Raw genomic sequence first — 57,671 nt, forward strand, 5'->3', positions numbered from 1 at the left:
GTCCAGTCAAAGGTTGTTTCTTTCATCTCCATGATACCGCAGCCAAGTCTTGGACTTTCCTTTAGCGAAAAAAGATCTTTACAATAGACGATATCATTAGGGTTGCCTGTATCGAGACGATCCTCTTCTGTTACTTTCATATTTGGCACTTTAACAGAAGTAATCCCTCCAGGACCTCTATGAACGTTCTGTTCAAGAGCATCAGCCCCTACTTTTTCCATGATGATTTTACGAACCATCTCTTCAATCATCTTTTCATCGATACTCATGGGTATCCTCCTCTACTTCTTAGGTGCAGTTTTTTGGAACCATTTTACTTGCAATGAGCATAGCAACCATTACAGCTGTGATACACTTTTGAACATCGATTCTGTTCTCGGCTAAAAGGAGGTGTGAAACAAATTTCACTACGGTATATGACTTCTTTCTCCGTAATCAAAATACGCGGAACGGAAAACGATGACGCCATACTCTGGATTCTTCTGCCATTTCCTCATCTCCCATACCAGAGAATAAACACAAAGAGGCCTAAAGTTATACCGCTTCCTATCAAGTAGGAATTCTATAACCTTAAGCCACTTTGCTTTAGTAAGACTACGCCTTTGTAGTCCTCTATTCATTTTAAACGTGAATGAAACTGTTGTTCCACACGCTGTAGATTCAAATTGCATGCTCCCTTTTAGTTTATCCTCTACATAGCTATTTACAATAGATAAATCTAATCTTTTTTGTGAATATTCTTCAAAGTTGAATCCTTTGCCATCATCTATTACTCCAATCGTGCAAAAGCCGTTGTTGGAACTCATAGAAATAACGATGTGTCCATGCTCACAATCTTGAAAAGCATGTTCAAAACAATTTTGCAACAATTCATTAACCTGAATTTCGAAAGTAATTTTTATATGTGAATCTTTATGCATATTTACAAGGTTTTTGCTAACTGAGAACGACCTCATTTGAGATCGTTCTCAGTTAGCAAAAACGGCTTGAAGGGTTCATCTAAAACCTCAAACTGTTTTTTGTATTCTTCACACTCTTTTTTAAGCTCAGGCGGAGCATCTTTGGAAAGCCTTCCGCCTACGTAATATTTACTTTTCATAAACTCCGGCTTTTTGATATTCAATTTTATTTCCCCTTCCTGTATTTTTCGAGAGCCTGCTCGATTGCTTCTCCTATTCTCCGAGCAACTTCACGCGGCTGCGGATTATGGTTATATTCAGCGAATGCCTCCGCGACAACTTCACGAGAATTAATTGAATGATTATCGTTAGATACTGCATACTCGCTTAGGTTATCGATTACCCATTTTTTAGGCTGCAACAGGACCACTTCCGAGCCGGCCAACCCACATCATATCGACAAGTCCATAAGTCGTGGAGATGAAGTTGGTTGCTATGATCGGAAGGGATAGTTTCATCAAAGCCGGCATAATCTTACCTTTGGTTAAATCAGTTGCGCCTTTCATGCTGTACTCCTTCATGCCCTAAGTAAAAACCGACCACAAGGGTCGGTTCAAAGCGCTGATTATTTTCCTTCTGCTAGGAAATATTCGATTCTGGCTTTGATTGTATCGCGCACCTCACGGAACTGAGCCATGATTTCCTCTTCGGTTCCAACGGCTTTCGCGGTGTCATCAAATCCCCAATGCCATTTCACCACTCGAGGATTCGAGATCACAGGACAGTGCTCATCCGCATGCCCGCAGAGGGTTACGACATAATCTGCACGATTGAGAATCTCAGGATCGATCACATCAGAGGTGTGGTTCGATATATCAATTCCAGCTTCCCTCATCACTTGAACCGCTCTTGGATTCAAACCATGCGCCTCTAACCCTGCACTCTTGACTTCGTATTGATCGTTACCTAACTCTTTCAACCATCCATCTGCTATCTGGCTCCGACAAGAGTTTCCTGGTGCATAGGAAATACATCAATGGTTAACTCATCCTTAATCTCTCCTAGTTCTTACTTATTTAGTGCATCCACACTCCTTATTCACACATCATCGCGTTGATTTTTTCTTGCTCTTCTTCCCCTACCTTCGGCAAATATTCAATTGCTTCTTTTAAATGAGGTTTACCCTCAATCGAAAAAGAATAAAAAATCCACTGTCCTCTTCGCTCCTCTACCACTAAACCTGCGTCCTTTAATTTACGAAGATGCTGGCTAATATTCGGTTGAGTCGATTGCAATAGCTCAACTAAATGACAAACGTACATTTGTTGTTGGGATAAAAGTGAGACAATTTTAAGTCGAGTTTTATCACCTAACAACTTAAATTGCTCCGCCATTTCCTCTATTGAGATCAATATTGTCAATCAACCCTAAAACTAAAGAGAGGGAATAACCCCTCTCTTTTTGACGTACTTTAATCTACAATACTATTTAATAAGACGAGCATTTACCCAATCGGCATGATCGCTATTTATACCATCTCCACCATCTGTTACAATCAGCTTTAGCTCATTCTTTCCAGAAAGATTAACGTTTACCTCTTTTGGCTCTACATCATTATGCATAACACCACTAGAGAATACAACTTGATTGTCTACAACAACTTGGAACTCCACAGAACCTACAGTACCTACCTCATTATCTACCCCAACTAGCGCGGCAAAGGATGTGTACTGCCCATCCAGTTTGTAGACAATTTCACTGTTAGCATGTGTGCCCAAACCTTTTGTATAGGTATTGTTATTTAACTTAAGTGTATTTCCTTCAACACTAAGATCTTTATGGATTGTTCCCCAACCTGTTGTGGCAGAAAACCAATCAATATCGCTGAGATACGTTGTAACAGGTTGTGGTGTTACTGGATCGGTTTCAAAGATTTTAATCTCACTTGCAGATGCATAACCATTTGTTCCACCACCTTGAGGTACTTCAAGTCGAACATATTTAGCAAGAGTAGGTGTGAAAGTTACTGTCTTTTCTGTGTTGTCCTTTACCCAAGTGCCTGTTGCAATCTCAGTGAATGTTACCCCATCAAGACTAGTTAGGATTTTATAATTTGTAATAATACCATTTTCTTCGCTTTGACGTGGTAAATATGTCAGCTTGTTGAAAGTTAGCGGATTTACATACTTTGCTGTAATATGGTAAGGAAACTGATTTGGTTTATTCCATTCACTGTGCCACATACTATTTGTATTTCCGTCAAATGCATATGCTGCGGCATTATTACTACTTGAAGTCTCTTGGCTATTTGTTGTTGCTGCAATGATACCCCCAATACCTTTTACCTTATCCATTCCATCAGTCGGTTTAATGATGTTGTACTCTGACCCAAACCAAATTGGTGCAGTTAGAAGAGGTAAATTCAATGAATTAATCTTGTTTCGTGTTTCATTTGTTGCAGACAAACCCCATTTATCAAAGAATGGCGTCAAGTCATAGTGAGCTACTTTTGAAGTGTTTAGAATAAATGCCTGTTTTTTCTGATCATCTGTAGTTGGCAGATCAGCATTTGCCATCTCACGATATAATCGATGTAACTCTGGGTAGAAGTTATCCCCAAAAGCAAGATTAAGTTGCCACAACATTTCTAATTTTGAATTAGAGTCTGAAAAATTCTTGGTTGGCTGATCAACAAACGTGAAAGCAGCTAAGTACTCGCCTTGTGATCTTGCAGGCTCAGTAGGTTTAAGAACCTTCTTAGCAGCTAGAGAATATAGATTTACATTCACCTCAGTCATCCCATCCCAATTCCAAGGCCCTTGTTGTCTCAAATGACCTGCCTCATGATACTGCCCCCAACCCGTTCTTGTAAGGTTTAAAGCATCGGCACTTGCTCCAGTTTCTTTAGGCATAATTGCCCCATCATACCAAGCATATGCATATGCTCCTGGCATGGTTTTTTCTGATTCAACAAAGCCAATCAAATGCCTATCTAACCGATGCCTAGGATCAGAATCAGAATTAGATAGTCCAGATATTTGATCCTGTGCTGTAATAAACTTATCATAAGTCTGTAAAACAGCAATTGGGTCTTGATTCAAGATATGATCTTTAGCTGTAGCATAATAGAAGACAAAGAGAGCTCTTTCTGATTGAAGAACAACAGAAGGTGCATTAGGATAAGCATTCATCATTGCCTGCCAATCCGCATTTGTATTCTTGCCTAATACAAAGAATGGAACAGGACTCCCCCCACTCACTACATTTACATTAATACTACCTTCATTGTTGCTGTTATCAAATGACAACAAACCGCCATTTGGTGAGGAAATTGTGTTTATGCCTGGTTGTAATGGATAAAAAAGCGCCCATTCTTTATCATGACGATGTACCCCAATAACCGCTGTAATTGGTTTGTCACCTGAAACTTCAATCTTAATTTGTTCATTGGGTTGTGCATATAAACCTGTCGGCTGATATATTTTTCGAGCATTTATGAGTCTACGCTCTCGCTCGCCTTCCGCCCATATATCTCCAAGGGCTTTTACTTCAAAATTTCGCTGAACAACAAGATTACTTTGCTGTGTGATGGCTGCCTCTGAGGTTTGGGCTAGTGCCCCAATTGGCGAGACAGGGACTACAACGGCTGTTACCACCAATAGGGATAAAATCTGAAGTGACTTCTTAAGTTTTCTCATCAAATCCTCCTAAAATAAATTAAATTTATGCATAGCTAGCATTTAAATGCTGGCATATCCATCTTGGTATGTATTAAATAAATTTCAGACTAATATGACACTATTTAATGCCATTCTTTGCCATATAATAAATATCACCATCTATCTCTATTGCTTGAATACCATCTTTATTCTTCTTTTAATAATAAAAAAACTCACAACATAAGCTGTGGGTTTCTTTCAGAAGTATTCAAGAATAAAAATTAAATAATTACTAAACATACTGTGTTTACCTTTACCGGATATATAATCACTTTAGATACTTTGTTAGTATCATTAATTAAAGCACCGCAACAATGTAGGTGAATTTATGTCAAAATCTCATAATGTAGGCAGATTAGTGCATTTTAGCGTGACATCAATTTGCCTACATAAAAATAAAAAAGCCTGATTTATCAGGCTTTACAGATACTGCTTATGTAGGAACTTTAGTGTCATTGGACATCCAAATCGAGTTAGAGCTGTTTGATCCTCATCTAACGGAGTATGGTCGCTCACTTACGCATATTGCTGCAGCACTTTGTGCTTGGGGAGAGCGACACATTGAGAATAATTACCCTGATAAATCAGCTGTATTATTGAGCTCAGATGAATTAGATTATAAGATAAGCCAAATGTACCCGGTTAGGATTTAGCCAAATTAATGATATCCTTGCTCTCCAGAATAGATTTATCATATCCTTTTGTAACAGTATGAATCATTGCAATACCAAGCTCCTTTAAAGACACTGTAACGTTTGGAAATAGTCTTCTTAGAATAGGAAATAGCCACATAAATGCATAATAAGATTTATGCGTATTTTTTAATCCCTTTATTGGATTGATGTAGGCAGGGCGAAACATGTATGCTTTTTTGAAAGGCAGCTGCATGAGGTGATTTTCTGTCTTGCCCTTCACTCTTGCCCACATCCTTTTTCCTAGCTCTGTACTATCCGTCCCCATTCCGGAAACATAGCAGAACACCATATCTGGGTTCAAGCCTGCGAGCATTTCTGCCATATGCACAGTAAGGTCAAACGATAATCGTGAGTACTCCTCCTCCTTCAAACCAACAGAGCTTACACCCAAACAAAAGTAGCATGCATTATAGTTGCTTAATTGAGACTTGATTGCAGATAAATCAAAAAAATCCTTGTGGATGATTTCAGTTAATTTGGGATGTGAAACGCCGCATGGTTTGCGGTTAATTACTAATACATGTTCCACATCAGGATGCTGCAGGCATTCATGTAACACACCCTCGCCAACCATCCCCGTAACACCTGTAATTATCGCTCTTATTTTCACGATGGATCCCTCCTTTTTCTCAATTAAATGTTATTAACTATTCGTCTGTCCATAGTGAAGCTTGGCTCCCGCTGCCATTAGCCTAGACGCGACGAGTATAGCCTGTGCTCTATGTCTAGGTTATAGCGATCAATCTGACGCTTGGATTGTACAAGCGAGGGAATAGCGTCAATGTCATTTATTATTTTATTATTGTTGTTCATATATATAGTATGGCTCCTAATTACTTTTGTGTCAACACATTGTTATAACACATCAATACCCCGCCTTTCTTCGTATCTGGAACTATATTCCTCCTCGGCCACTGCAAAAGGCTCGATCTCTCTTTTATTCCAAATCGAGTTAGAGCTGTTTGATCCTCATCAACCGAAGATTTTACCAAATATAATGGAGTTATATAGTTGTATTTGATTATGTTATCCTGCCCGTTAGCGTAGCGAGGCTGTCGATCCTTAGGATCTCATGAATATTATCATTATTTGTGCCTTCGTCGGCAATCGGATTATGTTCTTGTCACCCGACAATGATGTAGATGTGTTACATTATATACCTCCCACTTTCCCAGTAAAAAAATAAGATATGATGTGACACATCACTTTTCTGATTCTGTAATTAGAAAAGCCACTGTCTTATACAGACAATGGCTTTTCTACCTTATTGCTTTCGAATGGCTTCAAAAGTAATCACTTGACCCGCGTTAGTTGGTTGCTTGTTGTAAACATAATCAGCAGAACATGTAATATCAGTGAAACCGATACTCTCTAAAATAAGTTTGAACTCATCTATTCCATACCAACGCATTGCAAAGCGTTGCAACTCGGATTGACTCAACTTTCCTTGGTGCCATTTTTCATATTTTAAATAGGATACTGTATATTGATTGAGCCAATCTATTTCAAACGATTTGCTTTCCATCGTAATCCCTTCCCCATTAGGTAGAGAAAAAGTTGACGTAGAAATCTCTCCTGTTTTCCAACCATGAGGTAATTCAAGATCAACAATCAAGCGTCCCCCTGGAACAAGGTGCTTATAAAAGCATGTTAATGCGTTTAGAGAATCTTCTCGCTTCTCGATCAAACAAAAGGAACCCGTAGGAATAATAACCGCCTCATACTTAAATGGCAATGAAAATCCCTGTAATTCACCTTCATATAAGTTTGGATTCAGTCCTCTTTCTTTACACCGTTTACGACACGAGTCCAACATTTCAGGAGAGTAATCAATTCCATCGACAGTATATCCAGCCTCAAGCAACGGAATCATAACTCGTCCTGAACCAACTGCTGCTTCAAGAATACGTCCCTGACAAGTTTTTAACCGTTCTTGGTAATACTCAATATCACCGTCTAAAGAATACCCCACAGGTTTGGTGAAATCATAGATTTCGGTACAAAGTGAACTGTAATAACTAAACATGTTTTTTCCTCCGTTTTTATGTACGGAAGATTATTAATAAAAGAATTTTCTAATATTAAAACTTCCGTACCTCGATTTTAATAGATGAATGAACAGATCTGACTATCATAAAAGATCACTCGCTTTCCGTAATATATAAGAATATTGTACGAAGTTTATTCTTTTAAAGCAACAGTGGCTATAGATTTAATAAATACATTTTCGATGTTATTTTTAAAATTACGTGTATTTTTCAAACTCATTCTTTAGCCAAATTTGATTCTGTTCGGCAATATATATCTTAATATCAAATTCAATATCTAATAAAGGATTATTGTGTTTATACATTTCTAGTAAAATCATCGTCTTGTAGAAACTCTTAATAGCTGATAAAAACAATTGAACAGTTTTGGAACTCTTGCTAGTTAAGTAGATCCCTTCATGCCTTTCTCGACCACGTATCTTACAATGCATCTCTTGAATCAGATATTGTCTGATAGTTTGATTGCATTTGATTCATCATTCCAAGATACTTTCAGGCCCTTATAGTGACTTTTATACTTTAACCAGTGAAAGAATCGTTCTAAGGTACTTAAGTAGGCAATTACAGAGCTTTCGCTAATTCTATTAATCTGTTCATGATAAAATTCTGTCAATGGAATAAATGGTTCTTTCTCACGATATATAGATCGATACGGTGCATAATCTCCGCTGCATTCACATAACCATTCAAATTCCGCACAACTTACTCACGAATCATAGAAAACAGATGATTTTGCTAGTGTGTACTGTGTTGTTATACCCTTCGACTATGTTAACTAAACCTCTCCAGAGCGCAAGTATGTCGATGATTAATTTGTATGGTGTTACTTTCTTATTATTTGCACGATTCTTTAGAAATCTTGGCGAGAGCAGATTTCCGGTTCTGGATCATTTCATTTCAGCGTATTTGTAAAAGCAGAAAATCAGACCATACGGTCTGATTTTTCCAATTAGTGCGGTAATCCCAAAACCTCTGTCGCTGGAGTCCAAAAGATGTGTATTCGATTATGGAATATGAAGATTAAACCTTAGCAAAATGACTCATAATCATTTCGGCGGCCCACTTATAACCGCCGGCTTGCCGTAAAGATTCACCGATGAGGTAAGCCTGCTGTTTATAAAACGGATTGCTTAGGACTTCTGCTAATGCCTCTCTCAAATCAGTTGCACTGAGGTTATGTTTATTTAAAGTGATACCCGCTCCCAACTCCTGTACCCGATTGGCGACAAGAGGCTGATCCGACGTTAATGGAATCATCACCAACGGAACGTTGTAATAAAGCGCCTCACTCGTACTGTTCATTCCGGCATGTGTAATAAAAACATCCGTATGCTGCAGCATATCCAACTGTGCAATGTATGGCTTGACGATAAAATTATGAGGAATTCGATCAGCCAGCGGCTCCATATCCGTGTATCTTCCTGAAGATAGAACCACATTCACCAGCAAATCCCCAAATGCTTCAAAGCAAAGCTGATAGAAATCCAAGTTTTTATTTAAAATGGTTCCCATGGCAATGTATACGGTTTGCGGGTAACGTTCACGAAGCAGCTCGAACGAGAAGGTCGGAGCATCTTGACGCGGTATGATTGAAGGACCAGTGAAAATAAAACTATTGTCCAGCTTTTCTGCCTGCGGCTGAAAATAACGGCTTGTATACACGAGCTTTAACCGACCTGCATGTGCCGGAATCTCTTCCATGGCTGGAATACTCACTTGAAACTCTTGGGCTAACTCACGCGTTATCTTCATCGTAGCCTCATACAGTTCCTTCGTATTCGTATCCATCTCCTTCTCATTCAAGCCTTGGCCAGCCCCTAAAGGATCTACGAAAGCAAAGGAGGCAATCGAACACACCGCGGGAATTCCCAGTTTTTCTGCAAGAATAGTCCCTCCCCAGCCCATCAGGGAATCAAAGATCAAATAATCGAACTTTTGATTTTCTATCACTCGAAGCACTTCGGGTATCATCCTCCGAATGATACCGCCTACCATCATATAAATGAACTGATAAGAATGCGTGTACTCCTGCGGTTTCAACACCGGATCATGAGAGAAGGCATCTTGCGGAAATGGATAGGTAATTAACTGGGCTCCGGTTTGTTCAATTCGGGAACGGTACTCCTCCGTGCACACATAGACAACTTCCTCTCCACTGTCAATCAACTGAGTAACTAATCCTAATGACGGATTCACATGGCCCTCAGCCGGAGTAATGACAACTAATACACGTGCCATCTTGTCCACCTCCCAATGCAATTTTTTTCCCCGTTCTTCGTGATGTATTTAACGACGCGACCCTCATCCGTTACATGGGAATGTTCTCCTTCACCTGGCTGATCGGATGATGTTCTTGATGAACGAGTTCGGTGATTCGTAAGGATGCCAAGAAACTTAATAAGACTAATAATAATTGGAGTGTTAACACCATCAAAACTCCTGTCGATATGCCCCACTGTAAAGTTTCGGACAAGGCGATTAGAGCACCGCCAACTCCAATGCTTACTCCCATATAGAAGGAATCCACGAATTGGAGATTCGCGGACATTTCTCCCTCTTTCCTAGGCGCGGCATGTTGTAAAGCAATAGCCGCAGTTGTAGGGTTGGCCAATCCAACACCGAAGCCGGTAATCATTTGCGAGAGCAGGATGAGTATAATTCCACCGTCCGACAACATAAGGGCTAGGATCACAAGTACAGTCCCAGCGATCATAATCCCAATGCCCACCATGACTCTGCGCTTTCGGCCACGACCTCGATCTCGTACATCAAGCTTGGCTTGCAACCACGCTGCGGCGGACCAGCTCAAAGAACCTGCTGCTACAAGGAGGCCAGCAAGGTCTGCCGATAACCCCTTTACTTCGGTTAGTGCCAAGATCACAAAACTTTCCGTTGTAAAATAACAAGCAACATACAACCCTCTGGAAACCAATGTAGCAGGCAATCCTTTTTTTACCGAAAAAGTGCCCCTAGGCAGCAGTTTGCGCATTTGTGGGATCATGACGAATAAACCACCCAAAGTGAGTACTATTCCTTTCCAATCGGTTATCATACCGAGTCCTGTGAGTAACAGCCCTGTTCCAATGGCAAGTAGAATCGCATGAATAGTCTTCGAGTCGGCTGTTTGGGCTGGACCTGTCAGAACTTGCCGAAGCTGCAGATCACGGAAAGAGCGGAATGTGAGACTCAATGCCAATCCAATCAGGGGTAAAACGATCCAGAAAACAAACCGCCATGACATATAGGAGGCAATAAGGCCTGCCACATAAGGCCCAATTAAGGAAGGCAGGACAAATGCCATGGAGAATGCCGCTAAAATTTGAGTACGAAGAGCATCCGAATAATGCAACGTTACACAGGTATAAACACATGTGATCAGGGCTCCCGCCCCAAAACCTTGAAGGGCTCTTCCTGCAATAAGCATGTGCATATCAAAAGAAACAGCCGCAACCACGGTACCTAGCACAAAAACACTAAAAGACACAAGCATGGATGTAAAAACGCCGCGCTTGTCAACCTGCTGACCCATGACCAAGGTCCCTACAAGCTGAGATAACAAAAATGCGCTGAAGATCCAACCGTATAAATGAATACCCTGCAAGCTTTGTGCCATTTTCGCGGCAATTGTCGTAATAGCCAGCCCCTCGAAAGCTACGGTTGTCAGAACCAGCATAATACCAATCGTCAACGCCCTGTGCTGAGTATCAAAAATCCCATTATGATTGTTGTTTGTCTCCTACACCTCCATAATAGATGAGTTTTATGGTAAAATTCACCTTTTTTATGATCTAAATATACAACAAACACCATACTTTGTAAATAAAAATGTTTAATAAGTAGAAGTGATAGAAAGCAAGCTGAGTACTTCAACTGATTATCATACCGTACATAACGGCAATCGAAGACGGCACAGCCAGGTTGATATCCCTGTAAGGCTGAGGGTTGCCTCTGTCTTTATTCAGTTTTAAGGGTAAATGGTCCTTCTCTGTCGCTCGGTAATCATTGCTCCAGAGAAGCTTCGCCGTGCGATCCCCTGAAATGACCTGCTTTCTGAAAATAAAAAGTCGCTAATTTTAGCGATTTCGGATGGTGCAATATTCTAGTCCCCCGACATTCCTCCTTCCTTGGGAGTTCTCATCGTTTTTAATCTATGCGTAAAACTATTTAGATCAACATCAAATCGGAAAAGGAACCAAGTTCTTGTCCTCAGCTCGGGACAAGAACTTGGCTCCCTAAAACAAAAAAGCCGCTAATATAGCGACTTTGTATGGTAATGTCTTACCCCCACATAGTACAACGCTTGATCTATTGATTGTATTGTTCCAAACCCATAACTTCTTTTTCAATGGTGATTTAATAATTCATCGATGGCTGCTTTACCAAGTTCAAAAGTTCTGTTTTTCCGTAAAGTGTAAAGTTTATCCAACCAAGGTTTTTTAATTTTTTTCTAGAATTGAATGTTCGGCTCATCTCACCGCCCTTCCCTGTTCACCCGCACCAACACCGGGTGCTTCATGCCTATGGAAGGAATGGAATTCACCGTACTCCGACCGGTTACCTATGGGCAGTGGATCCGGAAGCCAGGCGATGCGGCCCGAGTCCGTCGGCGGACGTGCCACCGATGACAAAGAGATGCTCTTCGAACAGCCCCTTGTGGTCCTCAACATACTTTCTGTTTCACCGAATTGGCACTGTCCTGCAGTTGGTCGTACATCGACCGCGCCGCCTATTACAAAGATTCCCGCCCGCTGCGACGCCAGCGCCCGCTTGCCGTTGTGCCCACCCCGGCTCAGATGAAAAGCTACAATCTGTGTCTGTCCTACTCTCTTTCAAACAATTGCTTATGCTTATTGAAAAATCGATAAAAAAATTGTACATTGTCTAGTTCAAACCATTCTGCTGTTTGAAGAGGCTTGGCATCCAGATTATAAATTTTTGCATGTAACGTGCCTAAAACAAAGGGAGAATGAGTGGCAATAATAAATTGACTATCAAAATATCGTGCCAGCTCATTTATTTGTTCTGCCATTCTTATTTGATTAGCAGGAGAAAGTGACGTTTCCGGCTCGTCCAATAAATACAATTGCCCTGGTAGCAGATATTCCTCAAAAAACTGCATGGACGTTTCTCCATTTGAGTATTTTTCTTGTGAAAATTGAATGTTCTCCAGCTTCTTCTTAAACGCATACGTAGCTTCATATTGTGCTGCCTGAGCCTTGCTCATCCCTTTGTTAATCTGTTCATACATTATTCCCTCACGCAGCACGGAAGATTGCTGTATCTTCTTGATCTCATATAAAATATCCTCTGATTTCATATATCGACTTCCTTCTGGAAGTTGCCTGATTTCATGCTCTTGCTCATCATGCCCAAGCTGATAGCTACTCAAATCAAGGAATCGCTGAGCATAAATACTATGCCCATAGCTTGTCATTCTTTCAGCCCCCGAGATTCCTAGCTTGTTGGAAATTACATTGAGTAAAGTGGATTTTCCGCTACCGTTATTGCCATACAACACAGTAATTCGATCAAACAAAAGCACCTCTCCAGCCACGTGCTTAAATACATAATCAGGGTATATGTTGGGATTTCGATCCGTATAATCAGAAAGCTTAAAGCTTCTTAAATAAATCATTGCCGCACTCCTTCTACCTGTCTTATAGTTTGAATTCTATTTTACCAGAAAAAAGACAATGTATTCTTAGGATTGCAGCCGTATTTCTCCCACCTTCCCAACTACTAATAATCTATTCCATTCCCCCTTCATGTTTACATTCATCTGGACGAGAGGGTCTTCTCGCCGCGCAGCCTGGATAGCCGATGCAGTTGCCCTCCCTGGTTCATCATTATCCAAATGCAACACTAGCCTTTCCGCTCATCGTGGTTATTATCGCCTTGCTTGGAGTCAGTGCTGCAGCTGTTAGCGCGGACGGCGATTCTACTTAAAAGAAGAGGGGGACCTATTACATTGGCTACTATTATATCTTTTCCTATATGGAGTGAATTTGTTGGGGTTATGATATCAGATGGAACCCGAGTGGAAGAGAAAATCGCTATGTCAATAGCTTTGCTGTTCATCTCGTTGCAATCACTTGTCTTATCTCCTCCATTAAAACAATGTTAGAAACAATCTTATTGGTTTTTCCCACTGATTTGAATGAATTGTCTGAAATTATTAAGTTAACAAAGATGTCCCGTTTAGAAGAAGTTAGATAAGTACAATTAAAGTAAGTTTAAATCGTCTTCAGTATCATTTTATTAGGAGGAAATCACATTCAAAATAATGTAATGTAATGTAATGTAACTTTATTCTCTCGGATTCCAAGATAAAAGAAATAATTATTATCAGCCAAACGGCAATCGGAACAGATTCTTGACAATGCTTAATGTCAAGAATCTGTTCCGATAAAACAAAAAAAACGCGATCTACGCGGACATTAATCGGACTATATTCTTTGTCATCTTACACCAGTGGAATTTTTGCGAAATCTATTATCAGCAATTTTAGGGGTCGGGGGTGATTAGACCCTTGCCCCGCCTACCCTTTTATCGTTTCGAAATTTTCATTTCACTAGTTAAAATTGTTTGCTCAAGTGATGGTGCGCTCGTACATGACCGAAATTGCTAGACCCGATGCTCTTCAAAAACAATAACCCTACTCCTACCAATTTATCATGAAGAGGACAAGGCCTTATAGGCATTATAAGCTTTCATTGCTTAAAATATAGCTGTAACTGCTTTGCCACACAGCTTACTTCATCTTCCGGTAACTACAGAGCGTGAGACTAAACTCACATCCGAACTGAAGAATTCTCTCGCATTTGCAGATGAAAAGCTGGACGCATTATCTTAAAAAAATGCCGAGATTTACTCTTTGTGGCAAGAGGACAATGTTCTTGTCCTCTTACACTAAATACTTGTTCTTAACGTCATGTTTTTCGTAGCCTAAAATGCGCGTCCATTTCCGCTTTAAGCATCTCTTGAAGTGTCTCTGCGAATAGTCCTGAGCTGTTACCAGATTGTTCTCCTTAATGAATCGACGACGTTCTTCCTTTGACCATAGCGCCATGTATTCTCCCAACCTTACTTCTATTTCCATTTTAATGGATTTGGGATTTTACACAATATAGTTACAGACTCTGTTTCAGTCCTTTCTTTAAAATGAGAAAGAGCAATCTGTTTTAGACAAGTCACTCTTTAAATTATAAATTAATCTATCTTGTTGTTTGTTAAATTAGTTCTCCACTCATTCGTTGGTGTAAGATAACTAATCATTCTTTCATCGATTAAATCCACAAGTTTATTCTCATATCTTTTTCTATAAGGTTTAGGAAGTTCTTCTTTTAGCCAACTTTCCTTTGTTCCTTTCCAGATTTCAAAAAGAGTAACCTCATTTGAATTATCAATATCATCTGAAAGAACGGCACTTACAAAAGCTGGTTCATGTTCCATCGCTCTCATATTAGCAGATAATAATTCTCTGAATTCTTCCTTTTTTCCACTTTTAATTTTAAATCTTATATAAAGTATTACGTTTTCTCTATTATTACTCATAAATATCCTCCTACTTAATAAGTTTAGACTTATCATCTAAGTAATCATATCATGTCACTCAAAGTTATAACCGGCAGCCTTCCTAGTACCGTCTTATGAATACATAAGCTAATTCCATTCAAAACTGCCCGTTAGCTCAATGAAGTGCGACTAGAATTTTGCATAACATGATTGCTTTTACATAAACCAACATCGCCACAATGTAGGTAACTTTGTGTCAAATAACACACCAATGACATGCGATGCCCCCAATCTTTGGGATCCTGTTTGTTTTGCGAAAGAAATTCCCGCTTCAAACAGCTTGTCTACGCCTGCGGCACAGCCGTCTATTCCAATACCAGCATTCCGGACCGTTCCATGGCCATATCCAGTTTTGCAAATGAAAAGCCAAGTCCGTTATCGCTTCTTCGGGGTCGTGTTTCATTTCTGTCAAAATTCATTGCCGTCATTCTACACGGATCGACCCAATCGTACGGATAATGATAGAAGGAATAACCAGCAGCAGCAGGATGGAGCCGTAAACACCAAGAGTGTAGCTGGTAACGTAAGCGTACCCGAATCCCTGATGTAACAGGGAGGAAATGAGATGAATCAGCATGTTTGTATAACAAAAGGCGTAACTTCGGATCATCCAGTTCCGGTGACGGGTTATCCGTCTCTTTTTGATCTGGACAAGCGCCGTTATGGTGATAAACAGCCATACGATATTTAGCGTATTTAATCCTATGCTGGTTATTTTCCCTCCGGTGGCATAAGGCGCCATGTATCCGGAAGTCAACACGACGAGAAATACGGACACTAAATAAACATATCCGTTTATGCGATGAAATTTGCGGCTTTTTTCAAAAATACGATTGGAAAAATTGAGCAGCCCTGCCGCCATGGCGATGCAGGCAAATGCGACATGAATATACATAATGTTCAGCCAAACCGGAAGATTAAGCTCTCGCTTAAGTCCCGTTTTATGGCTTAAAAACCCCTCGGCTCCAGGATGAATCAAATAATTTCCTACCAAAGTGTACAGGATAAATAGAATAGTGACACAAGCCAAAAGCGCATATAATGTTTTCCGTTTTACCATATGATCCAATACCTCCGCGACTTCATAAGTAATTTTTTTATGCGTCACGCACTTCAACTTGCCGCATGATCACTTTTGTCATTCCCTTCTTTTGATACTCGTTTTTTGGCAATCATCTCAAACGTATCATTGCCACAGCCCATGCATCCTTCATTCTTAAGCTCCTCGATGGTCGCAAACTCACCATTGATGCCGACATACACTTCTCTTAAACACTGCTTGCAGCGGTAGGTGCGCAGTGTTTGTTTCACTTCGCCTGTATACAAAGTGTCCGTGAATTTCTCTGAATATTCCGGCTTCGTCTGATCCGTTGTCCGCAGAATGAACATCTGGCACCGGTTAGCGCTAATTTCCGCGCCTTCGTAGGCGTTGAATTGCGGGAAATTAGCGCTGACCGTCAGCCCCATGCGGAGAAATTCGCGCTGCATGGAAAGCATAAAAGCAGGCGATTTATGGGCAAAGGACAGAAAAATAGGCAGTCCCTTCTCCCTCTTCAATGCCTGGCTGCCGCGCGATACGAACAGGCTCAGGCCCATCCCGGAAGCGTATAGGGGGATCCGTAAAGAAACAATCATACTGCCCGTGCAGGTTTTCCGGCAGCGGCCTTAAATCCAACCCGCGTCATTGAATCGGCAGTCCTCACTCCTTCGCGCAATCGTTTCACCTTACGGACACGTGCAGGAACAATGGCCATATTGTAGTGCTCGGCCATCTCGTGATAGATCTTATTGATAACAGCGGAGTGCTCGGATGCTTTCTCTATTCAGATCTTCAAGTTGTCCGGAATGAGTACACGAGTCGTGCCGCCCAACAATTGATATATGTGGATATAGTTGACTGTTGTTTCACAAAAAATTCTTTATTCCCTAATTTTTCAAAGGAGCAATCGTCACCCAATATACAGCCCCAATACTGCTATCAAGAACGTGCTGATTTATTTGTGATTTATAAATTGGGCTCCCGTTTTGCAAACTCTTGTAACATCCCTCTTATTTGTTCTACCAATAAAGCAGGCGCTTTCTTTGGGGAACCCGTGTCAAACGGAGGCTGAGGATCGTATTCCAAAATCAGCTGGACTCCTTTACTCATATCTTCTCCCAATTCCCATGCTATTAATTGAAGTGCCATATCGATACCAGAGGAGACACCGGCTGCTGTAACGATTTTGCCCTGACGAACCACTCTTTCATCTGTTGGAATTGTTCCAAGAGATTGAAGCAGGTCGAAGGATCCCCAATGACTGGTGGCTACGATTCCATTTAACAAGCCTGCGGCGCTCAAAATCAGAGATCCGTTACAAACCGACGTGGTCCATTTCGTAGTTTCATGTATTTGGCGAATCCAATTTAACGTTTCTTCGTCATTCATTGGAGTTTTATAATTTGGCGGACTGCAACCTGGAACAACAAGAATATCAGCTGAAGTAACTTCAGAAAAACTGTAATCGGCATGCAAATAGCCCATATTTGAGTCCAATTTAATTAACCCCTTTTTCTTAGCGACAAACTTCACTTCACATTTCATTGTAGCAGCAAATACCTCGTATGGACCAATTGCATCCAATGCTGTGATTCCATCGAAAAGCATGATTGAGATTTTCAAGATGATCTCTCCTTAATTTAACTAAAATTTCTTTTCAAAATAATTACATGATGGGTATCAATGATATGGTAAGAATGTTAAATGCCAATCAAATAGTATTCCTCATACCAGCTCCTTTTAGTAAATCTCCTAAAAAAAGACCGTTCGGTCTCTTTTAAGATAACATACTATATGTTAATGTACAGCTAAAACATGTTACACTTTCTTAACAATAATAAATAATGGAGGATATTATGCGAAAAGGTGAACAGACACGAAGGCACATCGTCCTAAAATCGGCAGAATTATTTAATCAGAAAGGGTATGCTGGCTGTTCAATGAATGACATTATGGAGGCTACAGGACTGCAAAAGGGGGCAATTTACCGGAATTTCAAAAGTAAAGATGAGATTGCTTTAGAGGCGTTTGATTACGCTATTGATACTGTCTCTCAACATTATTCTGAAGAGATATTCCATGCTAATACAGTATTAGAAAAAATCGGTGCATTTTTTAATGTATATGAAGATGTAATAAATAACCCCCCAATAAAAGGGGGATGTCCGTTGCTGAATACTGCTGTAGACAGTGATGATACCAATTCGCTGTTAAGGGAAAAGGCACTTCGAGTTTTCCATACATTTCTCAACATGATTGAAGAGATTATCGAAGAAGGTATTCAAAACGGAGAGTTAAAACCTAATATCGATACAAAGGCGGTGGCCTCCTTTATTGTTGCAATTTTTGAAGGGAGTATTATGGCTAGCAAACTAGAAAGAGATAATAAACACATTGCCTACAGTAAGCAGCAGATACTGCATTATTTATTTATGCTACAAACTGATGCATATATATAGATTTTGATTTGTTTTTCAGAGCTGGACTGATAGGAATAAAATCCAATCTATAACCTAAACTACATGTATCTCGGCTGTCACCCTTAAAAAAAAGTCGATTCCTTAATGAACAGGAAATCGGCTTTTTATGTGAAAAAATCCGTTAACGTACAGGTAGCTGGTTTAATTATGTCCAAATTGATTCTAAGTGTACAACTTTCCCGAAATGATACGTTGACCCCTTTTACTGTCCCCTTTTCAAGCACTACTTTTTGTGGGCAACAACTAACATCATAGATGCGATCATGTTTTCCTTTGTCCGCCGCGCCGGTGAACTCCTATCATGAGACCGAAGCCGATATCGGCGGAACGAATCGATCGGTCAGCTATTCGCCTCCCTTCAATACCGTAAGCGCTTGTTCCGCCGCTGCGCCTTCATGCACGATCGACATTAACGCAGCCATCATGCCGGCAGGATTCGGATGCTGAATCACATTGCGTCCGTATACGATTCCTGCAGCGTGATGCTCGCACCGGTTGGAAAGTCAAACTGCAAGGAAAGCAGTAGTCCACCGTAAGTCGTGAGCAACCCAAAGACGGACATCCACACGATCAATTGTCCAAAGCTTCGTCCTATCCTTAATGCGGCCATTGCGGGCAACAATATAATCGCGTCAATCATAAGTGCTCCTACGATTTTCATAATAAGCCCAATCGAAAGTCCGGTTAGAAACAGCAACACGCTCTTCAGCGTATCCGTAGGTACTCCCAGCCACTTCGCTTGATCTTCGTCGTAAAAAAGAAATTGCAACTCTCTGTAAAAAATAACCAGTACATTCCAACCACGACCAGTGACAGGACAGTAAGAAAAATGATATCCAGCGTAGTCAATGTCAAAATACTTCCGACAAACAGTCCGAATACATCCATTGCCGGAATGCCTGCGATGTGAAAAATAAGAAAGGGAAGGGCAATAGCTCCGGTCATGAAAAAAGGTCCCGATTAATCCCGTATCCAGATTGAGCTTGCTCGACAGTGGCCCTAGAAACAATTCCACTCATTGCTTCCTAGCACGGCATCTTCTCCCACTACAGCAACTGATTCTCCCTCCTTTAGTTGAAAGCTCAAATCCTTCAATATCGGTATTCGGCCGTACCCTCTTTAAGAGCTATATTCATTTCAATCGCCACTTTCATGCGTATAGCACTTATATTTTCATGAATTACCCATCAGTGTGAAAAAAACGATATCATTGATATAACTCGAAAGAGCTAATTCATTTCAGGTTCAGACTAAACGACGAACAACCCGGAAAGTCGACGGCCTCGCGGGTTGTTCGTATGTTCATGCTATGAAATTAATACTTCATATTCCGCGAAACGGTTATGGCATCAGATACAACTCGCTCATCTCGTTCCGGATCCAGCTCATGAGCCCCATGATTACGAGCAGAACGACAGCGGACGAAATGAGCAGCGCTCTTTACATTTCAGCTTCTCCGATCATTTGCCGCTCGATTTTCTTCATCTCATAAAAATAACCTTTTTGCTTCATCAACGCTGAATAGGAACCCGTTTCTACTATCCTGCCTTGGTCCAAGACTACAATCCGATCCATCTCTTCCAATCCGGTAAGTCGATGACAGATCAAGAGAAGCGTATCTTCAGCCGCCTGTGCAAAGAGATGCTGCATTACTCGTTGCTCTGTCACGTAATCCAGTGAGGATGTTGGTTCGTCCAGAAGCCATAACCGTCCTTTACGAAGCATGGCCCGCGCCAGAGCCAGGCGCTGCTTCTCGCCATCCGATAGGTTCTCCCCTTTTTCATACACCATATCGGTCAACGATGTATTCGGCAGTTGCACTTTGGCAAGTACGCCCGACAATTGTTCATCAGAATGTTCTTCTTCATTTAACAGCAGGTTGTCCCGGATCGTTCCCCGAAAGAAGTGACTTTGCTGCAAGACTACATTCGACGTTTGCCAAATGCTCGCCTCATCCAGTTTCTTCACCGAAACGTCGTTTAATCGTATATCGCCAGCCGTTGGTGTACGCAGCTTGAGCAGCAATTCGATAATCGTTGATTTTCCTGATCCACTCGGCCCGACAATCGCTGTTTTGGAGCCAGGTAAAATGTGCAGGGACAACTCCCTGAGCGCCGGTCTCCACTCCCCTTCATATTGAAAGGTAACACGGGATAGCTCCATCGAAACGGCCTGATCGGCAGACAACGCACCGTTTGGCTGCGCAGACTGCACATCGGAGGTCTGTATCGTTTCCGTCAGTCGTTTGGCTGCGTGTTCGCTATCCTCTTTATACGCGGGTAATGTGGCCATAGCCGACGCTTCTTCAAATACGGTTAGCGAAGCCATGACCAGCATGGCAAGAAATACGCCTGCAAGCGCTCCTTCCATAATTAAATAGGCGCCAAGCGCCAGCACTCCCCAGGAAATGAGAAACGTAACAAAAGCATGCATTGATTGCCCGCGCAGCAAGTGCCCTGCTGCTCGTTGCTGCTCAGCTGCCAATACAGCGGAAGCATTCTGAAGCTGCTCCTCCCGCTGTGCCAATTGCCCGTATACTTTCAAATCACGGAAACCATACAACACTTCGGTGACTTCCGTGGACAGCTGCGCCCTCTGCTCGCGAACGCGTCCATGTATTCTCCGCTGCCCGAGTAACACAATTCCAGGTACAACGAATGCTGTTGCCAACATACCTAGCACAAACAGAACGGCAATCCAGAACGAAAAGGTAGAAGTAAACAACACCGTAGCCAAAAACACCATGACGACCATAATCGGGGGATAAGCGACTCGCAAAAAATAATTTTGCAAACTTTCCACATCCCCAACGATCCGCGCAAGCAGATCCCCGCTTCGATTTTTGTTCAATATACCTGGCGTTAAAGGAATAAGCTTGGCAAAAAAGGATGTACGCAAACGGCTAAGCATGGAGAACGTCGCCCGGTGAGAATACAAGCGTTCTCCATAACGACTTGCCGCCCGAAGCAAACCAAGCAGTTTGACCATCGAGGTGAGTACAATTAAAGTATAAAGCGGTGGCGCAAACACCGTTTGCGAAATCAGATACCCGCTCGCGGAAAAGAGTGCCACACCGGCTATGCCGGCGATAAATCCACACAAAATGGAAAGAATGATATCCTTGCGCTCCTGAAACATCGCCTTTGACAGGACAGCCAGCTCATTCATGATGATACCCCCCTTTCCGCTCTACATCTACCATCTCGGCATACTGAGGCAGGCGCTCCATAAGCTCGTCATGCCGCCCTGAGTCCACCAACACTCCAGTATCCATAAACAAAATCTTGTCGGCTTGTTGAATCGTATATAATCGGTGAGCCACCGTAATCATCGTCGCCGTTTTGGCCAGTGACGCAATGGAGCGTTGCAATACCCGCTCGGTGTGCAAATCCAGTCCCACTGTGGGTTCATCAAACAAAATGATGGCAGGTCGCTTCAAAAAAGCGCGTGCCAAGGCAAGGCGTTGCTTTTCCCCACCAGACAGTCCCCTGCCTCCTTCACCAACAAAGGTATTCAATCCTTGCTCCAATTGAGCGGCAACCGCAGCTAGTCCAGCTTCCTCCACAGCCTGTTCAATTTCAGCCATGGAGACGTTCCGCCCCGCACCAATCGCAATATTTTCAGCAAAAGTGCCTGCAAAAATATACGGATGCTGTGTAATGTAGCTAACACGTTCGAACCATGCGGCCTCAACGTATTGCGAGAGTGGGCTTCCATTCACCAGAATCGTTCCTGATGCTGGTTTCAGCAAACCCGCAATGAGATGGAGTAAAGTTGTTTTCCCTGAGCCACTTTTTCCAACAATGGCAATATGTTCTCCCGGTCCAAGCGAAATCCGGCCTGCCTCAAGTTCAAATGAATCAGGTGCATACCGGAACCGGAGATGGTCCAGTTCAATGGATGGTGGCATTGGAATCATCTCTGCAGGGGCTGTCCGGAACCCGTCCGTCTGTGCCACCACATCGTTCCTATCGCTTGTGTACATTCCCTCTTCACCCTCGGTTGGGGTGCTTCTGTTGCTCGTTTCTACAAGCATCTGTTCCACTTTACGAACTGCTCCCATACTTGTTCGACCGCTGTGAAAAGCCGTTCCCGTATTCTTTAATAGGCTGTAAAACTCGGGAACGAGCAACAAAACGAGAAAGGCGGTGTGGAACGTCATCGATTTGAAAACGAGCAACTGAATGGCCAGTTCGAGAGCGACAATGCCGATGCTTAACATCACGATCGATTCCAGCATGAAGGTATTCGTAAACGCAATCTTCAAAATGCCCATCGTGGCATCACGGTAACTCAGGCTACTGCGTTCAATCTTCTGTTGCTGACGGTGAGCCCGTCCGAATATTTTCAACGTAACTAGCCCTTGAAGAGAATCCAGAAACGTACCGGAAAACTCGGCCAGTTGCGCATATTTTTCTTCTGATTTGTTCTTCGTTTTCAGCCCAACCAAAATCATGAACAGGGGGATAAACGGAGCCGTAAACAGCATAATGAAGCCTGTGTTGACATGTTGGATAAACGTAACGACCAAAATCAGAAGCGGGATCATAGCAGCTTCCATCATACGAGGCATGTACTGACTGAAATAGCTGTCAGCCTCATCCACAGCATCCAGAGCAACACTGACCTTTCCTCCCGTCTGTCCACGAAGGGTTGAAGGCATGGAAGCATGGGTCAGGTTTTGCAGCACGGCTGCTCGCATATTCGTCTTGGCACGGGCAGCCATATGCAAGCCAACTTTCCCGTTCCCATACGACAACAGTGTGCGTACAGCCATAACAGCCAGCAGTATGCCGAGCAATATGACAACCGATGAAAAGGAAGCTCTCTCCACAAAAATCCGCTGGACTGCTTCAGCAAGCAATGCGGCCTGGCTTATAATAGCTACACCAAGCGCCAGCGAAAGGATAGCAAGAAGAATCATATTTTTCCTTTGTAAAGACATTTGCTGAGAGATCAGACTGGATTTCCTCTTCACAGAACTCTCCTCCTTTATATATAAAGGCCTGCAAGGGAACCCCTCACATGACATAATGGATCAATCCACTTTATTTCTTTCCTTTTACATAATCCGCATCAAATAGGAAAAGTCTGAACACTAGAATCAGTGAAGGGATCAACAAGCACAGACCACCGATAAACACAACCACTAGCGCGAAGCCCATCGATGGTGAAGTGGCGCTGCTTTGAATCGTGATATACGGATCAAGAATATAAGGGTATTGCCCAATCCCATACGCGAAAAAGGCACAGAAAAATTGCAGCATGATGCATATGAAAGCTAATCCGTAACGGCGTCCGTTATATAACAGCCACATCGCGATCATGAAGAAAGCAACGGAAAGTGCCAGCAACCACCATAAATCCATCATATTTTGAAAATGCCGCTCATTGTGTTGACCCAAATAGATAAATGCTGTCAGTGCGAGAATTATCGTTGGTGTGCTCCAAAACAGAGCGTAGTTCCGCATCAGCTTCAACGCCGAATGATCCTCTGCCCGAGAAGCGTAAAATGTCAGAAATGAGCCGCTAATGAACAAAACGGACACGATTGCCAGTCCAACGATGCTCCACGATAACGGATTGGTAAACAACGCCCAGTAATCAAGAGAAACCGTCTCACCCTGCTTCACGATAAAGCCGCCTTCAGACAAAGTAAGTGCCACTGACAACGAAGCCGGAATAAGCAAACCTGTAGCTCCGTACAAAAAAAGATATACTATGTTTTTCTTGGAACCATAATTTTCAAAAGCATAGAACGAACCGCGAATCGCAAGAAGAATAACTGCAATACTTCCCGGAACAAGCAGCGCGGAGCCATAATAATAGGCCGTGTCCGGAAAAAATCCGACGATGCCAATGTAGAAAAAGATAAAAAATACATTTGTGATCTCCCAAACGGGTGATAAATAACGGGAAATCAGACGATTAATGAGATGATCCTGCTTCGTCAAACGGGCATAAAAGGCGAAGAATCCCGCTCCGAAATCAATGGAAGCTATAATTAAATAGCCGTACAAGAACAGCCAGAGCACCGAGATGCCAATTAATTCGTAACTCATCATTCAGTGCCCCCCTTTTCCGTAAATTGATTAGGATGTTCCTTCATCCATTTCTCCATCTCAACTTCTGCCGGATTATTGTTGAACAAGCGTCTTAGCACGATTACACACATACTGCCGAGTACGATGTACAAGAGTAATAAGGCGAAAAATATAATTCTTACATTCGGTGAAGACGTGGCAGCCTCCTCAACACGCATATATCCACGGATAATCCACGGCTGTCTCCCAACTTCTGCATAAAACCATCCTAGCTCTACAGCTAGAAAAGCGAGCGGTGCGATCAGTGCGATGATGCCAAGCATCCACTTGTTAAGCGCATTGCGTTTTTTCCAGAACACCAACAGGAAATACAGGACCGAAATCGCGAGCAGAGCAAATCCGATTCCGGCCATTAAATCAAACAGGTAATGAACGAGAAGCGGTGGCCATTCATCCTTGGGGAATTCCTCCAGCCCCGTTACCTCTGCATTAAAGTCTCCAAAGGCCAGAAAGCTGAGCACTTTCGGCAGATGAAGAGCCCCTAGAACTTCATGCTCTGCGTTCAGCCATCCCATTAGAACCAAATCCACACCGCTACCTGTCTCAAAATGCCACTCTGCTGCTGCAAGCTTCTCTGGCTGATGCTCGGCCAAAAACTTGGCGGACACATCTCCGGCTAACGTGTTCAGCAAACCGAACAGCAAAACAACCGCCATCATGAGATTCAAGGATTTTTTGTGGTATGCGGACACCCCTTTTCTGAGCATCGCAAAGGCTGCAATCCCGGCTAACAAGGCAGCTCCTGTCAAATAGGCCGAGCTTAATACATGGAATACCTTGGAGAACGTTGCCGTATTCAGCATCGCTTGCACCGGGTCAATCGCTGTGAATTGACCTGCTTCCATGACAAAGCCTCCAGGCTGGTTCATGAATCCGTTCACCGTCGTAATAAAAACGGCAGACATGCCTGCCCCGGCGACAATCGGAATCGTCAACAGCCAATGGATATACGGATTTTTGAACCGATCCCACGTATACAAATAAATGCCCAGGAAGATGGCCTCAAAAAAGAACGCGAACACTTCCATGAATAACGGAAGTGCAATAACATTCCCAGCCAGTTTCATAAAATTCGGCCACACCAGGGCTAGTTGTAGTGAAATCGCTGTGCCGGTCACGACACCAACCGCTACAGAAATGACAAATCCTCGAGACCACCTCTTCGCCATAAGTGTATAATGGTGATCCTTCTTGCGGATCCCGATGAACTCTGCAATAGCGATCATTAGCGGTATACCGACGCCAATCGTCGCAAAAATAACGTGGAACCCGAGAGTCAAGCCTGTCACCAGCCTGCTCCATAGCACCGTATCAATTGCCATTCTTTACTGCTCCCTTCAAACTCTGTTCATTTTTCGTAATAAATTGATGCTCATGACTAGGCCCGCTACCGTTTGGCTACATCTCATATCCAGTTTGCCAGAGTAATTGACACCGTTACATTTTCCAGCGCTTAGATGTTCCACTATCTTTGTATGCAAAAAGAGATTGTTTTCACAAAGTAAGGGACGTTGATGCTTTGCCTCACACGCATTGCATTTTACTGCCGTTCGTTACTGGCTGAAGTGAGAGCTGGCGAGCCTGTTCTAACCTGGTACCTGAATACAGTCAAAGTACTAGACGAGACCTAATAGTTAAAATTATTATATCTTGATCTGTAAGTAATTCAATCACTGACACGTCTTCGTCCCTAAACGTTCAAGAAAGGATCAACTCTTTCTGACAACTAGGTGAAAAACACAAAAAATACCCGATCGAGCTATTGATTCATTTAGCTCATATGTGGTATTACAAGTCTACTCGCATATCGATTTATGCTAGGTGTGCCGCGCCTGTTATGGATGGCTTATTCAGTGCCTTTGGCGTCACCTGTCGAAGACCTATCCCCATTGCATTCCCTTTATACTCTCTTTTAAAGAAAGATACATTCTATTGAAGTTACCCCTGTCAAGTAGACAGTAATGAAAGAAGATCACTAAGCAACCTTAGTTCGGTATTCAACCGGACTAAGGGCTTAATTTCTTTTGGAATCGATGGTGGCTTTAAAAGTGGATATAGCGGTGGACTTCGTTCATTAATTGCTTCGGGTTGTGGAATTTCAGTAGTCGGAGCGACTCACTCTTTAAATGTCCAAAGAAACTTTCCATACTAGCATTGTCGAGACAATTGCCCTTACGTGACATACTTGACTGTATGCAGTGACGCTTTAAAAGCTACTTACAATTCAAAATAGGCAGAAAATCAAATCAATCTGATATTAATTTGGAATAGATATTGAGATCATTAAACTTTCTTTCTACTCTTTTATATTGTCTAAGTGTTCCTGCAAACGTAAAGTTGAGCTTTTGTATATGCTATATTTTAATGTCAGGTTTAAGATATTGACATCTGCGCATAGTTCAGTCCCTTCATTTTTGAAGTTTCATTATACAAGAGCTTAAGGGTTTATCTACGATCAGTTTTTGTTATTAAACTTCTCCGTTAGCTTATTTCACTGCTAAATTTGAAGCGGCTTCTTCAGCTTCTTTATATGCTTTTTGTAATACTTCATCTCTGTCCAGTATATCAGTACCTTGCGCTCGAAGAATTTGATAATCTTCAATACCGAAAAAATTGAACATCGACTTCAAGTATTTATGCGAATATTCAATTTCGGTATACCAGTCATTATTGGTATAGATTGCCCCACTTCCTTGTATCACAAGCATACTTCTTCCATCTTTAAGAAGACCAACTGATCCCGTTTCTGTATATTTAAAGGTTTCCCTTGCAATCATAATATTATCCATATAATCCTTTAACTTTGATGGCACATTAAAGTTATGCACTGGATAAACAATTACATACTTGTTTGCACTTTTAAATTGTTTTAATACATCATTCATACGCTCTGTTACTTCTTGTTCCCGACTTGTTAGTTCTTGACCTGTTTTTAATTTTCCCCATGCACTTAAAACAGTTTGATCTATCATTGGTACTACGTCCTTGTACAAGTTAATTTGTTCAATAACTTCATCATTAGAATGCTTCTCCTTATAAATTTTCATAAAGTAATTAAATACATTTAGACTAACTGAAGAGGTGGAATCGACTTCTGGATGTGCATTGATGACAAGCAGTTTGCTCATTGGATGTGTTCTCCTTTAAATTTAATTTATTTAATCTTGATTGTAGATTATATCAATCGTTGATAAAACTAATCGTCGATTTATATAATCTACAATATAAAAGTTTCATAGCCTTTTGTCAAATTCTATAGACAAAATTCTAAAGTTAGTTTTTGGTAATTTACAAAAAAACATTTAGGGCTTATAATAATTGTTTTGATAGCCTTTTTACAATGAAAGCAGGTGAGTCTATATGCAGTATAGTGTTATGGTTGAATATGCGTTGCATAGCCTTGTTTATTTAATAGACGTACCCGAAGAGGAAAGTATTGGAATAAAAGACCTTTCAGAATTTCAAGGGCTTTCAGAAACATATCTCTCAAAAGTTTTTGGTAAATTATCAAAGTCTGGTATCGTGAGTTCTACACCTGGTGTAAAGGGTGGTTATAAATTAGCTAAGTCCCCCGAAGAAATTTCTTTTTGGGATGTAATAGAAGCAGTTGAAGGAGTAAAACCTATTTTCCAATGTAAAAATGTTTTGAAAAATAATCTTATGTATTTAGATAAAGAATGCTCTTCCTGTACTTCCGCCAATTCTTCTTGTATGATTAACTTAACTATGCTTGAGGCAGAAGAATATATGCGTGAGTTTCTTCGTAATAGGACCCTTGCATGGTTAAATGATGAACTTAATCACGTTTTACCTGAAAAATTGCGGACAGATAGCCGAGAATACTTTATAAGAAAAAACTCAAACTAACTCAAAACGTAATTATTAATATAAACAAAGCCCTGAAAATCTTCTGCAAATTTTCTGGGCTTTATATATTTATTATCAATTACTAACCTCCACATCCGAAATTTTCGGATTATCGGATAGGAAACATGAATATGATGGAGAAGCATCCGCAATCAGTAGATCACGAAGCATTAGTAAAAACTTGAAGCCGACCTCCTTTTCAAAAGTGTCTATCTTCCGGGTGATACGCGCATGGTTTTATTTTTTGATATCTACAGGAACCGATATTTTCTTGTTGTAGGTCTTAATATATTGATATCCCTCTCAACGTTTCCCATCCAAATTGAATAACTGATGCAAAATGCGGCATCGAATCGCATAAAACGAAGAAAACCTCTATTATGCGGGTTTCTCGTTTTTATACATATGATTGTTTAACCCTATTGTCAATACCGACTCACTATCTGACACTCTGGAAATTAGCTTTAATTTTTAATTTATACTCTTTATTATGTGAAGATTCCCGGCTTCCATATAAAAGAAACTCATTTAATACCTGGACAACAAGCAGTTGTGTATCTGTAGATTCTTCAATCAACAATTGCAATCCATCGCTAATAATCTTCTCTACAAAATTCCCTTTCGTATACTCATTAATATGAAAGTATATTTCAAAACTATATCCCTCTAAAATCCAAGTAAATACAGCGTCTGTTAGTTCTTCTTTCGAAGAGTAATAATAATATATTGATGGCTTCTGTATGCCTACAGAATTAGCGATCATGTCATCCCATAACTGTTCTAGGATAATGTTACTATGGGACAGGAGATAATGACATTGACGAATGCCGAGATGAAGAAAGTTCTGGTTGTGAAAAAGTTGTTGGATGGACATATGACGAATCAGGAAGGAGCAGCCTCATTAGGGCTTTCAGTGAGACAGGTTCAGCGTCTTAAACAACGATATCGGAAAAGGAGGAGCGGCTTGCATTGCCCATCAGAATCGCGGCTGCAAGCCCGCACATGCGCTGATTGCTCGGGCAACTTTCTGCGGAATGGATGGTCTCTATGCTATGCTATTAGATAAATACGGATATCGAGAAATCCCTATATATGGTTAATCAACAGGTGTGATTTTATACAAATCTAAATATAATTAAACTATTAGCGTTGAACGAGTATTTTAGTATCTTTATTTTTTATGATAAGTCAACGCCATTTGAATACAAAGTGTTAATTCTTCAATTGGTAACTCACTGTTAACTGAAAGTAAGATTACTCTGTTTTTAGAAAAGTCTAAAGAGTTACCAAATAGTACTCTCCATTCTTCAACTAAAATTGTTTGACAATGTACGAAAAGACCTATTTGTGAATCTGAAAAACGATCGATTCTAATAGGTGTACCGTTTTTAGATTAAAAAGTTAATTGTTTCCACTTCAAACTCTCTTGAATAGTTATATCTCCCAAATTATTAGCAACATTCATAATCAATTGTTTGAGTTCGACTGTATGGTGCTATCGATCCCCGTTAGTCAATAAGGATAGCCTAAAAAATCAAGATTTCCATTGCTCCAATCAGTCTTTCCTACTTCCTTAATCATTAATTCATTCATTACCTTAAAGCCTATTCCATTTGTTGATGAGTTTCATCATCAACTTTCAACCATTTACACCTGTTCTTCATGGTTTATATCCATTTCTCAAATACAACCTCATGTTATCCGCAAATAAAAGTATAAGTGCGAGTTTTTAAAATTTAATAGCTTTTTCCTCTGATAAATATGTTTTAGACTGAGCCAACTAATATAAATAAATGCAGTCTAAAACTTAAAAATAAAGTCTTAGACTGCACCTCATTCAACTTCAGCGCCAAAGCGGGCTTATGCCTGCCTGCTAGTTTAAATTTTAATAATCGCTAACATATCATCACCGTCTTCGTCCATACCAACTTCAACGAAACCAAAGCTAGAGTAAAAGCTTCTCGCTACAGGATTATTCGGGTTGTAACAAATTTCAATCTCTTCCAATCCATCTGTCCGCCTAATTTCATCAAGGGCCAGTAGCATTGCTCTACGCCCAATACCTTTGTTTTGATGGTGCTGATCCACCATAAATCGTCAAATCGATATTCTTTGGTCTGTCTCAGGCACCCACATGAAAAATCCGACAGGCTTGCCGTCTAAGTAAATTGCGCGTGTTTGGTATGAGGGGTTGAATTTTGACTCAACGAGTGACCACGTATTGTCTGCGACATAATCATATTGATTATCAGCTACAGATAGGTCACAGACCTCTTCATAATTGTCCTTATCCACATCAATACGTACTTTAGTCGATACAATTGAGGAAGGGAATTTTTCAATTGTCGAATCGGATTGCTTGACGAAAAGTTCTCAGGAATATTTCATTGTTGCTAGGAAGATTTGATATGTGTTGCAAAGGAGCCGTTTCACCAAATATTTCGCCGTTACTTATGGTACAGTTCTCCGCGCTGTCTGTAACGGCAAGTTTAAAGGCCACCCGTAAAGGATGGCCCTAATCTACCTATCTCAATAGTCTCAAATCTACTAACGGGAAATTTCCGCCTAAAAGTTTATTTTTGAGAATCAAGAATAAACATAGATGCATCATGTCCCATGAATATTTTATTTCCATTATAAAAAGTTTTGGATTGAATATTCCTATACCCTATTTTAGTCATAATGTCAGTTAGCTTTACTTGATTAAATCCATTATGAACTATATCTGAAATTACTTTTTCATTTTTATTAAAATCTACGATTAGTAAATGTCCTCCTTCATTTAGAACATCAAATAATCTTGATAAAACAAATTCAACATCATTAATATGGAGTAGAACCTGAGCCATGAAAATATAGTCAGCATGTAAATCCGATAGATCTTCCTTTTCAAAATCAAAGCATAATGTATCTACATTCTGAAAATTAAAATCTGAATTTTTTTGCTTTATTTGATTAATCATGTTTTGTGAAGTATCCAGAAATAGCATAGAATTAAAATCGTTTAACAAGTTCATTCCGACAAGACCAGTTCCACACCCAAAATCAATAGCATTCTTACTATTAGCATCAACTAAATATTCACGAATGGCATTAGAAGATACCTTTGCAATTTGAATTCTTTCAGAAGTGTCATATATATTAGCTATCATTTCAAACTTATCCGTATTTCCCATTATTACCTCTCCAATCTACCTTAATAAAATCCTGAATACAACATTATAGAATGATATTCTATCGAAGCATTAGCATTTAGTCCACATGCTTATTAGTTTCACCAGTTCCCTCTCCAAAGTTGTCCAATGCTTTATTCTCGTTCATCGGGATCGCGCAAGCGTCCAGGTAGATAAAAGGACGAACAGGGTAACCGCCCTTTTATCTATAACAGGTTGCATTATGACAGAGGCTCTTACTTGACGTATTCAGCGATTACAATATTTCGATATACCCTTCTGTTCCATTCACACGAATTTGTTGCCCGTCTTTTATCAGCTTGGTAGAATTTTCCACTCCGACAACTGCTGGCAAGCCATATTCACGAGCGATAACGGCTCCATGGGTCATCAGTCCGCCAACTTCGGTGACCAGGCCTTTAATGGATACAAACAGTGATGTCCAGCCAGGGTCAGTAAAGGCGGTGACTAATATATCGCCATCTTCCAGATCTGCCTCTTCCATGTTTAAGATGACACGTGCTCGTCCCTCTATAACTCCGGTAGAAACAGGTAAACCTACAATCGCTTTGTCTGGCAGATTTTCTCGTTTGTATTCACCTGTAATGATTTCACCGTCAGACGTGATTACACGTGGCGGAGTTAGTTTTTCAAAAAAATTGTAATCTTCTTTTCGTTTACTGATGATCTGATAATCCAGTTTATTTGTGCGTACGACTTCGTGAAGTTCTTCAAAAGTGAGATAGTATATATCTTCTTTTTCATGAATAACGCTAGCTTGTACGAGTTGTTCGGCTTCTTTCAGTAAAGCCTGCTTATAAACGAAGTAGCGATTAATCATGCTGTATTTTGGATATTCACGGTAACCGATGAAATTCCGGATTAAACTGATCACTCGTTTTGTCTCTTCAGCTTTTAGTTCACCATCCGGTAATTGCTTCAATCGATCTAATAACTCTTGTTCTTTTTCTAAAGCTTCCTGTCGCCCTTGCTCAAATTTCCGATTGCCAGCATTAGGCTCAAAGTTTTTGATATTACTGAGAATCATGGGGACAAGTGTAATTGGTTTTTCACTCCAACGAGTTCTCGAAATATCGATTTCACCGGCACATCGCATTCCGTATTTGTTGAGATAAGCATAGATAGCGTCTTGAGTTTCCTGTCCACCATCAAACTTAACCAGTTCATCTAAAAAATTATCATCTTTTACATGTTGTAAATAATCAATTACTTCCGGATAAGGACGAATCACATCTGCGACATCCAATAGCGCCAGACCCATTTCCGATGTAATGTTGTTTGGTACAGATTGAGAAAGCGTATCTGCTGCGTTTTTTTCACCTAACCACTCGTACATTTTTTCATTGATCCATGACGAAGCATTCATAGCAGTCATAAAAACCTTTGAACTTTGTGGGTCAGATAAGATCTTCTTTAATTCCTGGAGATCTTCGAGAATAAAATCAAATAAATCTGCTCCTGATTTCGTTTGGATGTTTTGTTTTAATTCTTCTATCGATGTTTGACTGTTCTTAATCAAATCAGAAACGATTGCCGGATCATTTTCGATTTGTGCTTGAAAACCTGCAGACGACCTACCTTTACTGCTATTACCGGGACTCAGTTCTTTTCTATCATCTGGTAACGATTTTATATAATCTCGCTCTATTAGGGTCATAAATGCGTCTTTTATGAGCGGATCGGATTTTCCCAGGGTATTTAAGAAAGTTTCTCTGCTGACAGGTGAAGCCAGCATATGTGTAACATCAACAAACAACCTTCCACCGGCTTTACGCATGGGTGCAGGAGTTATTAACAGGTAAAAAGACAACCCTAGTGGTTTTATGGGATCCGTCATCATTTGTTGATGACCGACAGATACGTAAACGTGATTTTCTTGATCATTTACTTCAGGGATCGGGTATAAAGTAGTGATTGGCCGACTCTGAACAATATAAAAAGTATCATGATCCAAACACCATTCGATATCTTGTGGGCAAGCAAAATAAGCTTCAATCTCTCTACCTATTCGTGCCAGTTGTAAAATTTGTTGTTCCGTAAGTGTTTGAGTCTTTTGCTGATCGAGATCGATTTTCCGGGTCTCTGTTCCACCTTCTTTTAATCCATAGACAGCCAATTTTTTGGTTGCTATCATCATATCGACGATTTCCTCTTCCTGTACTTTATAACAATCGGCAGATACCAAGCCAGAGACCAGAGCTTCGCCGAGTCCAAAACTGGCATTAATAGATAGCAGCTTTCGATTAGAAGTCATCGGATCAGCAGTGAATAAAATCCCTGAAGCCTGAGGGAAAACCATCTTTTGCACGATAACAGATAAATATACCTGTCTGTGGTTAAATCCATTTTGCATACGGTAGATTACCGCGCGATCCGTAAATAGAGATGCCCAACATTTGCTTATGTGCTGCATGATTGCTTCTTTTCCGATGATATTTAAATAGGTATCCTGTTGACCAGCAAAAGAGGCATGTGGTAAATCCTCAGCAGTCGCACTAGAACGTACTGCATAAGCATGTTCTTCACCAAGCTGGGAGAGATAGTGAGTAACTGCTGTCACAACATCGGAAGGAATTTCTACTTCCATAATGAGTTGTCGAATCTTCCTACTGATTTCACCAATTTGCTCTCGATCTTCTACTTTTAGTATTGTTAGTCGATTAAGCAAAGCATGATACGTTTCGTTTTGTTCGAGGGCTTTTTGATACCCCACTGTTGTAACACAAAATCCTTCTGGTACTTGTATTCCTTCAATATTTGATAATTTCCCTAAATTCAACCCTTTTCCGCCAACGAGCAAAAGCTGCGTTTTTTCCATTTCCTGAAAACCGAGAACCAAAGAACTCATTCAATATCGCTCCTAACCATTAAATTGAGAAAAAAATTTGACAAGAGTTCACCGGCATGATAAAATCAAATTGTAAGGTAGATAATTATGTCCATCAACATTTTCAAAGTCGTGATCCGATTATATCATCGAGTCTGTTTATATGCAATATACAAGAATCTGATAAAAATTATCAGGTTCTTTTTTGATTTCCCGCTATCATTAGTCACATTAAAAACCATGGTTCGAGCCAAACTCCGTCACTGCATAGTTCCCTATCGGTCCTTTGCAGCCTAAGTAAATCCTGAAATGTTAATACAACCGGAGTATCTTCATCCCAGTTTTCTTTTCTCTCTTCTATCATTAGGATCACTCTCCCCTAATCTTTTGGTTTACCCTATTTCCAATTTTCGAAACAGTGAACAACTATCTCTCAACTTAAATGGAATGGTATTGGATAGATTCCTGCGGGAATATCACATATATCTATGCGATATGGCTGGAAATGCGAGTGATCAACCAGAATTTAGTCACATGTATCCATATCCGTCCAGGGCTGAATTATCAGGTTTTACTGATACTGCTTTTGTATGCACATTTATGTCATTGGTCAACTTCCGAGTCCATTCTCATCAAAAATTTTTTTAAAGAAATCAATTTTGCATTAGGGTTACGCCTTTATATCTCCCATCCGGCACTACTCCCTTTCCTGTAAACCAGATTATTATTGCTGTACATAAACGGATTCATTTATATATCGTCTTTTTTCAAGGTTACTTATCATAAACTCATCTAAATCAGCCCGACTAATTTTTCCGAAAATAGACTTACCCTTATAATCACCGTGACGGTAAGTACCTGTTGGAGAAGCAAAAGTTAGTGTTGGTGGCTGAATAATTGTAAAGTCTAGACCTGAGTTGCGAGTTAACTAATCCACTTTTTCCTTGGATAAAAATCCCGGTTGAGTTAACAATCAAATCAACTGCATAATGACTTGCATTTGATCAAAACGATGGCTTTTTGCTATTTGATGTACATCGAATCAATTAAAATTATTATCTACACCTTGCACGATCATCCTACGATCCAACTCGCTAATCTCAGTTACCGCCCAATGATCTTGAACTTCTGTTAGTTTGGATTTTTGGATACTAGCATATAAACACTATTCGAGAAACTGCGAATATCCATCCACTACGATAAACTCCGTAGGTACAGGACGCACACCTTTAGCCAAATAGTTGAGGTTTCTAGTCCAATATCATATATATTATTGCTGTCTTTTTCAAGTATACTATAACCAGATTGACTATCTAAACAAATATAGAGGAGTAACTTCACATCATGATCAAACGACTCACTGCACTATTTTCGATTCCCTCTTATGCCTTACTCTTTTTATGTATGTTACTGCAGGGAATGGGTATTTCACTCAGCGCACCTTTTTTATCAATTTATTTCACGGAACAGCTTGGAGTATCTGTCGGGATGTTTGGTATTTTTCTAGCCGTCACGTTAATTGCCGGGATATGGATCAGTACGCTAATCGGGAGACGCTCTGACCTCGGCTTGAATCGAAAAAGCGTTTACCTTGTCTCCACGCTCTGCAATGCTATGGCTTTTAGCGGATACTTGCTCATTCAGGATTTTACGATCTTGTTCGTCTACATGACTCTGTTCACTGCCCTCGGTGCACCAGGGATGCCTCAATTGTTCGCCATTTCTAGAGAAGCAGTGAATAAGAGTAATTTTACTGAGCATGCGTTTGCTAATTCTACCTTGCGTTCTGCTTTCTCACTCGGTTTTATTACAGGTCCTTTAATCGGTACCTTGCTAATCGCTGCTGTTGGGTTTAAGGGGATTTTCTCGGGTACGATCGGAGTTTTCCTGCTTGTTGCCTTACTTATTTTCCTATTTCTCAAATCAAATACAGAACTGAAAAGAAGTAATGCTGAAGTAAAAGTAAAAAGTTTCCGGCTGGGTCAGAACCGTAATATTCTGCTTCCTTTTCTGATTCTGATACTTATGTATATAGCTCACTGGACGAGCACCCTCAATACCGCCCTCTTTATTACAAACAATCTAGGGGGAACGACAAGCGATGTCGGTCTAGTCAGCAGTATTTGTGCTGCGCTGGAAATTCCTTTTATGATTATGCTCGGTCTACTCAGTGCAAAGTACAGTAACCGAATCTTGATGATGTGTGGGGCCATTCTAGGAGGAGTTTATTATCTCGTTGTCATTATCTCAGGCGCGATGTGGCAGATGCTTGCAGCCCAAATTTTTCTCGCCGTTTTTGTTGCCGTTATTTCAGCGATTGGCATTAGCTACATTCAGGATCTGCTTCCAAGCATGCCTGGGTATGCATCCACGCTCTACTCCAATTCATCCACGATCGGCAGACTGATTGGTAGTCTTGTTGGCGGGGGATTAGCCAGTATTGTAGGTTACCGGTATTCATTTGTGTTTTGTTTTATACTCATCATTATTTCTGTAATCATGCTTGCGGTAAGCGGACGTCACTCTGTAAATGAACCACAAAAATTAGCGGTTTAATCCGCCTTTATTTGTTCATTCTTAATCTTCTAGCCCATTCTCTTCTAATGTGAAGATAATGGGTTTTTGTGCATCATCACCTACACCGATAATAGTGGCTGACGCAAATGAGCGTTGTTTGGACAAACCGACATCGTATAACCCAGGAATTGTCGTACCCACGCAAGCAACATGTAGCCGACCTACTTATTAGTGGTTATTGTGACAAATTCAACATCATCTTTGTTAAGCGTTACTGCCCGCTAGCTCAACGAGACTGCCGTTTCATGCCGGCAGCCTCGTCCTGGTGATTGTTAAACTATAGTGTCCCGTTTATACCTTTTCACTCAAAATCAGCGTTCTACTGCGTGACACACTTTTTAGAAAAAACGGGGTGCGGTTGGTCTATGAATGACTGCCGCGCCCCGTTTTTTTATATTTCCATTTTTTTTATTTTCTGACTAACTGCGTGTATATATTTAATTGTAAGTTTCCATAACACTCTCCCCAACCAAAACATCAACACACCCATCACAATAGAAATTGGCAAGAACTCCATTGGGCGGTTTGCTGTAAATGCTCCAATTTCGATTGTTATTCCGGCAATATCATATCCCATAAGATACCCGACAAATTTAATAATTCCGCCTATCGGTGCAATAACTCCACTAATCATTAAAGCAATGGAAAGAGTACTGATAAAAGGCAAAAGAAACATACCGCTGACGCCTGCAAAGCTGCTACAAAATGCAAATACAGCGCCGAATTTACGCCAACTAAATTTACTGTTCTTTGAAATGGCTTCACCTAAGTATGCTTTCGCTAATTCTTTTGGGTTTCCTAACCGTTCGATGATTTGCTCAGAAGATACACCATTATTTTGCAATTCAAGCATTACACTTTTGATTTCTTTTACAATGTCAATACGCTCGGAATCGGACATAGATTTCAAATACTTTTCAATTTTTACAAGATAGTCATTCATAATTTTATCCATAATTTAACGCTCCTTAATTTCTGATATAGCTGTTAGTAAATTATCCCATTCTAAGGACATAGCGTTTAAGTATTCGTTTCCTTTTTCTGTAATGGTATAATATTTTCTCGGTGGCAAGCCCACTGTACTTTCTTGCCAAGATGAAGAAATATATTCTTCCTTCAATACTCTTCTAAGCAGAGGATAAATTGTATTTTCTTTTGCAGCAACAATAGGATACTGCTCTAACTTACTAATGATTTCATACCCATAATATGGTCGCTGCTTTATTAGCAATAGAATACAAAATTCGAGTGTTCCTCGCTTAATTTGTGATTTCCAATCTTCTACATTCATGTATTGCACCTCCTGCATATACATCGTACAACACAGTACATCAAATATCAATATATCAAAAATTTTTTATTCAACGTAATAGAGATATTTTGAAAGAAATTCAGTACCAACAACCGCCGAACGCAAGCAGAAATAGCGGGAAATGTTACGCAATAGGGGCGCATAAGCCCTTGTATAGCGCGGGTTTTCCGGGCGCGTTTTGAGAGGGGCAAGGTTTAAAAATTGAAAAATAATGATTGAAAAAAACTGTCAGACAACAAGTACATATAGAAATTGAAAGCCGCTAAAATTGCGGCTATTTGTTAAACGGCACCTAACTCTTTTTGTTTTTTCTGTAGTATCAGCTGTCGCATTTTGAACATAGTGGAAGAACAAAGAAAAATAGCAATTAACTGTCCATAAAGATGACATTCTAGACGCTCTCGCTTAATATTGTGACAATGATTGATACCAAAAAGAGATTTCCTTCCGAATTTCATAAGTATCTCCTGGTTTTATCTGATGCATGATATCTTCAAGGTCAAGTAAAACATATAAAGATTGCTTTTTAACTGTCCCATCCCGAAAGAATTCTGGCGATTCATTTTTTACATATACTCTATTATTTAATTTCAACCTTGAAACATAGAATACCCCTCGTTGATCTATCTGGTCTAAATCTTTTAGAGAAAAGTATCCTAAATCTCGAATACATAAATCTCCTGGTCGTAAGGTATCCAAGCACTCTGTGCCAAAGGTTTTATCATTATTTTTACCTGGTTCCATTTGAAAATTGAGGAGTTTTCTACTATGTAAATCCGCTGTAGAAATAAAACAGCGCATCGGTTAAAACGTTGATTAAGTCCTTCTGGGCTCATGAGTGTAGCTGTATTTGCATAAAGCTGACTACATAATCGAGTGAGGGAATTGCTTGCTACATGTTGACTGATCCAAATACATAAAGCAGCCAAATCTCGTGCGCCATACTTACTTTTCCATTTTACAAAACCTGTTTCTTGTGCAAGTTTTTGAAGAATATGTTGAGATAGATATCGCTGTAATTCTTCAGCGAACAAATAAAACTCATCTTGAATCGATAGATTCATAAAAAACGCCATCCTTTCCTATAATTCTATAGAAAGAATAGCGTATTTTCTCATTTTAGGGAGTATTTTGTTTTATTAGCTTAATAGCGTTGGGTTGCCGCCAGAATTCCAAAAAGCCCCAAACTCATTTTTAAAAGTAAGTTGGGGCTTTGGGACCAGAAAGGTATTTTTCAATTATAAAAACTATGACAAAATTTTTCCGTTTTTCCTACTTGCTAAATTCAGCAAGTAAAATATTTTTAAAAGGATTAGGACTGTTATCTCTACCCAAACTGTTCAAACTGACGACTAACGTATGCTTTCCTCCAAGTGTACCTCCAGCAATAGTAGAAAACCCTAAAATGCCACCTGTGTGTCCCCATATCGAGACCCCGTTTGGAAGCTTAGTTTCAAAGATTCCAAGACCCCATCCATCCATTCCTGCTCTTCCTGTAGGAACTGTAGTAAGCATTTGTTTTAGTTGCTGTTCCTTCAGTAATTTGCCACCGAGCAAGGAAGAGAAGAATTTATTTAAGTCGTCAGCAGTAGAAATCATATCTCCAGCCGAGCTACCTGCACTTGGGTTATAATAAGTAACGTCTTTTATCTCACTTGCTTCGTCTGGTTGGGAATATCCCCGAGCATGCTTGGTGCCTGGAATAACGCTTGAATTGCCAGGTAGGAATGTATCCGACAATTCAAGCGGTTCAATAATCCGATTTTCAATCTCTTCCGCGTAGCTGTTTCCGGTTACTTTTTCAATAAGAATACCCAGTAATACGTATCCTGTGTTTGAATAAGACCATCTCTTTCCTGGGACAAAGTCTGGGGGCAGAGAAATCCCCATCTTCACTATTTCTTCAGCCGTATACGATTTTTTTGTATCCATAAAATCAGCGTCTTTTGACCTTGAGTATTCAGCGATACCACTTGTATGGTTCAATATCTGCCGGATGGTAATCTGTTTACCATTATATCCGTTTCCTTGAATGACACCAGGCAACCATTTTTCGATGGAGTCGTCTAGATTCAAGCGGTTCTCTCCAGCTAATTGAAGTACAATCGTTGCGGTGAACGTCTTCGTCACGCTGCCAATGCGAAAGCGAAAATCTGTTTCCATTGGTTTCTTGGTGCTCAGATTCGCTACCCCAGCGGCATAACCCCACGTTTTTCCACCCTCAGAAGTTTTAGCAAGTATCCCCGGGAATCCAAGTTGCAATGTATCCCGCATTGCTTGCTTGACGGAATTATGATTTCGTTGAGTGCTTGTTTGTAACGAACTAGATACATTTTGAGTGGGCTCTGCTTTTACAATTGAGGTTGGTGATGTGGATAGCAGGGAACTTCCAGTTATTAAAAGGGCCAGACTTGCAAATGTAATTTGACTACGTATTTTCATAAGGCATTCCTCTTCTCTATTAATATTGTATAGGTGGTTGCTTGTTGTTCCATATTAATCACACAGCTATCACCTCCACCAATGACGAAATGTCATCATTAAGTTTGTAATCATCTTCATAATTGTTGTTTTACCAACGCCATTCTGTCCTAACAAGCTTTAAATTCCTCTTTTTTCACATGTATGTTAACCCCAGAAATTACTTCTTTTCCTTGAAATACTCTTGTTAACTGGTTTGTTTTTCATACATACGTCATATCTGTTCCGCCTTTCATACCTACCCCCTGCATACATCGTACAACACAGTACCTCAATTAGCAATAGTATATCAGAATTTATTTATTCAACGTAATAGAGATATTTTGAAAGAAATTCAGTATTAACAACCGCCGAGCGCAAGCAGAAACAGCTGGCAATGTTACGCCATAGGGGTGCATAAGCCCCTGTATAGCGCGGTTTTCCGGGCGCATTTTGAGAGGGGCAAGGGTTTTATACCTTTTCCCACAAAATCAGCGTTCTGCTGCGTGACACACCCATAGTAAAAACGGGGTGCGGTTGGTCTATGAATGACCGCCGCGCCCCGTTCTTTTTATATTTCTATTTTTTTCATTTTCTGACTAATTGCGTGGATATATTTAATTGTAAGATTCCATAACACTTTCCCCAACCAAAACATCAACACACCCATCACAATAGAAATTGGCAAGAACTGCATTGGGCTTGGTGTAAATGCTCCCATTTCGATTGTTATTCCGGCAATATCATATCCCATAAGATACCCGACAAATTTAATAATTCCGCCTATTGGTGTAATAACCCCACTAATCATTAAAGCAATGGAAAGAGTACTGATAAAAGGCAAAAGAAACATACCGCTGGCGCCTCCAAAGCTGCTACAAAATGCAAATACAGCGCCGAATTTACGCCAACTAAATTTACTGTTCTTTGAAATGGCTTCACCTAAGTATGCTTTCGCTAATTCTTTTGGGTTTCCTAACCGTTCGATGATTTGCTCAGAAGATACACCATTATTTTGCAATTCAAGCATTACACTTTTGATTTCTTTTACAATGTCAATACGCTCGGAATCGGACATAGATTTCAAATACTTTTCAATTTTTTCAAGATAGTCATTCATAATTTTATCCATAATTTAACGCTCCTTTAATTTCTGATATAGCTGTTAATAAATTATCCCATTCTAAGGATACAGCGTTTAAGTATTCGTCTCCTTTTTCTGTAATGGTATAATATTTTCTCGGTGGCAGGCCCTCTGTACTTTCTTGCCAAGATGAAGAAATATATTCTTCTTTCAATAATCTTCTAAGCAGAGAATAAATTGTATTTTCTTTTGCAGCAACAAGTAGGATACTGCTCTAACTTACTTATGATTTCATACCCATAATATGGTCGCTGCTTTATTAGCAATAGAATACAAAATTCGAGTGTTCCTCGCTTAATTTGTGATTTCCAATCTTCGACATTCATGTATTGTACCTCCTGCATATACATCGTACAACACAGTACATCAATTATCAATAGTATATCAGATTTTTTTATTCAACGTAATAGAGATATTTTGAAAGAAAATCAGTACCAACAACCGCCGAGCAAGCAGAAACAGCGGGCAATGTTACGCAATAGGAGCGCATAAGTTGGGGTCTTCTATCGCAAATGTATCTCCGAAATTACCAAATAAACAACATCATTTTATGATGTTGCTCTCACTTCATACTCTAGAAAAACCCATCATCTTTTTATCAGTTAATTCTCCCTTATCTTAGAAATAAAGGAAACAACAAATAAAATGTCGAAATTTCAAAGAGAGGTGATATATAAATGAAACATAATTATAAATATGAACACGCCGGCTTCATACCGCTAACGTCAGCCATCCATCCATCTACATACAGCAGCGCTTGAAGAGCGACCGATCCTAATATTCGCAGCTCCATATATTATTATTTGTCGGTTTTATTCCTTTAAAATTTATATCTTTATTCCCCCTCATCGGGGTGGTTTTTAATAACTCTAGATACTCCTCCATATCATTTCTGTTAAGATTCTTAAGCTCAGTCCACTCTGGATGTTTAAAGACTATGAATTTAATAAAAGGGATTAAGGTGTGAAGCTCACTTCTAGCTGTTGAAAACTATATAGCATCCTGGACGAATATACGTTCTTGGAGATACTTCTTAATTAGAGCTTTATAGACTTCATCAATTTTTTCGAAGTTCAGATGGTATTCAGCCCTAGTAGAGTTATAAGGAATACCTAAATTACGAACATCCCAACGTTCTTTCACTATCTCCTCACAGGACGTACGGGGACAGTTACTTTTACGTTACACCAATGATATGTGGAAATTAAAACTGTTCCAAAAGTCGTACCTTACGAAACTTAATGAAAAGAAGAAGTCGACGACTTCTTCTGTTGTAAAATACGATTTCATCAAGAAATGTTACTTGCATTTTTATAAAAATCTTCCGCTTCATCCCGAATTTGTTTCCAATCTTCAAAGGCCAATTCAAGCTCTAAAGCAGCAATGAATTCCTCCAAATTTTCGATATCCTCAATATTGTCTGCCGTATCTTTTAAATCATAAGATATAGCGCTCCATATTCTATGGACTTTTCGAATAACAGTTGACACGAAATCTTTATACTGAATCAAATTCATGACTGGCGCTACTAAATAGACAACTGTGTTTTGTGCAACAGCGAAATCATTCGAGTCATACAGTGGTAACTGTGACATCATATGCGACCAATTTTGTACTGTTTCTTCATATTTTTGTATCTCTGAATAAAATTCGGAGATGGACGTTGCCATAGATTGAGACTGTTGATAATAGGTCTGTGCGTGATTAGATAAATCTTTACATATATTTACGAATTTTGATTTAGTATTTGGAGATAATTTACCATTTAGTGCTTCCGATAGTATTTGATTAAGATCATTATAATATTTAATAGTGATTAAATCTGCATAGGCTACAATGTTTTGAGAAAGGATAAGTATATCTTTATGTCCTCCATTTTCCCAGAAATTACACTTCTCTCTAACATTTAACTTAGTCGCAATTGCTTCTTCAACTAAACTACTAAAAGTAGAAGTTGTTATGAGTCTATCCCAATTTTTTTTAAATTTTCCATCGAGTATGCTATATATTCTTTCCTTCACATGATCTATACTGGTTGGTGCTGAGATCCACTCGTTTAAATAACCAGCGAATGAACGCCATTCTTCTATTGTAAGGAGAAAAGGAGAATTTTTCCCTCCTAATTCACGTGGAGAAAAGGCTAAATGGTTCATGTAAACACCCCACTAGATAATTGTTATTTGTATTTACTCATTCCATTTTAGAAAGATTCGATTAGATCATTTAAGACAGGATTTTTTCTTATAATTAGCAACAAGAGATCCTGCTAGTTCCATTCGAATTTTTGTAACGTTAGAAAGGTCTGGTCCATCCGTTACTTTAATTGTCCAAGTTGTAAAGGGATTTGGAATAAAGTAATCGTAAGCAAATTCTTCAGCTATTGTGCCATCAGTAATAATCGTTGAACCTTCATAGCTAAAACCTAGTTTAAAGGGTTCTGTATTAAATTGAAACTTTTTATCTTTATAAATATCATAATAATGTCCCGAATTCGTAATCCGTATTTGTACTTTAGAAGTAGCGTCAACTCCATCTAACCAAATTCGCATTAATTTAAGCCGAACACGATACTCGTTTTCAAAAAATGAATCCTTTAGGTTGATTTCCCAAGAAGCTTCTCTCGTCTCCTTAAGGGATTCCAAAGTCTTAGAATCTGTAATCTCTACTATTCGATTTTGAAATGGTTGAGGTGGTGGATTAAATTGTTTTAAAGCTTCCATACAGTCCCTTTGTAATGTAGCAACATCAACTTTTAATTCTGATACATCTTTTAAAATATTAGGATTTACATCTGAATCACGGAGAGCCCAATACTTATACGCATGTTTATAATTTGCTAAAGCTACAAATAGAATTTGCTTCATATCTAAATAGCGTTGATATAACTTTTGTTCCATTTCTTCGTTTTCAGATTCTTGTCCTTCCAGATTCTCAATGTATTCTTTCAACCGTGCAAGATCTGCTTGGTTTATGTGTTTTTCCATCAGCAGACGAAACAGTTCTTGACTACAACGAATGATTGTCACTTGATTCGAAGCAAGTGTTTGCCCATAGACAGCTAAAATATCTAATGAAAGTAGATATTCTCTAGCCCCCTCAATCTCTTTCTTAATAGCATCTTCTAAAGCAGCCGCTGTTTTTAACTGAAATACTTTCCACGTTGCTTCTCCAGTCAGATCCTCTTTGGGCATTTCCCACTCCGTTTCTTGAATCTTTTTAAAGAGTTCATCTGGGAAATCCATATCAGCAGACGCTTCTGATATCTCGGCAGCTAATGCATATATTTTATTAATTAATTCAACTAATTCATTAAGTTTCTCCATACATTCTTTTAATGTTTGCGCTAATGAACCTAGCTCACCTCCAGCTTCTATTACTTCTTTTAAACTGTTAATTATATCGATAATTTCTCCAGGTGCAGCAGTCCCTCCTGATCCAATTATCGCGCCCATAGATTCTGCAAAATTGAGAATAGCGGTTACTATTTTAAAAGCTAACTTCATCTGTTGTTCATAATTATATTTTATAAGCCCAAACTCGAAATCAATTTTAGCTTCTGTTACGATATGTTGCTGTTTTTCGAATTGACGCAAGGATGATTCAACAGCATCCTGAGTACTTCTCAGATTGTCTTTTGCTTGATTAATTAGTGTTTCTTTAAATAACAATGTATCCTGCTCATGCTGGAGCATAAGAGTAGCTGCTGCCTTTCGATCTGCAATTGCCAAGTTTTTATCTAAGTAACGGTAATATTGTTCTTCAAACTGCTGCGCTGCAGCCAAGAAAGCAGCAATTTCCTCTCTATAAAGCTCTTTATCCAGAAGTGGAACAAACGTATTCTCACCATGGTTAGCAGTTAAAATAGTAAGTAATGAGGTGCTTTGTACACACAATGAATTTAAATCTTTATTCTGAGCTGTAAAAGCTTTCAACCAATTTAATTGGCGAATCGCAATATCAGGTTGAGATTCAAAAAATAGACAAGCAACTTGAAAAACAGACATAAAAAGTTTTGAAAATTGAGGTGTAGGAACGACATATGTGACCTCTTCTATTGTGAATTTACCATCCTTGTCAGACAATCGGACTCCCTTATTCGTAAGCTCAATAGAATGAGGTGGAGTGGTCCCTTGACCATAATTTGGTACAGCATGTAACGTTCCAGCAAGCTCAAGCCCATAGATTGTCAACTGTGCGCGTTTTTTTTCACTTTGATAATCTAATAGGATCTCTGCGGTACCCTCTGATTCTATTTCCACACGTCTTGTTCTAATAATTAGTTCCATATCTTTTAAAGTGCAGCTAAAATTTGCAGGTATTCTAACAACATCAGCATAAATTGATATAGCGATTGGCTCTAACTTTTGTTCCTCAATTTCCTTGTATACCTGGCCTAAATCAACAAATAAATTACGAATCTCATATTTTACTTTAGTAGAACTTAAATAAAATGTTCCTGGAATGTGTTGATTATTCAACAATTCTTCATATAGTTTTTTATAATCCATTTTATTAGCTATCATGTATTTCCCCCATTTACATCAAATTAGGGACAAAAGAAGCTACACAAGTAAGAATTAAATCTCGGTTTCTTGTTCTTCCTTTGCCCCTACCCTGTATTCATAGTTTTAGTTTCTACTGATTTATAAGTTAATACCCTAGATAGCACATAATTTTGTTATATACGCTCTATCCTATTCATTTCTTTTAATGTATTTATGCTTATGCGATATATTGATCAACTATAAATCCTACATCTGCATTAACTCGGAAATCATTTGCTTGTTCACCTACTGTTACCCATTGTGAAATTGCGAATTCAATTCCAAGGTCGGCAAATTCCGGATCATCATGAATATCTTCCATTGTAATTTCTGAAAGTGCTAAAAGGTCAGCATTAAGAGAATTCCAAATCCCCTTGATTTTATCAATTACAGGAAGTGCCTCCTCTATCTGTTTTTGGGTTTTGTCTGTTCCCACATCTGCCTTATCGAGTAAAGACATTAAATAAACATTTCGCTGTATAGTTGCATCTGTTGCTTCGATTTTTTGTTTTGTAGCCTCAATTTGAGCCTGTAACATTTTCCCTTTCGTACTGTCAAGAATTCCCTTTAATATAAAACCAAAAACAGGACCAAGTAATAAAGACAACCAAGATTGAGATTCATAATCTTCGAATTCGTCTGTATATTGTTCTAGCTCTTTCCGCAATTTGTCTACTTCAGTTCTAAGATCTTTTACTACTTGGCTATTTTCTCCATACAATTTATCATATTTAACTTTAACCGTTATTAAGTTTGTATAATCAGCTGCTGTATCAGTAGCGAACTTTCCAACGGCCTCCGCCAATGTTCCAGCATGGTCACCGAACTCTTTCGCTTCACTCGCTAACTTTTTACAAATTTTCTGGAATTTTTCTAAGGCCTCATTATCACCTTCTAAAATATCCGGTAAAAGTTCAAGTAAAGGTGCATAGTAAACTTTTGCTCTTCCTGAATAATTAACAATTTGATGCGCAACATCAAGAATTCCTCTGTAGGTAGTATCGTTCCAGTTTGTACAATGATCTTTAATACTTGTATTAACTGTATATAACTCTCCAAAATCTGGAAGTGACACTGCGTTATCCAACGCTAAAGCTTTACGCATCTCCTTAACATTTACAGGTAAATATGCACCATCACCTGTGTATTTTTGAATTTTAACCCATTCTTCTTTTTTTAGTAAAAAAGGAGAACCTTCCTTACCTCCAAGATTTCTTGCTGAAATATCTCTTTTCACCATATCAATACACCCTTTCTATTTCACATAATTAATTCACATTATTGGTCATACTCCTACTATTGCGAACAATACGATCAACATTTCGAACTTCAAACTTTACATAGTAAAGTAAAATACAAGAACAATAATTAATTAATCCCCTTCCTTTATTTGGATATTTTTACATACCGTTAAGCGTATGTTGTTATCTAATAATTTAGAATTGAGAAATATATTTGTCGGTTTAATTCCTAGAGGGTTCTGGTACAGAAACTTCAATAATTGCGGAATCTCAAGCAGACCAATGACTCGTGGAGAGCAGATGAAACATACATAAAAGTAAAAGGACAATGGATGTATTTGTATCGTGCATTCGATTCAGAAGGGAATACGATTGATTTTTATCTAAGTGAATTAAGAGATAAACAAGCAGCCAAGCGCTTTTTTAAGAAAGCCTTGGCTACGTGCCATTCTACAACTCCACGTGTGATTACGGTTGATAAGAACCCAGTTTATCCTGTAGCGATTCAAGAGTTAAAAGAAGAAAAAAGTATGCCAATGAGTTTAGTAGCAAACAATTCAGAGTTCTGCCCGTTAGTTGAAAAAGGACTGCCGATGATGCTGGCATCCTCTTCTCATTGCGCTATAGTGTCCCTTTAGTGAAGTATAATCCCTGAAAATATGCTGATGAAACTAATACTCAGCACTCCCTAGAAGAATTACAAATTAATAACTTTCCCTAATCCTTTTAATGCCCCAAATATTTTAGTATCATCTCTAGGATCTTGAATTTTTCCAGAGCGTATTTTGTACATATCGTTATCACTTCCTTTAAGCCAATTAGAAGAGATCCTCGGAATATCAAGATCAAGAAATTGAGAAGATAAATGGGACCAAAAAGTCCCTAGATATATTCTTTCATTACCCACAACTACAACAAAAGGTTTACCGCCTGCTGGTACTTTTACTTCTAGCTTTTCCTCTAAACTAATGCCTTCCTTCATTGTGAATTCATGTTCTGTCCAATTGTATGTTCTAATTTCCTTGTCGGTAAGCACAGGTATTGTTTCTAATGGAAGATCATCAAGCTTTTTACTCATGGCTTCAGTTGTGGATAAGTCTTTAACCAAATAGATTGAGAATTCATTAACAGCTCTCTCCTTATTGCCATTATTACAGCCAACAATTAGGAATAGAATAACATTCAGAATTACAAATAATTTTATTTTAGATGATCTCATAGGAACCCCTCTCTTTAGACACTCATGACAGTATAGATGTTAGATATTTATAAAGGTTTAATTTTCTATGGTACTTCATCCAATATTAACATGTCCATTGCTCAACTATACTGCCCGTTAATTGAGAAAAGGCTGCCTTATGGCAGCCTAAATACATTTGAACTATCGTGTCCCGTTAGCGTAACAACATCGTTTCACTAAAAGATAACTTGCTGAAACCTTAACTTTATAATCCTTGGCTAAGTCCTAATATCTGATCATTTACATTTACATTACTTAATCCCCCGTGATAACAAACCACGGATGCAATGTCAAGGTCTACATATTTTTTCAAAGAGAGACGAGCTGCATTCATATCCAGTGTGGTCGGGACATGAATTCCCCCGAGAATCCCGTCTACACTGTACATCGAATCCCCGGCAATGAGAGTCTTACTTTGCTTTAAATAAAGGCTGATATGACCGGGAGTATGCCCAGGAGTATGGATGACGCGAATCCTGCCGCAAAACGGCAGTTCCTGACCGTCTATCAAGGTTTCATCCACTTTGCCCTTCGGGGGATTCTCAAGGTGACCGTCTTTTATAAGAGGTATCTCCCCCTGAATATACGGCTTATCCAGCTCGTGTGCATATACTTTAACATCATTGCCACACTCCTTCAAAATCTCAGGAAGACTACCTATATGATCCACATCCTGATGCGTCAAAATCACAACTTTTAGTTTGTCGAACGACACTCCTACCTTTTCCATGGCGACGCGTAAATCTTCAATTTGCCCTGGGAATCCTGTGTCTATTAAAACGGCCATTTCTTGATCCCACAAAAGAGTTGGGTGAATAATATTCCCATGAAAATCTAGATGAAGCATTTCTACTCCCTTAGATACTTCCATAATTTTGGACCTCCATATAATAAATTTTATACGTAAAATACTATTATTACGAAGATTTAGAAGTTACGGGGTCATTTTTCCGAACGACTCTCAATCAAACGATTCAGCGATTTCATGCACGTTACCAAACGGATCAACGAAAGCAGCATATCGCCCTTGAGTAGGTTTATCATGCAAAAACTGAATACCCTTTTCCTTCATTTCCTTATAAGTTTGCTCAACAGATACGACCTCAAACACCAAGACTGTTCTAGCCTCGTTTGAATAATCTCCAATTTCTTTGGTCTTTTCACACTTAAAAGCTATAAGCTGACAGCCGTCAAGGGCAAATACAAGCTTATTTTCTTGCTCTAACAGTGTTTGCAAACCCAGCAATTCAGAATAAAACCATCTCGCCTTTGTCATGTCATTGACGAAAATCATTATATGTCCTAGTTTCATAAGGCTATGCTGCCCCTTCACTTTTTTGAGGATACCATTTTTTATGGTTCATGCAGAATCTTTGCTAATGATTATTTGAAGTATTCGCGAATTGATTAACATATCCTGCCCGTTAGCTCACCTAGGATGCCGTTTCATACCGCCAGCCTAGTCCTGGTGATTGTTCTCCGTTAGCGTAATGATTCAACACACCCTTTTTCGAGGATAATACAACGGGTTTTCCTTAGTTTATTTCTTTGCAAGTCAAGAATGGCTTTTATTCTTCAATTTCAACGATCACATTAACGACAGATGCATCGTGGTTCTTAATTCGGAGTGGTGCTGTGAAGGCAGAAATGAGCTTTTTTCCGACCAATGGCGCTGGATTAATGTCTTCATAAATAAGCATTGTCGGCTCTTCATACTTTTCGTGGTCTAAGAAGGCATGGTGGACAAAATATCCATTTCCTTTTGCTTCTGTCAAATTTTCGATGCTCAAGGTATCAATGGCCACCGCTTTGCAGTTTGGCAACTTCGTACGGATGTATTCGGCAGCTTCTGGGGAGACAGCTGGGAAATTATTGGCGTATTTCTCGAAATCCGTGTCCCGGTGTTTCCAATTGCTCGTATTAAAGATCAGAATATCCGCTTCATACAGGTCTTCATATTCCTCCAGCTTTTCGATGGTGATAAAGCCGTTCGGGCCAAGCGGACAATTGATTAATAGTGGCTTTCGGTAGATGAAGTCTTCAATTGGAACAGCATCTATTCCCTTACCGTTATTCAAATGATGCCACGGGGCATCCACATGAGTACCGGCATGAAGATAAATGCTTAACACACTTCCATTCCAGTCATCCCCTTTGTCCAAACGCTCTCTAGGCTCTATTGTCACTTCTGGCAATCCTGGATATACAGGCATTCCTTCATAAATCGGGTAACCAATTTCAACGTATTTTGGCATACTAAGACGCTCCTCTATGTGTATAACTACAAGCTCAGTATTAAAACTCCTACTCAATTTAAATGTGACTATATTCATATGCTGTTGTATCCCGTTAGTTCGACCATGTCTCTCTCTATATAATAAGAGTTCGCCATTATATTCTAATACAGTAAGGCCAGATTTCATCTTGTTAGAGTGGATCTCATTCTTTGTACTCAGGATGATTATGTCGTTTGCATCCGAACAAGTAACAACTTGTACTCATTGAAGTGTTATATTTCATAGAGGGAGTATAGCCAGATGATATCTGCTCGTACATAATTTCATATTCATTTTTTTCATCAAGTAGTTGCTGAATGTATTCTTCATTTTCTCTCTCAGTCCACTCTTCGTTGCACACTTCTTCACCAGCTTCACGGATATCCACAACTTTTTGCTGAATTACTTCTTTAATGATATCACGAACGCGATTTGGGTTATTTATTTTAAATAAAGCATACACGTAACGACTTACCCAGTCCGGTGTCTTCCAATAGGTTTGCCAACCTTTTTCAAACCATTGGACCGATTCCTCAAAGTAACCTAATTCAAGAAATAACTCTGCTATTTCAACTGTGCCTACAAACTCATCATCATTTTCAGAGAATGTGTCTAATTTATTTTTCGCCTCTTCTTTTCTTCCAAGTTCAATCAAGCATTTTACATGGCTGTACATTGCATAATCGGATCTTTTTGAGCTTAGAAGAAAATAATCTGAAGCCTCTTGTAATTGCCCTAGGTGATAATTAGCTACGGCTAGATTGTTATGTGCTTCATCCGAAGGCTGAATTATTATAGACTGGAGCAAAGCATCTGAAGCAAGTTGCCACATTTCCTTTTCCATATAGATCTCACCTAATAAGTTATAAGGAAAATGAGATGTAGGATTCAATTCGATAGCCTCTTCGATTAATTTCAAGGCTGTTTCCTTGTCGCACTCCTCATGCAGATATATCCAAGCAAGGTTTGTTAATGATTGAATATCTCGCGATTCTTCTACGGCGTTTTTGAAAAATCTCAAGGCTTCATCATATTCATTTCTTTCAAGACACTCGATTGCTCTTTGATTGGTGTTCAAATAACGTATCCCCTTTTTATCTTGTCGATAAATAACAGCCATCCTGATTTATGCTCGATTCTATTAAAAAGTTTCTATAGAAAAAGCATACTCTTTGTTCTTATAGTTAACAAGAAAGAACATGAATATAATCAAACTATCCTGCCCGTTAGTTGAACGGTAAAACCTTGAAAGTGACTTGTTTGTAGAAATCAAAAAGTCTCGGCAAGATGGAATCCAAGGTATATGCAAGCAAAATGATGTATGGATACGACGTCGACATGAAGCTCCACAATCCCTAGTCTCTTCAGCCCAGCTAACACATCGAAAAATGCGATATAGTCGTACACTTGTTCATCATATGAGATGATCTTGATGTAATAAATTAGTTAATTTAATGTCATTTCACAGTTTAGGGATCAGTATATAATTAACTTAGAAACTATGATTCATTGTATTTTTAAATTATTCGATTTCAGGAGGCATGCATGCAGGATAAGACTTCACCTAAATATTACCCATTTGTTATTACTGCAGTTTTGATATTTGCACTTGATCTCATCTATGTTTTTGCACATTTCAATAATTATAGTGTGAACTTGTTTACAGGAAGTGGATACATTATACCGCTAATCATTAACATTGGATTTTTAATGTTTATTGCATTCGCTTATGACAGATGGTGGTTATATATCGTACCCTCATTTCTCTGTGTTTTGCTAGGCATGTATATTGTTTTTGTGCTTCTTTTTAATTCTATAGTTTCTTGGCAATATGATAATATTCATTCACCAAAGAGAACAGAAACGCTCATGATTAAACATCGATCAGCTTCTTTAGGTGAAACTACTTTTATTTATGAATTTTACAGAAAATCTTTTATGGGGCTCTTACTTACGAAATTGGATAGATCGGATCTGGAAATAATGTTACGTGATACTCACGATAAAAAGGCTATGGACCTGCTTAATATTCAAAGTCCAACTTGGGTCAATGAAACTGAAGTTATTTTGCACACATTAAGTGGTGACAAAACAATTATATTAGAATAATAGGCTGTTTATCTAACCTCTGACATGGCGACAGTTAAGAATCATTCATAAATACTCCTCAAAAAAGAATCGCCGCTCACTCCCGTTTTGGGAGTGAGCGGCGATTCTTTTTTATATTAGATTTCAGATTGAACTTTTAAAGCAATGATCTCTCCAAAGGCTCTGGCAACTGCTTTACCATCTACATCAGAATAATCAGAAACATCAAATTTTTCTTTGAAAGCAGCTCTGACCCCAACAGATGTCAAGGATTCAGAATGGATTGCAAAGCTACTAGAAGGAGCCACTATTAAACTCAGCTCTGTTATCTCTGATATTATGGGCCTTTTTTCTCGTGATATGCTGCGTTCTATTACTGATGGTGAAGATGATCTTGAGAAACTAGCGAACTTCGCTAGACGCACCATGAAACGAAAGAAGGATCAACTTGAGCTTGCTCTACAAGGCTATGTAAATCATCACCAACGACGATTGCAGCTATCGAATATTAAGTATTAGACTGACCTAATGAAACTCCCCGTTGACAATGCTTAATGACAAGAATCTGTTCCGATAAAACAAAAAAACCGCGATCTACGCGGACATTAATCGGACTATATTCTTGTCATCTTACAATTACCTCGAAATTCCCCGCGTAAAGCACTTCTATTTTATCTGTGTAGTTAGTTTGTGTATATCTTCCAGTAAAGACTACTTGGTTCCCAAAGTAGTCTTTATTCACAAGAGTATAACCCACTTCAGGTGACTTCCTATATTCCTGAGCCAATAATATTGTGAATCCATTACTATATTTTTTAAAACAAATACCCGGCGAACAGTCACTCTTTTTTCAAAAGTGTCTATCTTCCGGGTGACAGTTCATCCTGAACCTGAGAACTGCTCTTTTTTGTTTGTGTGACATAAGGTGATAATTATGATGAATACAACCATTTTTCATATCTTGATTGTCTATATTGTAGTCGCTTGCACGATATATACAAAATGCTCGTTTGAATGTATTAAGCTGTTATAACAAGCGCATGGTTTTATTTTTTGATATCTACAGGAATCGATATTTTCTTATTATAGGTTTTTATATATTGGAATTCGTCCGGCAGCAGGAATTCCGGTTTGTCCGTTGTGTTAAAAGAATACGTCTGCTCCCACATAATATTGCCGTTCTTCAAATCCCAAGGGCGTTCTTTGGAGATCGATGATACAGGAACTACGTTACCGCCAGCTTGTATGAATAAATTGTCCGTTTCCAAGAAAGTAAACTGTTTTCTGGCAATGACGATATCATAGCCTGTATCGGTTTTAGTAACGCTTCGAATCCATAACTTTTCATCTCCTACTTTGATGGATCGATCGGATGGTGACGCAAGCGAGATAGGTTCTTTGATTTTGTGGTATCCTTCAAAATTTTCGAGTACAAGTTCAATGGACTGAATATTGTCTGTAGGGAACGCATCAAATTTAATTTGAAAGTCTGGATTACGTCCCCCTCCTGCACTTGATCCAACTTCTGTTCCATTCACATAAAGCTTGGTTTCGCCTGAAAATCTCGGATATTCTTCTAGTTCATAATGCCCCTTCACGATGGTTGAAGTTGGCGAAGCCGTAATGTAATCATAGTGAATCGTTCCTTTATCGACAGCGATGGATTCTGAAAGATCCTCTTTAATGATACTCTTCATCGCTTTATTCGCTTCAAAATCGAAGGAGATGGGATAAGATATCTTCTCCCCATTATCAAGCCACTCATGGAATGTAACGGTTAATGTTCGAGAGAATGGACTAACGGGCTCGAATTCAGTGTCCCCCACGAACTGGCTCTTATTTTTGCCGGGATTCCCGCCTCCTCCTAGCGGAGCTGAATTGGTCAAGAACCCTTGCAATCGATCAAAGCCATAACGAACAAAATCATGGTCAGTATATTCGGTGCCTGCAGGTCGATCAATGGTGTAATACATGCGAAATACATTATCGTCCGCAATCACACCATTAATGGTAAGGACAGTGCCGTCCTTAAGCGTTGTGCTTTTGTTTACCCTTTGTCCGAGTCCCTGATTCATCACTTCAGCAAAGCTTAGAGAGTTTAAGCTGATTTTATTAAAGTAATAAGCTAAGGCAGGATACTCATAAACTCCGCCCATTAGAATGAGCGCTGCAACAGCTGATGATATCCATGCCACAGCTTTATTCATGTTTCTTTTTTTCGTGGGAACACGCTGAAGTGCATCCCGAAGTCTTCCCTCTAGTCCTGACGGAGCCTGTACCCTATTCAACGTCTGTTTATACTCCTCTAATTTCTCCTCGATCGTTTTCATAACGATCACCTCCGATCATGGCTTTCAGTTTTTGTATTCCTTGTGAGATCCTCGATTTGATGGTTCCGAGCGGCGCGCCGGTCATGTCCGCAATCGTCTGGTACGGAAGATCATGAATATATCGAAGTTCGATCGCTTCTCGCTGCTGAGCATTCAGATGGGATAGCAGCACCTGCATATCCAGCTCAGACTCTGTATGGCGATATGGATTATCGTCAGTGAATGCAGCAAGGGATAGTTCTTGCTCGTCTTCCAGTGGAAAAAATCGCCCTTTTTTGCGGAGTAATGTTTTGCACCGATTGACGAGAATGGTTTTGCTCCAGCTGTAGAATGCTTCGCCCTTTTGCAATTGATCAATCTTTTCATACAGTGTAACAATCATGTCTTCCATGGCATCCATCGCATCATGCTCGTTTCCCATGTAGGTATACGCTAGACGATAATAAGCGTCCTGATCGGCCATGATGAGTTGTAATAAAGCTTCTTTGTTGCCCTTTATGGCTTGTTTGACAAGATGGCTTGCTTTCATGTTCTCTCCCCTTTTCATAGATTAGAGATCCCAGAGGTTATAAAAGTTCATTTTGTACGAAAAAACTTTATACCCATGTCACAGTCACAGGAAAGTTACTACATCCCTAGGAGATTGCGGAGGGGGATAAAGTTCCGGCAATTGATTCTTTTCAAGATTACGTTTCCCTCTGAAAGCCCGCATATAACTTGGGGTCAGCCAGGTCGCGTAGGCGCGGAGTAAATGAAACCTAGTAAGTGTATCAAACCTCATTCTTTATCTTGGCAGAGCAGGCCCAATTAGCATTTTCATTACTTCAGCCAAGTACAATGATCACGGATTTAGGTTCATATTTAATCCCATCCAAATAAGGGGAATCACGAAATCAAGCGTAAAGTATCATATACTTGGTTCTTGAGAGAGATTGTAGTCATTTTTCGGTTCCGCCGTCCCCACAGCCTTATCTTGAAGTTGCTCATTACAATTATGGCTACATTATATCCATAATGCCTTTTGGACATTTTTGTGTCATTAGACGCACTAGTTGTGATCATACATTCATCTTACTTCATTATTTGTTAATCGGTAATGTCCTCATCTTCTTGTCAAGAACAGTAATGTCCCCAAGTTCTTGTCAAATAAAAATAACAAGAACTTGGGGACATAAAATAAAAAACCGCGATTTACGCGGCATCTAAGTCCCTGTGTTCATGTCATCCGACTCTTATACAATCAATCTCTAATTGGTCGTGATCAACTAAAAATGACCACCTCAATAAACTGTTAAAGTTCATAAAGGTGGTCATTTTCTGGACAGCAGCAGCAAACGACAAGAAATTGAAATTCAGGGTTGTTTGGTTTACTAGTGAGACTCCGTCTAATTATCACATTCGATGCAAAGCGCGCTTCTGAATTGCCCTCGATCTTTGATGCCGACCGCCTCACTTCTGTGTTATTCAACAATCGTAACCCTTTAGCTTAACAAATGAGTTGCCAGTTCTACATTGTCAGCCTTTTCGACTGGCGACATGGAGAACAGCACCCCAATGGCAGCGAACCGACTTATCTGGACGTCTATTAAGACGAACTCGGATCTCGTTGTAGAGCTTGTCCCGTTTCTATTCCTCCATAAGTATGTGTCCGGAGAAGGTTTCGAGGAGTTTAATGTACTCATCAACATGATGAATACGCTCCCAATCGAAGTGTCGTATGTGAACAACCTCAAACAGGCCGCTTTTCTCAATCTCATCTCTCTGCTCGTGCAGTTCATTTACTCAATTACGTATAACAATATATGTTCTTGTCGTCTTACATCTATACATTCAATATCGGGAACCTTTCCAGTAACGGAAAGATTATTACAAGGAAGAAGACTGCCGGTAAATTTCGCCGACAGTCTTTCTCTTCCAAGTAGTATGCTCCTCATCCTATTCGCTGGACAATTCCTTGAGCGACTTGATTTTACCATGGGGATGCTGTTCTTGCTTTCGTGACTTCCAGGCAG

General features: G+C 39.6%; 48 protein-coding genes and 14 pseudogenes (2 of these 62 only partly in view). 9 read left to right on the forward strand and 53 right to left on the reverse strand.

All coding sequences use genetic code 11. The annotated features are described in order from the left end of the window. The 9 genes and pseudogenes from UB51_RS08430 to UB51_RS08460 all read right to left on the reverse strand — a co-directional run. Positions 1–269 carry the 5' portion of a cupin domain-containing protein gene (locus UB51_RS08430; RefSeq protein ID WP_044876924.1) on the reverse strand. 190 nt of this gene lie to the left of the window's left edge, so the window shows 269 of its 459 coding nt (coding positions 1–269); the start codon lies at positions 267–269; its stop codon lies beyond the left edge, outside the window. A gap of 88 nt (positions 270–357) precedes the next feature. Further along, a pseudogene (locus UB51_RS27670) lies at positions 358–469 on the reverse strand (ethanolamine ammonia-lyase reactivating factor EutA); the annotation flags it as partial. A gap of 160 nt (positions 470–629) precedes the next feature. After that, positions 630–956: pseudogene (locus UB51_RS29625) on the reverse strand (ATP-binding protein); the annotation flags it as partial. Beyond that, entirely contained in the window at positions 953–1,123 is a 171-nt protein-coding gene (locus UB51_RS28185) for a hypothetical protein (protein WP_160297240.1), read from the reverse strand. The gene UB51_RS28185 and the pseudogene UB51_RS29625, both read right to left, overlap by 4 nt. 2 nt (positions 1,124–1,125) lie before the next feature. Next, positions 1,126–1,320 carry a hypothetical protein gene (locus UB51_RS08440; RefSeq protein WP_044876926.1) on the reverse strand — a complete coding sequence of 65 codons (195 nt, stop codon included), beginning with the start codon at positions 1,318–1,320 and terminating at the stop codon, positions 1,126–1,128. Beyond that, on the reverse strand, positions 1,310–1,465 hold the full coding sequence (locus UB51_RS08445; protein ID WP_044876927.1) for a drug/sodium antiporter: 156 nt from the start codon (positions 1,463–1,465) through the stop codon (positions 1,310–1,312). The genes UB51_RS08440 and UB51_RS08445 overlap by 11 nt, the downstream gene beginning before the upstream one ends. A gap of 59 nt (positions 1,466–1,524) precedes the next feature. Continuing rightward, a pseudogene (arsC, locus tag UB51_RS08450) lies at positions 1,525–1,933 on the reverse strand (arsenate reductase (thioredoxin)). 60 nt (positions 1,934–1,993) lie between these two features. Next, a complete protein-coding gene (locus UB51_RS08455) occupies positions 1,994–2,314 on the reverse strand; it encodes an ArsR/SmtB family transcription factor (protein WP_082063290.1) in 321 nt (106 codons plus the stop codon). A gap of 69 nt (positions 2,315–2,383) precedes the next feature. Further along, on the reverse strand, positions 2,384–4,597 hold the full coding sequence (locus UB51_RS08460; RefSeq protein WP_044876928.1) for an NPCBM/NEW2 domain-containing protein: 2,214 nt from the start codon (positions 4,595–4,597) through the stop codon (positions 2,384–2,386). Positions 4,598–5,073: 476 nt separating this feature from the next. Between UB51_RS08460 and UB51_RS08465 the strand changes: the two genes are divergently transcribed. Further along, a complete protein-coding gene (locus UB51_RS08465) occupies positions 5,074–5,271 on the forward strand; it encodes a helix-turn-helix domain-containing protein (protein ID WP_144406984.1) in 198 nt (65 codons plus the stop codon). Here UB51_RS08465 and UB51_RS08470 read toward each other — a convergent pair. The 6 genes and pseudogenes from UB51_RS08470 to UB51_RS08490 all read right to left on the reverse strand — a co-directional run bounded on the left by UB51_RS08470 (position 5,261) and on the right by UB51_RS08490 (position 12,996). After that, the gene (locus UB51_RS08470; protein ID WP_044876930.1) at positions 5,261–5,923 is read right to left on the reverse strand and encodes an NAD-dependent epimerase/dehydratase family protein; all 663 of its coding nucleotides are present in this window, start codon (positions 5,921–5,923) and stop codon (positions 5,261–5,263) included. The two genes, UB51_RS08465 and UB51_RS08470, sit on opposite strands and share 11 nt — an antisense overlap. A 57-nt stretch (positions 5,924–5,980) precedes the next feature. Further along, positions 5,981–6,126 (reverse strand): annotated as a pseudogene (locus UB51_RS28860) (MarR family transcriptional regulator); the annotation flags it as partial. Between the two features lie 451 nt (positions 6,127–6,577). Next, complete coding sequence (locus tag UB51_RS08475) at positions 6,578–7,339, reverse strand: class I SAM-dependent methyltransferase (RefSeq protein ID WP_044876931.1); 762 nt, start codon at positions 7,337–7,339, stop codon at positions 6,578–6,580. Positions 7,340–8,381: 1,042 nt separating this feature from the next. Beyond that, on the reverse strand, positions 8,382–9,599 hold the full coding sequence (locus UB51_RS08480; RefSeq protein ID WP_044876932.1) for a macrolide family glycosyltransferase: 1,218 nt from the start codon (positions 9,597–9,599) through the stop codon (positions 8,382–8,384). 70 nt (positions 9,600–9,669) lie between these two features. Then, entirely contained in the window at positions 9,670–11,034 is a 1,365-nt protein-coding gene (locus UB51_RS08485) for an MFS transporter (protein ID WP_082063291.1), read from the reverse strand. Between the two features lie 1,146 nt (positions 11,035–12,180). Then, entirely contained in the window at positions 12,181–12,996 is an 816-nt protein-coding gene (locus tag UB51_RS08490) for an AAA family ATPase (protein ID WP_044876934.1), read from the reverse strand. A gap of 333 nt (positions 12,997–13,329) precedes the next feature. On the opposite strand from UB51_RS08490, the gene UB51_RS28190 reads away from it, so the two are divergent. Beyond that, complete coding sequence (locus UB51_RS28190) at positions 13,330–13,485, forward strand: hypothetical protein (protein ID WP_160297241.1); 156 nt, start codon at positions 13,330–13,332, stop codon at positions 13,483–13,485. A gap of 792 nt (positions 13,486–14,277) precedes the next feature. On the opposite strand, the pseudogene UB51_RS29630 reads toward UB51_RS28190, so the two are convergent. The 5 genes and pseudogenes from UB51_RS29630 to UB51_RS08510 all read right to left on the reverse strand — a co-directional run. Further along, a pseudogene (locus UB51_RS29630) lies at positions 14,278–14,430 on the reverse strand (IS256 family transposase); the annotation flags it as partial. A 140-nt stretch (positions 14,431–14,570) separates the two neighbouring features. Further along, positions 14,571–14,915 (reverse strand): putative quinol monooxygenase, encoded by a 345-nt coding sequence (locus UB51_RS08495; RefSeq protein WP_044876935.1) that lies wholly within the window; start codon positions 14,913–14,915, stop codon positions 14,571–14,573. A 445-nt stretch (positions 14,916–15,360) separates the two neighbouring features. Next, entirely contained in the window at positions 15,361–15,996 is a 636-nt protein-coding gene (locus UB51_RS08500) for a DUF2306 domain-containing protein (RefSeq protein WP_044876936.1), read from the reverse strand. A gap of 53 nt (positions 15,997–16,049) precedes the next feature. Then, positions 16,050–16,571 (reverse strand): bis-aminopropyl spermidine synthase family protein, encoded by a 522-nt coding sequence (locus UB51_RS08505; protein ID WP_052675816.1) that lies wholly within the window; start codon positions 16,569–16,571, stop codon positions 16,050–16,052. 370 nt (positions 16,572–16,941) lie between these two features. After that, a complete protein-coding gene (locus tag UB51_RS08510) occupies positions 16,942–17,598 on the reverse strand; it encodes a DJ-1/PfpI family protein (protein ID WP_044876937.1) in 657 nt (218 codons plus the stop codon). A gap of 233 nt (positions 17,599–17,831) precedes the next feature. Here UB51_RS08510 and UB51_RS08515 point away from each other — a divergent pair, with 233 nt between their 5' ends. Next, positions 17,832–18,434 carry a TetR/AcrR family transcriptional regulator gene (locus UB51_RS08515; protein WP_044876938.1) on the forward strand — a complete coding sequence of 201 codons (603 nt, stop codon included), beginning with the start codon at positions 17,832–17,834 and terminating at the stop codon, positions 18,432–18,434. A 469-nt stretch (positions 18,435–18,903) separates the two neighbouring features. Here UB51_RS08515 and UB51_RS08520 read toward each other — a convergent pair whose 3' ends face one another. From UB51_RS08520 to UB51_RS08545, 8 genes and pseudogenes are all read right to left on the reverse strand, one after another. Next, the gene (locus UB51_RS08520; protein ID WP_044876939.1) at positions 18,904–19,470 is read right to left on the reverse strand and encodes a metal ABC transporter permease; all 567 of its coding nucleotides are present in this window, start codon (positions 19,468–19,470) and stop codon (positions 18,904–18,906) included. A 425-nt stretch (positions 19,471–19,895) separates the two neighbouring features. Further along, positions 19,896–21,623, reverse strand: a complete 1,728-nt coding sequence (gene cydC / locus UB51_RS08525; protein ID WP_044876940.1) for a thiol reductant ABC exporter subunit CydC — start codon at positions 21,621–21,623, stop codon at positions 19,896–19,898. Beyond that, positions 21,616–23,433, reverse strand: coding sequence for a thiol reductant ABC exporter subunit CydD (gene cydD / locus UB51_RS08530; protein ID WP_044876941.1), 1,818 nt, complete (start codon positions 23,431–23,433; stop codon positions 21,616–21,618). Before cydD ends, cydC begins: the two co-directional genes overlap by 8 nt. Before the next feature lie 70 nt (positions 23,434–23,503). Further along, positions 23,504–24,520: a cytochrome d ubiquinol oxidase subunit II gene (locus tag UB51_RS08535; RefSeq protein WP_044876942.1), complete on the reverse strand. Its 1,017-nt coding sequence runs from the start codon at positions 24,518–24,520 to the stop codon at positions 23,504–23,506. Then, positions 24,517–25,881 carry a cytochrome ubiquinol oxidase subunit I gene (locus UB51_RS08540; protein ID WP_044876943.1) on the reverse strand — a complete coding sequence of 455 codons (1,365 nt, stop codon included), beginning with the start codon at positions 25,879–25,881 and terminating at the stop codon, positions 24,517–24,519. The genes UB51_RS08535 and UB51_RS08540 overlap by 4 nt, the downstream gene beginning before the upstream one ends. Before the next feature lie 653 nt (positions 25,882–26,534). Beyond that, positions 26,535–26,772 (reverse strand): annotated as a pseudogene (locus UB51_RS26980) (IS3 family transposase); the annotation flags it as partial. Between the two features lie 33 nt (positions 26,773–26,805). Then, positions 26,806–26,910 (reverse strand): annotated as a pseudogene (locus UB51_RS28865) (GNAT family N-acetyltransferase); the annotation flags it as partial. Positions 26,911–27,045: 135 nt separating this feature from the next. Continuing rightward, complete coding sequence (locus tag UB51_RS08545) at positions 27,046–27,687, reverse strand: FMN-dependent NADH-azoreductase (RefSeq protein ID WP_044876944.1); 642 nt, start codon at positions 27,685–27,687, stop codon at positions 27,046–27,048. Between the two features lie 232 nt (positions 27,688–27,919). On the opposite strand from UB51_RS08545, the gene UB51_RS08550 reads away from it, so the two are divergent. Further along, complete coding sequence (locus tag UB51_RS08550) at positions 27,920–28,426, forward strand: Rrf2 family transcriptional regulator (protein WP_044876945.1); 507 nt, start codon at positions 27,920–27,922, stop codon at positions 28,424–28,426. 439 nt (positions 28,427–28,865) lie between these two features. Here the strand turns inward: UB51_RS08550 and UB51_RS08555 are convergent, their stop codons facing one another. Next, entirely contained in the window at positions 28,866–29,189 is a 324-nt protein-coding gene (locus tag UB51_RS08555) for a TetR/AcrR family transcriptional regulator (protein WP_234405573.1), read from the reverse strand. A 54-nt stretch (positions 29,190–29,243) separates the two neighbouring features. Between UB51_RS08555 and UB51_RS29635 the strand changes: the two are divergent. Continuing rightward, positions 29,244–29,436, forward strand: a pseudogene (locus UB51_RS29635) (helix-turn-helix domain-containing protein); the annotation flags it as partial. Between the two features lie 868 nt (positions 29,437–30,304). On the opposite strand, the gene UB51_RS28470 reads toward UB51_RS29635, so the two are convergent. From UB51_RS28470 to UB51_RS29640, 4 genes and pseudogenes are all read right to left on the reverse strand, one after another. After that, positions 30,305–30,517 carry a GNAT family N-acetyltransferase gene (locus UB51_RS28470; protein WP_199924995.1) on the reverse strand — a complete coding sequence of 71 codons (213 nt, stop codon included), beginning with the start codon at positions 30,515–30,517 and terminating at the stop codon, positions 30,305–30,307. Positions 30,518–30,999: 482 nt separating this feature from the next. Then, complete coding sequence (locus UB51_RS08565) at positions 31,000–31,602, reverse strand: class I SAM-dependent methyltransferase (RefSeq protein WP_044876946.1); 603 nt, start codon at positions 31,600–31,602, stop codon at positions 31,000–31,002. Between the two features lie 253 nt (positions 31,603–31,855). Then, entirely contained in the window at positions 31,856–34,468 is a 2,613-nt protein-coding gene (ppsA, locus tag UB51_RS08570) for a phosphoenolpyruvate synthase (protein WP_044876947.1), read from the reverse strand. Positions 34,469–35,171: 703 nt separating this feature from the next. Next, a pseudogene (locus tag UB51_RS29640) lies at positions 35,172–35,360 on the reverse strand (hypothetical protein); the annotation flags it as partial. Between the two features lie 431 nt (positions 35,361–35,791). Here UB51_RS29640 and UB51_RS08575 point away from each other — a divergent pair. Beyond that, positions 35,792–37,003 (forward strand): sugar efflux transporter, encoded by a 1,212-nt coding sequence (locus tag UB51_RS08575; RefSeq protein WP_044876948.1) that lies wholly within the window; start codon positions 35,792–35,794, stop codon positions 37,001–37,003. 21 nt (positions 37,004–37,024) lie between these two features. Here UB51_RS08575 and UB51_RS28475 read toward each other — a convergent pair whose 3' ends face one another. From UB51_RS28475 to UB51_RS08620, 11 genes and pseudogenes are all read right to left on the reverse strand, one after another. Continuing rightward, the gene (locus UB51_RS28475; RefSeq protein WP_199924996.1) at positions 37,025–37,165 is read right to left on the reverse strand and encodes a hypothetical protein; all 141 of its coding nucleotides are present in this window, start codon (positions 37,163–37,165) and stop codon (positions 37,025–37,027) included. Positions 37,166–37,415: 250 nt separating this feature from the next. Beyond that, positions 37,416–37,979: a DUF1700 domain-containing protein gene (locus tag UB51_RS08580; RefSeq protein WP_044876949.1), complete on the reverse strand. Its 564-nt coding sequence runs from the start codon at positions 37,977–37,979 to the stop codon at positions 37,416–37,418. Positions 37,980–37,982: 3 nt separating this feature from the next. After that, on the reverse strand, positions 37,983–38,315 hold the full coding sequence (locus UB51_RS08585) for a PadR family transcriptional regulator (protein ID WP_044876950.1): 333 nt from the start codon (positions 38,313–38,315) through the stop codon (positions 37,983–37,985). Positions 38,316–38,641: 326 nt separating this feature from the next. After that, positions 38,642–39,400 (reverse strand): annotated as a pseudogene (locus UB51_RS08590) (transposase); the annotation flags it as partial. 208 nt (positions 39,401–39,608) lie between these two features. Then, entirely contained in the window at positions 39,609–40,778 is a 1,170-nt protein-coding gene (locus tag UB51_RS08595) for a serine hydrolase domain-containing protein (RefSeq protein ID WP_044876951.1), read from the reverse strand. Between the two features lie 96 nt (positions 40,779–40,874). Beyond that, positions 40,875–41,035: pseudogene (locus tag UB51_RS28870) on the reverse strand (ATP-binding cassette domain-containing protein); the annotation flags it as partial. Between the two features lie 332 nt (positions 41,036–41,367). After that, positions 41,368–41,928: a DUF1700 domain-containing protein gene (locus tag UB51_RS08600; protein WP_044876952.1), complete on the reverse strand. Its 561-nt coding sequence runs from the start codon at positions 41,926–41,928 to the stop codon at positions 41,368–41,370. After that, a pseudogene (locus tag UB51_RS29645) lies at positions 41,921–42,266 on the reverse strand (PadR family transcriptional regulator). Before UB51_RS29645 ends, UB51_RS08600 begins: the two are co-directional and overlap by 8 nt. A gap of 963 nt (positions 42,267–43,229) precedes the next feature. After that, positions 43,230–44,093 (reverse strand): hypothetical protein, encoded by an 864-nt coding sequence (locus UB51_RS08610; RefSeq protein WP_044876953.1) that lies wholly within the window; start codon positions 44,091–44,093, stop codon positions 43,230–43,232. A 66-nt stretch (positions 44,094–44,159) separates the two neighbouring features. Beyond that, positions 44,160–46,463 carry a hypothetical protein gene (locus UB51_RS08615; RefSeq protein ID WP_044876954.1) on the reverse strand — a complete coding sequence of 768 codons (2,304 nt, stop codon included), beginning with the start codon at positions 46,461–46,463 and terminating at the stop codon, positions 44,160–44,162. Positions 46,464–46,662: 199 nt separating this feature from the next. After that, positions 46,663–47,724 carry an alpha-xenorhabdolysin family binary toxin subunit A gene (locus tag UB51_RS08620; protein ID WP_044876955.1) on the reverse strand — a complete coding sequence of 354 codons (1,062 nt, stop codon included), beginning with the start codon at positions 47,722–47,724 and terminating at the stop codon, positions 46,663–46,665. 267 nt (positions 47,725–47,991) lie between these two features. On the opposite strand from UB51_RS08620, the pseudogene UB51_RS27000 reads away from it, so the two are divergent. Beyond that, positions 47,992–48,261, forward strand: a pseudogene (locus UB51_RS27000) (DDE-type integrase/transposase/recombinase); the annotation flags it as partial. A 161-nt stretch (positions 48,262–48,422) separates the two neighbouring features. Here the strand turns inward: UB51_RS27000 and UB51_RS08630 are convergent. The 6 genes and pseudogenes from UB51_RS08630 to UB51_RS28885 form a co-directional block, all read right to left on the reverse strand. After that, positions 48,423–48,944 (reverse strand): hypothetical protein, encoded by a 522-nt coding sequence (locus tag UB51_RS08630; protein ID WP_044876956.1) that lies wholly within the window; start codon positions 48,942–48,944, stop codon positions 48,423–48,425. A 226-nt stretch (positions 48,945–49,170) separates the two neighbouring features. Next, positions 49,171–49,836 (reverse strand): MBL fold metallo-hydrolase, encoded by a 666-nt coding sequence (locus UB51_RS08635; RefSeq protein ID WP_044876957.1) that lies wholly within the window; start codon positions 49,834–49,836, stop codon positions 49,171–49,173. Between the two features lie 90 nt (positions 49,837–49,926). Next, complete coding sequence (locus UB51_RS08640) at positions 49,927–50,277, reverse strand: VOC family protein (RefSeq protein ID WP_044876958.1); 351 nt, start codon at positions 50,275–50,277, stop codon at positions 49,927–49,929. 256 nt (positions 50,278–50,533) lie between these two features. Further along, positions 50,534–51,220: a cyclase family protein gene (locus tag UB51_RS08645; protein WP_044876959.1), complete on the reverse strand. Its 687-nt coding sequence runs from the start codon at positions 51,218–51,220 to the stop codon at positions 50,534–50,536. Between the two features lie 184 nt (positions 51,221–51,404). Beyond that, the gene (locus UB51_RS08650) at positions 51,405–52,319 is read right to left on the reverse strand and encodes a tetratricopeptide repeat protein (RefSeq protein WP_044876960.1); all 915 of its coding nucleotides are present in this window, start codon (positions 52,317–52,319) and stop codon (positions 51,405–51,407) included. A 234-nt stretch (positions 52,320–52,553) separates the two neighbouring features. Further along, positions 52,554–52,660 (reverse strand): annotated as a pseudogene (locus tag UB51_RS28885) (formylglycine-generating enzyme family protein); the annotation flags it as partial. A 126-nt stretch (positions 52,661–52,786) separates the two neighbouring features. Here UB51_RS28885 and UB51_RS08655 point away from each other — a divergent pair. Together UB51_RS08655 and UB51_RS08660 are read left to right on the forward strand one after the other, a co-directional pair. Continuing rightward, complete coding sequence (locus UB51_RS08655) at positions 52,787–53,350, forward strand: hypothetical protein (RefSeq protein ID WP_044876961.1); 564 nt, start codon at positions 52,787–52,789, stop codon at positions 53,348–53,350. Between the two features lie 216 nt (positions 53,351–53,566). After that, complete coding sequence (locus UB51_RS08660) at positions 53,567–53,848, forward strand: hypothetical protein (RefSeq protein WP_044876962.1); 282 nt, start codon at positions 53,567–53,569, stop codon at positions 53,846–53,848. A gap of 527 nt (positions 53,849–54,375) precedes the next feature. On the opposite strand, the gene UB51_RS08665 is transcribed toward UB51_RS08660, so the two are convergent. From UB51_RS08665 to UB51_RS28890, 3 genes are all read right to left on the reverse strand, one after another. Continuing rightward, a complete protein-coding gene (locus tag UB51_RS08665) occupies positions 54,376–55,659 on the reverse strand; it encodes a DUF4179 domain-containing protein (protein ID WP_044876963.1) in 1,284 nt (427 codons plus the stop codon). Continuing rightward, positions 55,625–56,188, reverse strand: coding sequence for a sigma-70 family RNA polymerase sigma factor (locus UB51_RS08670; protein ID WP_044876964.1), 564 nt, complete (start codon positions 56,186–56,188; stop codon positions 55,625–55,627). Before UB51_RS08670 ends, UB51_RS08665 begins: the two co-directional genes overlap by 35 nt. Positions 56,189–57,594: 1,406 nt before the next feature. Then, on the reverse strand, positions 57,595–57,671 hold the 3' portion of the coding sequence (locus UB51_RS28890) for a DUF6254 family protein (protein WP_234405577.1). Its footprint extends 28 nt past the window's final position; only the last 77 of its 105 coding nucleotides appear in the window; the start codon falls outside the window, past its right edge — the gene reads right to left on this strand; the stop codon is at positions 57,595–57,597.

The organism is Paenibacillus sp. IHBB 10380 (genome assembly GCF_000949425.1).
Classification (GTDB): domain Bacteria; phylum Bacillota; class Bacilli; order Paenibacillales; family Paenibacillaceae; genus Paenibacillus_AQ.

What these genes read in the sequence shown, in the direction of transcription:
- UB51_RS08445 (WP_044876927.1), bottom strand. Translation starts at nt 1,465, where the DNA reads ATGAAAGGCGCAACTGATTTAACCAAAGGTAAGATTATGCCGGCTTTG.
- UB51_RS08460 (WP_044876928.1), bottom strand. Translation starts at nt 4,597, where the DNA reads ATGAGAAAACTTAAGAAGTCACTTCAGATTTTATCCCTATTGGTGGTA.
- UB51_RS08475 (WP_044876931.1), bottom strand. Translation starts at nt 7,339, where the DNA reads ATGTTTAGTTATTACAGTTCACTTTGTACCGAAATCTATGATTTCACC.
- UB51_RS08480 (WP_044876932.1), bottom strand. Translation starts at nt 9,599, where the DNA reads ATGGCACGTGTATTAGTTGTCATTACTCCGGCTGAGGGCCATGTGAAT.
- UB51_RS08485 (WP_082063291.1), bottom strand. Translation starts at nt 11,034, where the DNA reads ATGCTGGTTCTGACAACCGTAGCTTTCGAGGGGCTGGCTATTACGACA.
- UB51_RS08490 (WP_044876934.1), bottom strand. Translation starts at nt 12,996, where the DNA reads ATGATTTATTTAAGAAGCTTTAAGCTTTCTGATTATACGGATCGAAAT.
- UB51_RS08495 (WP_044876935.1), bottom strand. Translation starts at nt 14,915, where the DNA reads ATGAGTAATAATAGAGAAAACGTAATACTTTATATAAGATTTAAAATT.
- UB51_RS08500 (WP_044876936.1), bottom strand. Translation starts at nt 15,996, where the DNA reads ATGGTAAAACGGAAAACATTATATGCGCTTTTGGCTTGTGTCACTATT.
- UB51_RS08505 (WP_052675816.1), bottom strand. Translation starts at nt 16,571, where the DNA reads ATGATTGTTTCTTTACGGATCCCCCTATACGCTTCCGGGATGGGCCTG.
- UB51_RS08515 (WP_044876938.1), top strand. Translation starts at nt 17,832, where the DNA reads ATGCGAAAAGGTGAACAGACACGAAGGCACATCGTCCTAAAATCGGCA.
- cydC (WP_044876940.1), bottom strand. Translation starts at nt 21,623, where the DNA reads ATGAATGAGCTGGCTGTCCTGTCAAAGGCGATGTTTCAGGAGCGCAAG.
- UB51_RS08535 (WP_044876942.1), bottom strand. Translation starts at nt 24,520, where the DNA reads ATGATGAGTTACGAATTAATTGGCATCTCGGTGCTCTGGCTGTTCTTG.
- UB51_RS08540 (WP_044876943.1), bottom strand. Translation starts at nt 25,881, where the DNA reads ATGGCAATTGATACGGTGCTATGGAGCAGGCTGGTGACAGGCTTGACT.
- UB51_RS08545 (WP_044876944.1), bottom strand. Translation starts at nt 27,687, where the DNA reads ATGAGCAAACTGCTTGTCATCAATGCACATCCAGAAGTCGATTCCACC.
- UB51_RS08550 (WP_044876945.1), top strand. Translation starts at nt 27,920, where the DNA reads ATGCAGTATAGTGTTATGGTTGAATATGCGTTGCATAGCCTTGTTTAT.
- UB51_RS08555 (WP_234405573.1), bottom strand. Translation starts at nt 29,189, where the DNA reads ATGATCGCTAATTCTGTAGGCATACAGAAGCCATCAATATATTATTAT.
- UB51_RS28470 (WP_199924995.1), bottom strand. Translation starts at nt 30,517, where the DNA reads ATGGTGGATCAGCACCATCAAAACAAAGGTATTGGGCGTAGAGCAATG.
- UB51_RS08565 (WP_044876946.1), bottom strand. Translation starts at nt 31,602, where the DNA reads ATGGGAAATACGGATAAGTTTGAAATGATAGCTAATATATATGACACT.
- ppsA (WP_044876947.1), bottom strand. Translation starts at nt 34,468, where the DNA reads ATGAGTTCTTTGGTTCTCGGTTTTCAGGAAATGGAAAAAACGCAGCTT.
- UB51_RS08575 (WP_044876948.1), top strand. Translation starts at nt 35,792, where the DNA reads ATGATCAAACGACTCACTGCACTATTTTCGATTCCCTCTTATGCCTTA.
- UB51_RS08580 (WP_044876949.1), bottom strand. Translation starts at nt 37,979, where the DNA reads ATGGATAAAATTATGAATGACTATCTTGTAAAAATTGAAAAGTATTTG.
- UB51_RS08585 (WP_044876950.1), bottom strand. Translation starts at nt 38,315, where the DNA reads ATGAATGTAGAAGATTGGAAATCACAAATTAAGCGAGGAACACTCGAA.
- UB51_RS08595 (WP_044876951.1), bottom strand. Translation starts at nt 40,778, where the DNA reads ATGAAAATACGTAGTCAAATTACATTTGCAAGTCTGGCCCTTTTAATA.
- UB51_RS08600 (WP_044876952.1), bottom strand. Translation starts at nt 41,928, where the DNA reads ATGGATAAAATTATGAATGACTATCTTGAAAAAATTGAAAAGTATTTG.
- UB51_RS08610 (WP_044876953.1), bottom strand. Translation starts at nt 44,093, where the DNA reads ATGAACCATTTAGCCTTTTCTCCACGTGAATTAGGAGGGAAAAATTCT.
- UB51_RS08615 (WP_044876954.1), bottom strand. Translation starts at nt 46,463, where the DNA reads ATGATAGCTAATAAAATGGATTATAAAAAACTATATGAAGAATTGTTG.
- UB51_RS08620 (WP_044876955.1), bottom strand. Translation starts at nt 47,724, where the DNA reads ATGGTGAAAAGAGATATTTCAGCAAGAAATCTTGGAGGTAAGGAAGGT.
- UB51_RS08630 (WP_044876956.1), bottom strand. Translation starts at nt 48,944, where the DNA reads ATGAGATCATCTAAAATAAAATTATTTGTAATTCTGAATGTTATTCTA.
- UB51_RS08635 (WP_044876957.1), bottom strand. Translation starts at nt 49,836, where the DNA reads ATGGAAGTATCTAAGGGAGTAGAAATGCTTCATCTAGATTTTCATGGG.
- UB51_RS08640 (WP_044876958.1), bottom strand. Translation starts at nt 50,277, where the DNA reads ATGAAACTAGGACATATAATGATTTTCGTCAATGACATGACAAAGGCG.
- UB51_RS08645 (WP_044876959.1), bottom strand. Translation starts at nt 51,220, where the DNA reads ATGCCAAAATACGTTGAAATTGGTTACCCGATTTATGAAGGAATGCCT.
- UB51_RS08655 (WP_044876961.1), top strand. Translation starts at nt 52,787, where the DNA reads ATGCAGGATAAGACTTCACCTAAATATTACCCATTTGTTATTACTGCA.
- UB51_RS08665 (WP_044876963.1), bottom strand. Translation starts at nt 55,659, where the DNA reads ATGAAAACGATCGAGGAGAAATTAGAGGAGTATAAACAGACGTTGAAT.
- UB51_RS08670 (WP_044876964.1), bottom strand. Translation starts at nt 56,188, where the DNA reads ATGAAAGCAAGCCATCTTGTCAAACAAGCCATAAAGGGCAACAAAGAA.